This window comes from Citrobacter sp. Res13-Sevr-PEB04-36, from assembly GCF_015672735.1.
GTDB lineage: Bacteria > Pseudomonadota > Gammaproteobacteria > Enterobacterales > Enterobacteriaceae > Citrobacter.
Genome location: NZ_JADABY010000045.1, coordinates 1 through 57,671, shown reverse-complemented (window position 1 = coordinate 57,671; position 57,671 = coordinate 1). Strand labels below are relative to the sequence as shown.

Genomic DNA, 57,671 nt, shown 5'->3' with positions numbered 1-57,671 from the left:
CCTTTACTCCGCATGACGGGCGCGGTAGCCGCCTTGAGGCCCTGGCTACCCGCTGGCGCACGCTACCGGTGCCGATCATTGGGCGAATTTATGATGGCCGCTTATGGCTGGATCTGCGCTGTCTTGAAGACGAGACCCGGTTTATGGAGATGATGCTGAAATGATAATTGCAACAGCCGGACACGTTGACCACGGAAAAACCACGTTATTACAGGCGATTACCGGTGTAAATGCCGATCGTCTGCCGGAAGAAAAAAAGCGCGGCATGACCATCGATTTGGGCTATGCCTACTGGCCGCAGCCGGATGGCCGTGTGCTGGGGTTTATCGACGTTCCCGGACACGAAAAGTTTCTGTCCAACATGCTGGCGGGCGTCGGTGGCATCGATCATGCGCTGCTGGTAGTGGCCTGTGATGACGGCGTGATGGCGCAAACGCGGGAGCATTTGCAGATCCTGCAACTGACGGGCAATCCGCAACTCACCGTGGCGCTGACCAAAGCCGATCGCGTGGATGATGCGCGGATTAACGACGTGCGTGCAGAGGTGCAGTCAACGCTGGCGAATTATGGTTTTGCCGGGGCGACACTTTTCGTGACTGCCGCCAGTGAAGGACTGGGGATTGATGTATTACGTGAGCATCTGCTGCAGTTGCCTGCGCGCGAGCTGGCCCGCGATCACACCTTCCGGCTGGCAATTGACCGCGCCTTTACGGTAAAGGGGGCAGGCCTGGTGGTTACCGGGACGGCGCTCAGTGGTGAGGTGAACGTTGGCGACACGCTATGGCTGACTGGCGTCAACAAACCGATGCGCGTGCGTAGCCTGCATGCCCAAAATCAGGCCACTGAGTACGCCCATGCCGGGCAGCGTATTGCCCTGAATATTGCCGGCGATGCGGAAAAAGAGCAGCTCACCCGCGGTGACTGGCTGTTGTCCGATGCGCCGCCGGATGCCTTGACCCGCGTCATTGTCTCTTTAGAACACGCCGCTCCGTTGACACAGTGGCAACCGCTGCACATTCATCATGCGGCCAGCCACGTGACTGGGCGTATTTCCTTGCTCGAAGGAACGCTGGCGGAGCTGGTGTTTGATACGCCGCTGTGGCTGGCCGATAACGACAGGCTGGTGCTGCGCGATATTTCTGCCCGCACTACGCTTGCGGGCGCGCGCGTGGTGACGCTCAACCCGCTGCGTCGTGGCAAGCGTAAACCGGAGTATCTACAGTGGCTATCGGCGCTGGAAAACGTGCAGAATGACGGTGAAGCATTGGCAGTCCATTTGATGCGTGGTGCGGTGAATATTCCCGACTTCGCATGGGCGCGCCAGCTTAACGGCGACGGTATGCGTCCGTTAATTGAGCAACATGGCTTTATTCAGGCCGGATACAGTTTGTTGAATGCCTCTGTCGCCGCCCGCTGGCAGCGTAAGATCCTGGATACGCTGGCGACGTACCACGAGCAGCATCGCGATGAGCCGGGACCGGGGCGTGAGCGTCTGCGGCGCATGGCGCTGCCGATGGAAGACGAAGCGCTGGTCCTGCTGCTGATCGAAAAAATGCGTGATAGCGGCGTTATCCATAGCCACCATGGCTGGCTGCATTTACCGGACCATAAGGCCGGTTTTAGCGATGAGCAGCAGGCCATCTGGCAAAAAGCCGAGCCTCTCTTCGGCGATGAACCGTGGTGGGTGCGGGACCTTGCGAAAGAAACGGGCACTGATGAACAGGCCATGCGTCTGGCGCTACGACAGGCGGCGCAGCAGGGCATCATTACCGCGATCGTCAAAGATCGCTATTACCGTAACGATCGCATTGTGGCTTTTGCCAATATGATCCGCGAACTGGATCTGGAAAGAGGATCAACTTGCGCCGCAGATTTCCGCGACAGGCTGAATGTGGGACGTAAACTCGCTATCCAAATTCTGGAATATTTTGACCGTATTGGGTTTACCCGTCGTCGGGGAAATGATCATTTATTACGTGATGCATTACTATTTCCCGAAAAGTAATGAAACAATTAATTCATATAAAACATGAATTAATACAAAGTAGCAGTTGATTTATATAAGCACATTAGATTTTAAACTTAATGTGCTTTTTTAATTTCTGATGTTATTAAAATAACAACCATGATCATATTTTGATGGAATATTCACACGTATGCTGCCTACCTCTTTAGGGTAATTAAGGATTGTACAATGGCTGCTTCAACATTTTTTATTCCTTCCGTGAATGTAATTGGTGCTGATTCATTAAAGGATGCAATGAATACAATGGCGGAATATGGATTTCGCCGTACATTAATTGTGACTGATGCCATGCTAATGAAATTAGGCATGGCGAATGATATTCAAAAAGCCTTACAGGAACGTGATATTTTCAGTGTTATTTTTGATGGTACGCATCCTAACCCAACTACCAGCAACGTTGCGGCTGGCCTGAAACTTCTGCAAGAACACCAGTGTGATAGCGTTATTTCTCTGGGTGGCGGCTCACCACACGACTGTGCGAAAGGTATTGCGCTGGTGGCGGCTAACGGCGGCGACATTCGTGACTACGAAGGCGTTGACCGTTCGGCAAAACCACAGCTGCCGATGATTGCCATCAACACCACGGCGGGTACGGCATCTGAAATGACCCGTTTCTGCATCATCACTGATGAAGAGCGCCATATTAAAATGGCGATTGTTGATAAGCACGTGACACCGCTGCTGTCGGTAAATGATTCCTCGCTGATGGTTGGTATGCCGAAGTCTCTGACGGCGGCCACCGGCATGGATGCGCTGACCCACGCTATTGAAGCCTATGTTTCCACTGCTGCCACGCCGATTACCGATGCCTGTGCGCTCAAAGCGGTGACGATGATTGCTGAAAATCTGACGGTTGCTGTTGAAGATGGTAGCAACGCGCAGGCGCGCGAAGCCATGGCCTATGCACAGTTCCTCGCCGGTATGGCCTTTAACAACGCCTCCCTGGGTTATGTTCACGCAATGGCGCACCAGCTGGGCGGCTTCTATAACTTGCCGCACGGAGTGTGCAACGCCGTCCTGCTGCCGCATGTTCAGGTGTTCAACAGCAAGGTTGCTGCAGCTCGCCTGCGCGACTGTGCGGCCGCAATGGGTGTGAATGTGGCGGATATGAGCGAAGTGCAAGGCGCAGAAGCCTGCATCGCGGCGATCCGTGAGCTGGCACAGAAAGTGGCAATTCCGGCAGGCCTGCGCGACCTGAACGTGAAGGAAGAAGATTTTGCCATTCTGGCAACCAACGCCCTGAATGATGCCTGTGGTTTTACTAACCCGATTCAGGCGACGCATGAGGAAATCATGGCGATCTATCGTGCGGCAATGTAAATCGTGACATCTGTCGTAAAGCAGTAAATGGCTGGCGAATAATTCGCCAGCCCCGTCTACCTTTGTAGTACCCCTACAGCAAGGAGACGGTCATGACCAATAATCCCCCTTCAACGCGTATTTATCCCGGCGAGTATGGTTACCCTCTGAAGTTAAAAGCCCGATACGATAACTTTATCGGCGGCGACTGGGTTGCACCTGTGGACGGTGAGTATTACCAGAACCTGACGCCGGTTACCGGGCAATTACTGTGCGAAGTGGCCTCTTCAGGCAAAAAAGATATCGATCTGGCACTGGATGCTGCGCACAAAGTGAAAGATAAATGGGCACACACGTCCATACAGGATCGTGCGGCGATCTTATTCAAGATTGCCGATCGCATGGAACAAAACCTGGAACTGCTGGCGACGGCAGAAACCTGGGATAACGGTAAGCCAATCCGCGAAACCAGCGCGGCGGATGTGCCGCTGGCTATTGACCATTTCCGCTATTTCGCCTCCTGTATTCGCGCCCAGGAAGGGGGGATCAGTGAAGTCGACAGCGATACAGTGGCGTATCACTTCCATGAACCTCTCGGTGTAGTCGGGCAAATTATCCCGTGGAACTTCCCGCTGCTGATGGCGAGCTGGAAGATGGCACCTGCCCTGGCGGCGGGTAACTGCGTGGTGTTGAAGCCCGCCCGTCTGACGCCGCTATCGGTGCTGCTGTTGATGGAAGTTATCGGTGATTTGCTGCCGCCGGGCGTGGTGAACGTGGTTAACGGCGCGGGTGGGGAAATCGGCGAGTATCTGGCGACGTCAAAACGCATTGCGAAAGTGGCCTTTACCGGCTCAACGGAAGTCGGTCAGCAGATCATGCAATATGCCACGCAGAACATTATCCCTGTCACGCTGGAACTGGGCGGCAAGTCGCCGAATATCTTCTTTGCCGACGTTATGGATGAAGAAGATGCGTTCTTTGATAAGGCGCTGGAAGGCTTTGCGTTGTTCGCCTTTAACCAGGGCGAAGTCTGTACCTGTCCAAGCCGTGCGCTGGTGCAGGAATCTATTTACGAACGTTTTATGGAGCGAGCCATTCGCCGTGTGGAGAGTATCCGCAGCGGTAACCCGCTTGATAGCGTCACGCAGATGGGCGCGCAGGTGTCACATGGCCAGCTGGAAACTATTCTGAACTACATTGATATTGGTAAGAAAGAAGGGGCGGATGTCCTGACCGGCGGGCGGCGTAAACTACTGGATGGGGAGTTAAAAGAGGGCTATTACCTCGAACCGACCATTCTGTACGGCAAGAACAATATGCGCGTCTTCCAGGAAGAGATCTTTGGCCCGGTGCTGGCGGTCACAACTTTTAAAACTATGGAAGAAGCGCTGGAACTCGCCAACGATACCCAATACGGACTGGGTGCTGGCGTATGGAGCCGTAACGGTAATCTGGCCTACAAAATGGGGCGCGGTATTCAGGCCGGACGCGTCTGGACCAACTGCTACCATGCTTACCCGGCACATGCAGCGTTTGGCGGCTATAAGCAGTCGGGCATCGGACGAGAGACGCACAAGATGATGCTGGATCACTATCAGCAGACCAAGTGCCTGCTGGTGAGTTACTCTGATAAACCGCTGGGACTCTTTTAATCTCACATCGCTTATTGCCCGGTATCGCTTTGCGAGCCGGGCATCAAGTTTTACCCTGCAGCTTTATACCCTATGGATTTCGTGTTGTTTTGGGGCAGCAAGAGAGGGCGTTCCCAGGCGCTTGCTCAGATAAGTGGCTGGGGTGAACGAACGCAGCCAACAAAGAAGTAGCCCGAAATACGACGGGTATATATATAAACCCATATATCGTTATATAAATAAGAAAATTGCATCTAATTTAGTTATTCTACTATTATGCTCAACTCTATTGTTTAAAACTAATAGCATTTAAATTCTTTATTTTTAATCCCTGAGGCAAATATGTTCCTTGATTATTTTGCATTAGGAGTGCTTATTTTTGTATTCCTGGTCATTTTTTATGGGGTTATTATTCTTCATGATATTCCCTATCTCATTGCAAAAAAACGTAACCATCCTCATGCCGACGCGATCCATGTTGCAGGGTGGGTGAGTCTGTTTACGTTGCATGTTATTTGGCCCTTTTTATGGATTTGGGCAACGCTTTACCGCCCGGAACGCGGCTGGGGCATGCAGAGTGCTGATTCTTCCCTGATTCAACTTCAGGAACGGGTAGCCGATCTGGAAAAGAAACTGGCCGAGGTTAAGACCTCCCCGGCGGAGTAATATCGATGGATTTACTGATTGTTTTGACCTATGTGGCTTGTGCATGGTCGGTATTTAAAATTTTTAAAATTCCTGTAAATAAATGGACAGTACCTACTGCAGCGTTGGGCGGTATTTTTATTGTTTGCGGGCTTATATTACTGATGAACTATAACCATCCGTATACATTTAAGGCACAAAAGGCGGTTATTTCTATTCCCGTCGTGCCGCAGGTGACCGGGGTGGTCACAGAAGTAACGGATAAGAAAAACACGCTGATCAAAAAAGGTGAGGTGCTGTTTAAGCTTAATCCGGGGCGTTATCAAGCGCGGGTTGACCGTCTGAAAGCCGATATTGTCACGGCACAGCATAAAGAGCAGGCGTTGGTTGCGCAGTTAGATGAAATGAAAGCGAACACGCAACAGGCGAAGGCCACGCGTGACAAGCTAGCGAAAGATTACCAGCGTTACGCGCAGGGTAGCCAGGCGAAGGTGAATCCTTTTTCTGAACGTGATATCGATGCGGCACGGCAAAATTATCTGGCACAGGAAGCGTCGGTAAAATCGTCCCTCGCAGAGCAACAGCAAATACAGAGCCAGTTAGACAGTATGGTGCTGGGCGAGCATTCGCAGATTGCCAGCCTGAAAGCCCAACTAGCTGAAGCGGAATTTAACCTCGATCAAACCGTGGTTCGTGCGCCAAGTGATGGCTACATTACCCAGGTGCTGATCCGACCGGGGACCTATGCCGCCGCGCTGCCTATGCGCCCGGTGATGGTGTTTATCCCTGATCAAAAACGACAGATTATTGCCCAGTTCCGTCAGAACTCACTTCTGCGACTGGAGCCAGGCGATGAAGCTGAGGTGGTATTTAACGCGCTGCCGGGGAAAGTCTTTAGCGGCAAACTGGCGGCGATTAGCCCGGCGGTTCCGGGCGGTACGTATCAGTCGAACGGCGCGTTGCAATCTTTAAACTCCACGCCGGGTTCGGAAGGGGTGATCGCCACGATCGAACTGAATGACAATGTGGACGTCAATACGTTACCTGATGGTATTTACGCTCAGGTCGCGGTGTATTCTGACCATTTCGCCCATGTATCAGTGATGCGTAAGGTGCTGTTACGTATGACCAGTTGGGTGCATTACCTGTATCTCGACCACTGAGTGCAGGCCATTTTGCTTACTCAGGTGGCTTTTGTTGCACCTGAGTAAGCTGCTCGCGAATCTCCGCCAACATTTCATCCAGAATAAACTGCACTCGCCAGGGTTGGTATTCGCGCTTGCGGAAAATTGCCACCAGATCCAGCCACCACTCATGTTGTTCAGAGAAGCACGGAACCAGCACCCCGGTTTCAAGATCGTCTAGCACACTTTCATTGGGCGCAAAAACAATGCCCAGATGATTACGCGCCAGCGCCAGCGCGGATTGTGTGTTGTCGCAAATGTAATTTCCCGTCACCCGATAGTCATGCATCTCTTTGCCACCGGCTGAAGTGAATCGCCAAATATTGGCGTCATCTATCATCATCGAATCAATCAAAATACAGGAATGCTGATCCAGTTCTTCAGGGCTACTGATAGGATGCTTATCCAGATATCCCTGACTGGCAAAAGCAGTCGCCGCATATTTAGTAATGAAACTGGCGACCAGCGATTCATCTTTGGGATGTGCTAAGGAAATTAAAACATCGCAGTCATCAGGGAATTCGACCCCTTCATAAAATGCTTTACGTTCCAGGTTATAGGTTTTCAGCGACAGGCTAATTTCACCAATACTCTGAATTTTTGCAATAACATGTTGTGATAAGTAAGCAATAATCCCGGTTGGTGCATATACCGTGACCCGACCGCGTTTTTCGTGCTTATAATCGGCAATGAAGTTGTTCAGTTGCTCGTTTCTGTCCAGCATGTCATTGATGTAGGGCAGCAACGCAGTGCCAAAGGGAGTCAGGGTCAGGTGTCGGGTGGTTCTGTCAAACACCTTAAGACCCACTTTTGATTCAAAATCAGCAAGATATTTACTGACGTTGGCCTGCGCAATGCCAAGAACGGTGGCTGCATGGCTGATATTTTCACTGGCAGCAATGACCGAAATAATCTTCAGTTCCCGGTGTTTGAGTTGTAATTTGTTCATCGCTGAATCCAATATATATATGATTTTATATATTACTATATAAATATGCGCCTTGCACTGATGAAATTGTAAGCATTATTATGCGCCTGCTTTGTAGCTTATTTTAAAATGGAAATTTGGCATGTTAATTAAACGCAATATTGTGGCGCTAATTGCTTTGTCTTTTATGGCGAGTGCGTCAGCCGCAGAATTTTCTCTGGGTGGTGGAGCTGTATATAACGAATCTCCTTATCGTGGATACAATGAAAATGTCCATGCAGTGCCGCTTATCAGTTATGAAGGCGAATCATTTTATTTTAGGCAAACAACGCTAGGTTATATTCTGTCGAAGAGTGAAAGTAATGAATTTAGTATTACTGCCTCGTGGATGCCGCTTGAGTTTGATCCCGCAGATAACGACGATCATGCAATGAAGCAACTCGACAAGCGTGATGCTACCGCGATGGCGGGTGCTGCATGGTATCACCATGAAAAATGGGGCAGTGTGAAAGTCTCTGCTGCCGCAGATATGCTGGACAACAGCAATGGCTGGGCCGGCGAAGTTTCTCTGTTCCGTCCAATGCCGATGGGCAAGTTGACGCTGACGCCATCCATTGGCGTGCTCTACTATGACGAAAAATTCAATGAATATTACTACGGCATCTCTGGAAATGAGTCTCGCCGCAGTGGGTTATCCAGCTATTCCCCTGGCGATAGCTGGACGCCGTATGTTGGCTTGTCCGCGAAATATGCGTTAACCGCTAACCTGACATTGTTGGCCAGTGCCAACTATAGCGCGCTGCCGGACGATATTAAGGATAGCCCAATGGTTGATCGCGATGACAGCTTCACTTTCCTGTCAGGGGTGAGCTGGCGTTTCTGATTCTCACCCGTTTGTCCTCATGGAAGAGGGCAATTTTTTCATGATGTTTTGACGGATGGCGCCAACAGTCGCCATCCGTCATATCATTACCGCTCGTTGACCCAAATCCGCATTTCACCTTCACCACGGTTCGCCCAGCTAAACCACGGAATAAACGTTAGCGTATGCGTTTGCCGGGAAGCAGGGGAGACGTCGTAGTGCCACAATGATTGCTGCGTGGCATCATCAGTGCTTTGCTTCACCCCTTCGGCCTGAATCAGTATTTTATGGCTAAATACCCCTTTCCCCTCAAAAACCCTGAATTCACTCTCTTTCGGCAGCCACAGGTTATGTAGCTCCTCGCCGTTATCCGCCTGCTCCAGGCAATAGACTAGCGGTCCGCGTTGAATGGCAACCTTACCGGCAACATGGCGAACCAGTGGATTGCCATATACCCGACGCACCGGCATCGGGAGTGTCAGGCTTAGCGTATCGCCTTCCTGCCAGGTGCGGGTAATGTGCAAATAGCCTTTACGAATATCCTGTTCAACCGGCAGGCCGTTCAGCGTTACCTGCGGCGCAGAACACCAGTCCGGCAGGCGTAGCGCCAGGGTGTGATGCACAGGCTGAACTGAATCAATAGCGATGTTGACCTGCTCATGCCACGGATAATTTCCGCTAATGCGGAGTTTTAGCGTCCCGTTTTCAACGGGTACTTCCATGCTGTTGCCTACATACATGTTGATATACAGCGTGTCCTGGCGCGGAGTGTAGAGGTAATGGCCAATCGACGTTAACACGCGCGCGATATTCGGTGGGCAGCAGGCGCAGCCAAACCAGCGCTGGCGAACGGGCTTCACGTGGTCATAAATATGGTTAAATTTTAGAGAGTTAGGATGCACTTCCAGTGGGTTAACGTAGAAGAAGTGTTTGCCATCCAGCGCCATACCGCCCAGTACGGTGTTATACAGCGCGCGTTCCATCACGTCGGCATACTGACTGTCGGCCTCCATTTCCAGCATCCGGCGGGCGAACATCATCAGGCCAATAGAGGCACAGCTCTCTGCGTAGACAGAATCATTAGGCAGATCGTAATCGCTGCTAAACGCTTCGCCGCTACTTTGCGCGCCGATCCCGCCGGTAATATACAGCTGGCGCTGGGCCATGTTGTTCCACAGTCGCAGGCAGTCCTGGCGCTTGCCTTCATCCTGGCTTAAGCGGGCCAGGTGGGCCACTCCTGTCATCAGGTAGACAAAGCGCACGGCGTGACCGATGGCGGTTTGCTGTTCAGATATTGGCTGGTGCGCCTGGCTGTAAGGCTTGTCTTTCACCATCCACGCCGGGCCGTAAGTGTTCCAGTAGGAAGTGTGTCCGCGTTTTTCGTACTCTTCATCGTAGAAATGCGGCTGAGTGCCACGCTGCTCAACAAAATAATTCACCAGCGTCATGTAGCGCGGTTGCTGAGTCACTTCATACAACCGCATTAACGCCAGCTCAATTTCTGGGTGTCCGGGATAGCCGTGCAACTGGTTTTCACCGGGCCCAAAAACGCAGTCAATATGGTCTGCCAGGCGGCAAACGACGTCTAACAAACGGCGTTTTCCTGTGGCCTGGAAGAAGGCGACGCCCGCTTCGATCATGTGGCCCGCGCAGTACAACTCATGGCATTCGGCCAGGTTTGTCCAGCGTTCTTCGGGCGCTTTTACTGTGAAATAAGTGTTGAGATAGCCATCTTCGCACTGGGCGGCGGCCACAAGTTCGATCACCTCATCGGCGGTTTTTTCCAGCTCGGTATCCGGTTTTTGACACAGCGACCAGGCCACGGCCTCCAGCCATTTTGCCACGTCGCTATCCTGAAAAACCATGCCGTAAAACTCACCGGATTGCTGGCCCGCCGCGATACGGAAATTCTCGATAGCGTGGCTGGGGTCCGCTTCTGCAATGCGGTCATTGAGCGCATCCCACTGGTAGGGAATCACTATGTCGCGTACCAGCTGTTGATATTGTCCGAGGAACGGATCGCTGACCGTGAGCTTATGCAGGTCGACTTCCAGTACGTTCATTTCGTGCTCCTTAAGGCTGTACATGACGCTGACGCAGATCGGTAGCAATGCGCGACATCATCGGGTTATTGAGTTTGCAGAGGCGGATAGACAGCGCCAGCAGCAGGTGGAACAGGGCGGGCAGCAGCGTCTCCATGGCGGTAATACCTTGCAGCGAGCTGGCTGTTTGGTTGCCAGCGCCAGGCTGATAGGCGACAAAAATAAACAACACGCTGATGATCCCGGCACTGGAGGCCCAGGCCAGCTTGATGAAAAACAGGTTAAAGGCGAAATTCATACCGGAGGAACGCACGCCGGTTTTCCATTCGCCGTAATCATCAGCAAAGGCCATCAGCGAGAAGTGCAGCGGCAGCGTGAAGCCAAGAATAATGCCGTTGCCGAGAATCACCGCCAGCCATAACGTCTGGTGTGCTGGACCTGTGGGCAGGAACCACATCAGTGCCGCCAGTGCTGCCAGTACCAGGTTGGTGTAGTAATAGAGTTTGACGGTGTCGATGCGACGCGTCAGCGGGCTGACCACCACTGAACCGATGATCGAGGCGAAGGTGACCATGGTGAAAAACAGTGATGTGTAAGCGGTACTGCCTTCCAGCACGTAGGTAATGAAGTACATGTATCCGCCGCCGCGAATATTAAAGACGTTGATCAGCAGGAAGGACATCACCAGCATCAGCAGCAGTTGGTCATTTTTGCGTAGCCCACCAATGTGTTCGCGTAGCGTAAATTTCCCCATCATCGCCAGCGGTACCCGTTCGCGTACCCAGAAGAAACAGCACAGGAACATGATGACAGCGATGGCGCACAATATGCCCACGCCAAACTGATAACCCTGCGCGGCGTTACCCTGGCCGAGCACTTCCACCATCCACGGTAGGCCGACGGAAACTAAAAATCCGGCGACGCCACACAGCACAAAGCGCCAGGACTGGCAGGCGATCACCTCATTGTGGCGCGTCGTCATGGTGTTGATCAGCGCACAGTACGGCACGTTGATTGCGGTATAGCCGACGGAAAGCAGCAAATAGGTGCCAAAGGCCCAGGCGATTTTGACCCCCATGCTGGCGTCCGGGACGGTAAAGGTCAGGACGCCAATAATACCGATGGGAACGGCCACCCACAGCTGCCACGGGCGAAAGCGTCCCCAACGGCTTTGCGTACGGTCGGCGAGGACGCCCATGACCGGGTCAGAAATCGCATCAAACACACGCAGGGCAATAAATAAGGTGCCAACCAGCGCTGGGGTCAATCCAAACACATCGGTATAGAAAAAGGTCAGGAAGTTCATGATCAGACAGGTAATTACCGTCCCGCCCGCATCGCCCAGGCCGTAGCCAATTTTCTCACGCATGGACAACACGTCATCGGTCTGGCCTTTGGCGATATCTGTCGATGTAATCGGTGTAGAGGTCATAGATGTTCCTCGCTAAGGAAGCGGTTTTTCAGTGATTATTGTTTTATGAAAAATGACCTGATTAATTCTGCCTGGAATGGAAAAACCAACAAGGCGACGAAAGAGTAAAAAAAGGTGACGATTCCGACCTGTTCGTGAAAATGTGAGATGGATCGAGTGAAGTTTGTATTTTTTATTAATAATCAAAAGGTAGTGTTTATTTTTATCCACCATTAAGCGGGAATTTACATACCTATGCTCGAATTATCCATGACGCTTCCGATCAAAGTGCAAAACGGCGGATTATTCATTTCTCGTGGTGTAGGGCGGCATCCTGCGAGGTGCCTGGATTCATGGGAAATCATATTTATCGAGAAAGGGAGACTGACGATCCAGGAAGAAGAGCGCGTATTTTGCGTAGATGCGGGAGAAAGTCTGTTGCTTTGGCCACAGCGTCTCCATGTTGGCGTGGAGGATTTTCCTGCTGACCTTAAATTTTATTGGCTGCATTTTGAAGTCAAAGATCTGAATAGCGCTCCGTGCTGGCGGACACATCTCTCCGTGCCACAGCATACCCGCGTGGCAGATCCCCAGACTTTGATTGCACTTTTTCGCCAATTTATGAGTGAACAGGAAAAATTGCAGCGCAGCTCGGCGCTGGAATTTATTGTTTTGTTAATCCTACAACAGATAACGTGTGATGCCCGAGCACATGAAAATACGGATGAAGCTGGCGTGTCGTTAGCGTGGAAAGCGCAGCAGATGATTCGAACCCAATACCATCTGCCTCTTTCTACAGCGGTTCTTGCTAAAGAACTGCACTGCAATGTGGATTATCTGGGCCGCGTCTATCGGCGGGTGTTTCATTTGACGCTGACCGAAGCTATTCAGCGTCAACGTGTGCGTGAAGCAGAAAAATTATTGATTAGCGATGCGCGTTCGCTGACGGAAGTGGCAGAACTGTGCGGGTTTAATGATGTTGGTTATTTCCGGCAGATTTTTCGTAAACATACGGGACTCACACCTGCCGTCTGGAAACGACGCTACTGCAAAGAGCATATTAATTCATAATCGGTGGCTCATTATTACGCGTACAATAAAACAGCGGCGTACTATCATAGAGAAAGAGATAGCCGTCGGCGTTTTCCTGAATGACCTGAAGGGCTAACCCGCGGTTGCGCTTTCTGAAAAAATCTGGTTTCCAGTCAATAACAGGAATGTCTGATTTAGGTAACTCATTTGTTTCTTTCGAGATAAGATAAAGATTATTCCCTTTACGCCAGTAAGTGAAATTGACTTTATTACTGGTGTTTATTGTACGACCATCTCGATCTTTATACAGACCGGATGCTTCATAAGTACCCGAATCATTAGCAAAGGTAAAGTTCATAAGCACGTCGTAGGATGAAGTCTGATCGATAAGCGTCAGTTGGGCCTCACAGGAAAAGTGTTTCTTAGCATATGCTGTATGCCAGTAAAGAATGATAGTGGCCGCAAGGATGGCAAAAAAAATCGCCCACATGAATAAACTCATCTTTTTAATCATTATATTTCTCCATGAAAAATAATGATTTGCACTTTGCTTGAGGGGAATCGATGTTATCCCGGCAAACCAGTATTGAGGTACCGGACTGTGTGTTATTAAGCGTCATATATACCGCTTTCCCTGGTGGACAGGCTAAGTTATGTCGGATATAAAACTGATTAAACATGCTGATGCTTTTCTCTTTTCCTGACCATGATGAGTAAACCTGGTACCCGTGGATATTGCCAATATCGGCATAATGGGTATAAAACGATTTTGTCTGCTGAGACCAGTAAAAGGTAAGGAGTAATATAATTATCACACCTATCATCGGCAGCCGTCGATACTGGTGAAGGTAATCCGTCAGGGACCTATTGTCCCCAACGACTGTTGCCGACATGATGGTTACGGGCGAAGCGTTAACCTTCTGGACTGAATAGGCGGTGGTGAATTCATCGAAAGTGAAATATTTCACATCTGCTTCAGCTTTAAAACCTATTCTTGGCAAGGTGATGATTATCTCCTCATCCAGACCGACAGCTCTGAGACTTTTTCTGATTAAGGCAATGCTTTGATAAATAGCGTTGGTGGAAACGATCACGCCATTTTTTTCCCATACTTCGTTGAATAAATATTTTTGCGTGACCGGTTGGTGGCTATGTTGCAGCAATAACAAAAGGCAGGCTGATACCGGCGTATGCAAAGTAATGCTTCTTTCCGGATAATCCTTCAGGGATATCAGGCGATTCTTGTCGGGTTCGAAAACAGCTATATCATTGATAATAATGATCTTTTTCACTTTTTTGCCAATATATGTAAACACAAGTTAAAGGTGCTCCATTCTGAATCAGAATAAATCATTAAACATCATTACTCTGTTTCTGAGGAATGGATTAAGCTCAATCTCAATTGGATTATTATTACGCAATGAAACACTTGTGCAAAACTCATTCAGAATTATTATCTGTAATTTGTGACAAAAATGAGGTTTTGCATTGTCATGTCGAATGTATGCAGTTTTGCGGATAATCACCCTGCTATCTTTTGGTTTTGTAAGAGATTGGTGCGTAAAATTTTGGTTAGTTTAGATGGTAAGTCTTTTTTTGCGGATGATTAACAGGAGAAAAGGTGCTCTGCACATATATTGAAAATAATTTTCAGGTCTTTACACTTACATCATAAAGGCGGGGGAGAGAATGAGCATGCCTGGATATTGTCGGTTGTTGTCATTATGAGTTGCTAAGTTATGGAATATCAGTTACATGGATTCATGATTGGCAGAGAAGTATTTCTTGATATTCTGGAAGCCAGGATTTTCAGACTGCCGACAAATAAAATGGATAGCGTTATTTTATTTTGTGGTATTTTTTTAAATAGTACAATGTTGCGTCTTTTTGTTTATCTTTTAGTACATGCAAGAACCCAGCATGTAACGCGAGATGAATTGTTGAGTAATGTTTGGGAAAATAATGATTTAAGTGCATCAACACAACGATTATGTAAAGTGATGAGCAATTTAAATAAAAAATTAAACATGCTGGGTCTACCTGAAAATTCTATTATTAATGTAAAGGGCAGTGGCTATATTATAAAGTTGGATAATGTACAGCCGTTATATACTTTAACGGATTGTTAATGTGAAATAAAATCCAAAGCCTGTAGCAATTTGTTCGCGAGCGTGATGTCGTCTCCGGACTATTCCCCTGGGCAGTGATGCTCAGGGATTTTTTTATCTATAAAAGACGTTCATAAAAATTAATTTATATTAATAATACTCCTGGAAATTAAGGCTAACAAAGATATGAAAATAAAATCATTCCTCTTAAATTTGAAGTTTAGTAGGAAAATGTTTTTTGGATTTACCGTCATGATTATTATTATGGTTGTGATTATGTTATCTGGTCTTTTGGGATTTAAAAATATCAATGAACGTATAGAAAAAAATGCGTTAAGCGTCGAGTTAATGAATAACCTATCTGCGGCGAAGCTAAGTCGAGTTACTTATGAATACACCGAGGATGATAAATACGTTAATCAAAACAAATTGGCCATGAATAACTTATCTAAAATTCTTGATAAATTATATACATATCAATGGTCTGAAAGCGGTGTTGCACTACTAGATAAAGCGCAGCGTGATTTAAAAAATTATTTTACAGGAAGAGCGGCATTTGATGTTGTGCTCCAGAAAAAGAGAGAAATAAAGAAACGTCTTAATAACCGTGATTTTTACCAGAAATCCACAGAACTGAATGCGTGGAGTCTTGATACAACGTTGCCTGTAGAACAAAGAATGATGCTGGCGCAACTGAGTTTTGTGGCAAGCGATCTGGATTCGTTGATGGTGTTAAGAATGCGGAACAACTCCAGTATATTCCTGCCAGCGATCAACGAGTCAATATCAAAGGAATTATTCAGGACATACATAATTATGCTGAGAACATTGAACCCTATCATCTCGTTGGAGAGGCGCTCGAAAAGGCATCGGCTTCTCTGTCTGCAGATGCAGCAGAACTGGGGCAAGTGATCAACGAATTACATTCGCTGATGCAAAAAAGAGTGCAAGAGGTTTCACATACGGCATCTTTGCAAATGGAGCTGGTGGCGTTAATCGGCATCTTTGTTGGAATTGTTCTTGCGTGGTTAATTACGCAATCAATTACTACACCGCTTAAACAAACGTTGCTGCTCGCAGAGCAAATTGCGGACGGTGACCTTACCCATGAATTGCAGACCGAAAGACGCGATGAGTTAGGCTTGTTGATGCAGTCGATGTCAACAATGAATACCAATCTGAAGAATATTATCCATGACGTGAGAGAAGGCGTGGACTGTGTGGCGCGTTCTTCCTCCGAGATAGCCTCCGGGAATATGGATTTATCGTCTCGTACAGAGCAGCAGGCTGCTGCTGTGGTTGAAACCGCGGCAAGTATGGATGAACTCACGTCGACAATTTCCAATAATGCTGATAATGCCAATGAAGCGCTAAAACTATCTGAAATTGCGGCGAAAAAGGCGGGTGAAGGATGCCAGATCTCCCAGGCGCTTATTGAATCCATGAAAAATGTACAGATGAGTTCCCATCGTATTTCTGAAATTACGACAGTAATTAATGGGATTGCTTTCCAGACGAATATTCTGGCGTTGAATGCGGCCGTTGAGGCAGCTCGGGCCGGGGAGCAGGGGAAAGGTTTCGCTGTCGTCGCCGGGGAGGTCCGAAATCTTGCTCAACGTAGTGCCCAGTCGGCAAAAGAGATAGAAGAGTTAATTAAAGAATCGGTTGGCCATGTGGATTCAGGTTTCACATTGGTGGAACGTGCTGGTGTGGCAATTGCGGATATAGAACATTCCGTCACTCAGATGAAAAATATTATGAGTGACATTGCGGTAGCGACCGATGAACAAAGTCGCGGTGTGTCGCAAATTGCTCAGGCGATGACAGAAATGGATACCACAACCCAACAAAATGCGGCACTGGTAGAAGAGTCTTCTGCTGCGGCGAGCTCTTTGGAGGATCAAGCCCTCAAACTGGAAGAGGCAATCGCTGTTTTTCGCATAACACATGATAAACCTGAAATACGACATCAGGTTGCGAGTATCCGAAAAATTCACACGCAGGTAGAAAAGCAGAATGAAAGTGCTGACGGTTGGGTGAAATTCTAAGTTAAGTCGTAGCCGCCGTTGTCTGACGGCGGCTATTTCTCATGTTATTGCCCGTAATACGCATTTGCGCCGTGTTTACGCAAATAGTGTTTATCGAGCAATTCCGATTGCATAGTCGGCAACTGCGGGGCTAGCTGGCGTGAGAACAGCCCCATATAGGCACACTCTTCGAGCACCACGGCGTTGTGTACAGCGTCGGTGGCGTCTTTACCCCAGGCAAACGGACCGTGTGAATGCACTAAAACTGCCGGGATCTGCATCGGGTTCAGATTGCGTTGTTCAAAGGTGTTAATAATCACCTCACCGGTTTGATACTCATACTCGCCGTTAATTTCTTCGACCGTCATCAGCCTGGTGCAGGGGATCGCACCATAGAAATAGTCGGCATGCGTGGTACCCCAGGCGGGGAGATCGAGGCCGGCCTGCGACCAGATCGTCGCGTGGCGGGAATGGGTATGCACGATCCCGCCGATCTGCGGAAAACGGCGATACAGTGCCAGATGGGTTGGCGTATCAGAAGACGGTTTTTTGCTGCCTTCGACCACCTTGCCGCTGGCGACCTCCACCACTACCATATCGTCGGCTGTCATCACTGCATACTCGACACCGGAAGGCTTGATCACCATCAGCGTGCGCGTTTCGTCCACCGCGCTGACGTTGCCCCAGGTAAAGGTGACTAAACCATGCGCCGGGAGCGCCAGGTTTGCTGCTAACACCTCGGCTTTCAGTTGCTCTAGCATGTGAATCCTCCTTCCTGCATCCGCGCTTCTATCCAGCGTCGCGCCTGGATAATCTCCAGCACCGGCTCGCTGGCTTTTTCGGTCCACATTTCAATCAGAAATGCGCCGCGATAGTTCAGTTCATGCAATGTTTTAAAGATGCCAACAAAATCCACACAGCCTTCACCAAACGGCACATCGCGAAACTGACCAGGATGCGTTGCGGTCACCGGCAGCGTGTCTTTCAGGTGGATAGCGGCGATACGGTCGATGCCCAGCTTTAGTTCGGCGGTGACGTCATTACCCCAGGCGCTGAGGTTGCCGACGTCCGGGTAGACGGTGAACCACGGCGATGACAGCATCTCATCCCACTTTTTCCACTTGCTTATCGAGTTCATAAAGGCGGTATCCATGATCTCCACCGCCAGCATTACCTGCGCGGCGGCAGCTTGTTCCACCGCCCATGCCAGCCCTTCGGCAAAGCGTTGTTGGGTGCCGTCGTCATGCTCTTCGTAATAGACGTCATAACCCGCCAGTTGAATGGTGCGGATACCGAGATCGCGCGCCAGGCGAATGGCTTTGGTCATGATTTCGCGCGCCCGCTCGCGAACCGTCTCATCGCGGCTGCCAAAGGGAAAGCGGCGGTGGGCTGACAGGCACATGGAGGGGATGGCGACGCCGGTTTCCAGCATTGCGCTGACCAGCGATGCGCGCTGGGCTGGCGTCCACTCCAGGCGCGACAGGCGTTCATCTGTCTCATCCACCGACATTTCGACGAAATCAAAGCCACAGCTTTTCGCCAGCACCAGCCGTTCCGGCCAGGAAAGATCTTTCGCCAGCGCTTTCTCATAGATACCTAATGGATGATTACGCATGCTGTGTTCCCCAGATGGCGTCGATTTGTGCGTGGAATTCACCAGCGACCTGCGCCGGATGGGCGGCGCCTGCCAGCGCACGTCCGGCGATAAACGCTTTCACGTTAATGTCGCGGAACAGCGGCAGGTCTGCAGGGGTAATCCCGCCGGTAATCGATAGCTCAAGGCCGATATCGGACAGCGCTTTCATGCGCGCCAGATCTGCGTCGCCCCACTGCTGTCCGCTGGCCTGCGCGTCGCGTCCGCGATGGTAAATCGCCTGGCGAACGCCGACGTGATACCAGTCACGGGCGTCGTCCAGCGTCCAGTTGCCGAACAGCTCCATTTGAATTTCACCCCCGCAGGATTGCGCGACGGCGTGGCCTTTTTCGACCGTGGCGAGCGGCGCGGCGCAGATAATGGTCATCCAGTTGGCGCCAGCCCCGAAGGCCTGCTGTGCCAGCGTTTCTCCGGCATCGGCCACCTTCCAGTCAGCGACGATGATCTTATCCGGGCACTGAGCGCGCAGGGCGTTGACCGCGTGAAGGCCTTCGGTTAAACAGAGGATGGTACCTGCTTCGACAATATCGACACTTTCCTGTAGCAGGGCGACATCGCGTTGGGCTGCCTGAAGGCTGGTATGGTCGAGCGCCAGTTGCAGTAATGGTCGGCTCATAATGCGTGCTCCTTAATGCGGGCGTGATAGCCCTGTAGTGCGGTAATCAAATCCTGGTATTGGCGGTATTTGCGCAGATAGAGGGCGTGGGTGGTCATATCGGGCAGCAGCGTGCGCACCGGGTGCTGTAAGTCGCGCTGGGCGTCGCTAAAGTTGTGGTACACGCCGGTGCCGACTCGGGCAGCGAGCGCTGCGCCAAAGCAGCCAGTCTCTTCCACCTGCGGTAGTTCGATACGCAGACCGCTGACGTCCGCCAGCATCTGCATCCAGACGTCGGAGTGTGCTGGGCCGCCGGTCACGCGCAGGGTATGCACCTCGGTAAAGCGTTCACGCATACGGTTAAGGTGGGTCATGTGGCTGAATACCACGCCTTCGTAAACCGCCTGTAACAGGTGTGCGCGGGTGTGCAGCGCCTGCATGCCGTAAAAGCCGCAGGTCATCTCCAGCCCGGCGTTGCTGCCGTAGAGAAAGGGCAGAAAAAAGAGTTCGCTGCCCGCTTTCGGCAGGCTGGCAACGGCTTGATTGATCTCATCGAAAGAGAGCTCACCCCACTGGGCGGTGAACCATTCCAGATTGCCGGAAGAGGTCGGACTGGCTTCGTGAACGATGTACTGTCCGTCACTGACGTAGCGGCCATAGACATAGGGATGCTTCTCATGGTCGCGTAGGCCGTTAGCGATCCCACTGGTGACGGCCCAGGTGCCCATTACCGCATTGAGAGTATGTTCGTCCTTAATACCGGCACAGAGTGCGGTGGAAACCACATCAAACAGGCCGCCGACGACGGGCGTACCCGCCGCCAGACCGGTGATGGCGGCTGCCTGAGCGGTGATTTCCCCGCAAATTTCTGCTGAGCCGATGACGGGCGGCAGCGCGTTGTTAATTTCGCTGATGCCCAGCCACTGGGTCAGGCATGGATCGTACTGACCCGTACTCATGTTGTAGAGATTGGATTCGGAGATGTTGCTCTCTTCGCAGCCCTTGACGCCGGTTAAGCACCAGCGCAGATAATCATGTCCCATCATGACGCAGCCAATTTGTGCGTAGCGTTGGGGTTCGTGTTCTTTTACCCAGCGCAGTAGAGACGCGGGATGCCCGGTCCATAGTGTCTGACGAGTAACCGGGTAGAGTTGTTCGGGGATCCCGTCCTGTTGCCAGCGCTGGACGATGTCCATCGCCCGGCGGTCAGAAGAGAGGATGGCATTGCCCAGCGGCTTATCCTGCTTATCGAGAAGAAATAGCCCTTTACCTTGAGCAGAAATGCCGACGCCCTGGATTTGTTCTGCGGATACGCCGGTGCAGTGTAAGAGTCCGGCAATGGTCGCTGCACAGTGCTGCCAGAGTTGCTGCATGTCACGCTCGGCGTAACCCGGCAATGGCGATACTGTCTGCAACGATTGCCGGTGAATGCCATGCTCATGACCTTTGGCGTCATATAAACCAGCTTTCAGATACGTACCGCCACAATCGATACCCAGCCAGAAGGTCTCTTTTTCACTCATCTTTGATGTCTCAGCTTTGCCGGATGGCGCTGTGCTTATCCGGCCTACGGGTGTTTACGGATGTCGTTGGCCCGGTAAGCACAGCGCCACCGGGCAGGGTTTTACGCGGTACGTTTATGTGGATTCAGTGCTTTTAGCGGGGCTGCACCTGCATCGCATTTTGCCGGCAGCAGCAGCGCCATCAGTGCGGCCAGCGCCAGTGAGATAGCCAGGCAGTAAACCCCCGCATCTTTGCTATAGAGGGTGATGAGCACGCCGACCGCGTAAGGACCGCAGAAACCGCCGAGGTTGCCCAGCGCGTTGATAACGCCACGCGCACCGCCCGCCATTTCAGCGCTGAACAGACGCGCCGGGATGGTCCAGAACACGCCCGCCGCCGATTGCAGGAAGAACCCGCAGCCAACTAGCGCGGAGTAGGCCAGCCAGACGTTATTTTTCAGCACCACGGAGAGGAACATGCACAGGGCAAAGCCAACCAGTGGCAGGCAAACAAACACTTTACGTTTGCCCGTACGGTCAGAGAGGGTGGAGAACAGGAACATCCCGGCAATGGCCCCGACGTAAGGCAGAATAGCGAGCATGCCAACCTGTCCCATGCTGCTGTGGGTCAACTCTTTGAGGATGGTCGGAAGCCACAGGGTGTAGCCATAGATCCCGGTCTGATAGAAGAAGTTCAGCGCGATAAGTTGCCACATGGTTTTGTCGGAAAGCACTGCGCTAAGAGAGGCGTTTTTTACCTCGGTTCCGGCAATCGCCCTTTGCTCTGCAGCCAGGGTCTCGACCAGATAGTTCTTCTCGGCTGCTGAAATCCAGCGTGCTTCCTGCGGACGGTCATAAACGGTATAGGCCCACAGTGCCAGCACAGCCACAGAGAGCAGACCTTCAATAATGAACAGCCAGCGCCAGTCCAGAACCGTAATGATCCAGCCGGAGAGCGGTGCGGTAATGATCCCGGCAATCGGGACAAACATAATCACAATCGCATTGGCACGACCGCGTTCGGCATCGGGGAACCAGTTACTGATCATCGTCAGTACCACGGGCAACATACCGCCTTCCGCCACGCCGAGTAAGAAACGCAGAACCAGCAGTTGATACTGATTGGTGATCAAGCCCGTCAGGACGGAGATGACCGCCCAGGCAACCAACGACCAGCCGATAAATTTCTTGCCGCTGCCGTGAACCGCAATTTTTCCACCGGGAACCTGTAAAAACAGATAGCCGATAAAGAAAATACCGCCAGCCAGTCCCGCCATAGTGGCAGAAATACCTAACTCAGCATCCATTCCACCTGGCATCGCAAAAGCAATATTGACGCGGTCCATATAAGAAATAATACAGGCGATCAGAATTGGAGGAATAATTCTCAGCCAACGCTGGCGCGGTACTTCGTTTTGTGTAGAGCGAGAGGTCGTGTTCATATTAATATTCTCGTAGAGTCATATTTTATTTTTATAATTTTGCTTTGTTTAATGCAGCGATGCCGTCACGTAATATTGCTACGCGATGGTTAACGTCTGCATCGGCGTTTATTTCCAGTAATTTAATCCCCGAAAATTGCAGGGGATCGGTTCCTGCACAGGAAAATAATTCGCTGGCATGTTCGGTGGTCATCAGACTCTGCGGGCAGAAAGGGGCAAACGGCGCGTGTAAGTCCTGCCATTCGCCATATTCTCCCGTCAATGTGGTGCCGGAGAACATCAGGGCCCCCAGTTTACCAGCCTGTTTAGCCTGTTGGGTGTGGGCCAGTGGCAGGGTCGTATTCTGCCCTTCAATGGCGGAACGTGCCCAGTTAATACACACGCTGATGTCATGGTCGGTAATCACTTCCAGCACATTTTCTAACGGCAGGAAACCTTTACGTGGTGCGGGGCCGGTCAGGGCATCACAGTGTTCCAGTACCAGGTCGCAGGACCAGTCCCAGTTGGCAATCTCTTTAAGTGAACGGGCAAATGACTCGGTGGCCTGAGCGACGTTCGGATTCCCCGCCAGCGGGGCGGCATGCAGCTCCAGCGCGATGACTTTCCCGGCGTTGGCGGCATTGATGTTAGTGATTTTCTGGTGAAGATGGCGATAGTACTCCACGCAGGCTTTACGCTGATCTTCGTCACTTGATGCCAGCCCAAAGCCGCCGTTAGTACCGCGACGGCGCATGGTCTCCATAATGGCCGTCACGACGATCTGCCAGCTACCCGGCGTATGGCGTAATAACCATTCATCACCTAACGGGTGAAGGTGTTCAAGACAAGGCTGCTCCAGGCCGCGAATATCCGGGGTATCGGAGAGTTGTCGCCAGAATTCCTTCTCGTCCTCTTCACTCTGTTGGTGAAATGAGGGTGCACAGGGGTACGCACCGATAATATAACCGGCATGCTTTACGTTCATTTTGTGCTCCTGAAAATTATTTTCTATAAAGAGTCTATTGCCACTTTAACTACTATTTTGCGGATCGGTGTTGCTACCGTTTTATGGCATCCGGGACGATGAACATCCTGCGGGAAAAATATGGCGTAGCTTCCCGGAATCATTTCAAAGAAAGATTCATGTTCACTGTCGTGATAAAAAATAATATCGCGCTGTGCTAATAACGATTCGCTAATTTGGTTATTACCAGTATCAATGGCGATACCGATTTTTTCTTCACCCGAGGCCAGAAACTGAATATCCAGATAGCGGCGATGGACTTCAGGGCGATTTTCGGCAACGTCGCGGGTGGTTAAATCGATAACCTGCGCGAAGATGTTTTTACCGTCGATCTCCACCACGCCGGGTTCCAGTTTGCTGAAGTCCGTGCTGCGCAGAAAGTCGAGTGCCCTCTCAATGGTGGCCGGCAGACGACAGGGGTTCGGTTGAGCGATATGACCAAAGATCATGGTTTATCTCCTTATAACGCCTGAATTTTGGCCCATACGCTGTCATCAACGGTGATCCCGTTGCGGCGGTTTTCTTCCAGTAAGCGGGTGAACTCGTGACCGGGCAGACGGATTGGCGTGTCCTCATCGGCGCGTTCAGCGGTGGTGATGAAGTCCATAATGCGCTGCAGTTTGGCGTCGCGGGATGCGCCGTCGATCAACTTGTCTACTTCAATGGCGATGAAAATCTGCGAAATGCCGTATTCATCGCTGTTGTCTTCGGTGACTTCGGCAACGGAAGCACCGTCTGAAAGCAGGGTGGCAATCATGTCCAGTACGATCGACAGGCCAGACCCTTTCCAGTAGCCCATTGGCAAAATGCGGCGATTTTTCTCAATAACGCCAGGCTCTCTGGTGAGATTACCTTCATCGTCAAATCCGCCATCCACCGGGAGTTCACGACCTGCCAGCCGATTAACTTCCAGCATGCCGTAGGAGAACATCGACATCGACATATCCACCATGGTGATCGGCGTTGATGGGATGGCGACAATCAGCGGATTGGTACCGATGCAGCACTCTTTAGAGCCCCACGCAGGCATCACGGCGATGGAGTTGGTCCAGCAGATACCGATGTAACCTTTCTCTGCGGCCTGCCAGCCATAGCTGCCGCCACGCATCCAGTGATTCGCATTACGCAGCGCCACCAGGCCAATACCGTGATCGGAGGCCAGTTCGATGGCTCTGTCCATCATCTTTTTCGCGGTCAGGTTGCCAATTGAGCGTTGAGCATCCCACTGCTCTATCGCACCCAGGCTGGTGGTGCGCTGCGGTTTAGCTTCAGGAATGATATCGCCGTTATCCAACTGCTGAATGAAGCGAGGAAAACGGTTCACGCCGTGTGAATAGACGCCGGATTCGGTGGTGCGTGCGAACATTTCAGCACAGGCATCTGCGGTTTCAACGGCAATACCGCGCGCCAGCAGTACCCGGTTGAACGCTTCTTTCAACTGCTCAAAAGTGACTTTCATTCCTGTTTCCTTAATTAAATTTGATCGCTTTTTTATCTCTAAATTTCACTATGCGAAATCTGATTTCAAATATAGCGATCAAATTTTGACAGATCAACGGGGAGGCCTGTTTTTTAAAATTATCAAAATCAAAAGGTTATGTTTTTTTGGTTCAGATCGTGAACTGAAACACACTTTGCGCTACCATCAGAGCGCGATGAAAAGGGGAGCGGAAGCGATGGGCACAAAAGAGAATGAGATGACGCAAGAAAAAGAGAGGCCAGCCGGAAGCCAGAGCCTGTTTCGTGGTTTGATGCTGATTGAGATCCTGAGCAATTATCCAAATGGTTGCCCGTTGGCACACTTGTCTGAACTGGCGGGGCTGAACAAAAGTACCGTGCACCGGCTGCTGCAAGGGCTGCAATCGTGTGGATACGTGACGCCTGCTCCTGCGGCTGGCAGCTATCGCCTGACCACCAAATTTATCGCCGTTGGGCAGAAGGCGCTTTCATCACTGAATATCATCCATGTCGCCGCGCCGCACCTTGAAGCGCTGAACATCGCCACCGGCGAAACGATAAACTTTTCCAGCCGCGAAGATGACCACGCGATTCTGATTTATAAGCTGGAACCCACCACCGGTATGCTGCGTACCCGTGCCTATATCGGGCAGCATATGCCGTTGTATTGTTCGGCGATGGGCAAAATTTATATGGCGTTTGGTCATCCGGACTATGTGGCCTCTTATTGGGAGAGCCACCAGGATCTGATTCAGCCATTGACCCGCAATACCATTACCGGTTTACCGGCGATGTACGATGAGCTGGCGCAAATCCGTGAAAGTAGCATGGCGATGGACCGGGAAGAGAATGAGCTGGGGGTGTCCTGCATTGCGGTTCCGGTGTTTGATATTCATGGTCGCGTGCCGTATTCGGTCTCGATTTCACTCTCCACTTCGCGCCTGAAGCAGGTCGGGGAGAAGAATTTACTCAAGCCGCTGCGGGAAACCGCTCAGGCAATTTCGAATGAACTGGGCTTCACCGTTCGCGATTAGGCGAAACATCAGAGTCGCTCACATACCTGACAAAATTTATCCGTTTCCCCTGTCCGATCAAAGCGACAGGGACTGTCTCTCTGGCACTCTGTGGTTTTAACGGTGACGGAGAAGGCAATGAACGGGTTTATCATGGCAGATGCGGCGAAATGTATTGGGTGTCGTACCTGCGAAGTGGCCTGCGTCGTCGCACATCAGGAACACCAGGATTGTGCAGCAGTCTCCAGCGGGGCATTTGTCCCGCGTATTCGGGTTATTAAAGACGATGCGTTTACCACGGCGGTTACGTGTCATCAATGCGAAGACGCCCCGTGTGCCAATGCCTGCCCGACCACCGCTATTTGCCGCGAACATGGGCATATCTTCGTGGAACAGGCACGCTGCATTGGCTGTAAGAGCTGTATGCTGGCCTGTCCGTTTGGCGCTATGAATGTGGTTGCACAGCGCTCGCGGGTGCAGGCGGTTAAATGTGATTTGTGCTGGCATCGCGAAGCGGGTCCGGCGTGCGTAGAAGCCTGCCCGACCCGTGCGTTGCAGTGCGTTGATGCCGCCAAAATTCAGCAGCAGCGTCTGCGTTCACAGCCGTTGTAATGTGATGCCCGACCAATGATGTGGTCGGGTTGGCTTTTAGCCTTCACGCCAGGCGCGTTCTATCTCTTCAGCCAGAATCTTCACGCCAGCCTCGATTTTCTCCGGTTCCGGAACGTAGTTCATCCGCATGCATTGATGGGTGTGCGGCCACGGCTTGTCCAGCCCCGGGAAGAAGTAATCACCGGGGACCATCAGCACGCCACGTGCTTTCAGGCGCTGATACAGCAGCTCGGTTGTGATGGGCAAGTCCTTGAACCATAGCCACAGGAAAATCGCGCCCTCTGGTTTATGGATCAGGCAGCGGTCTTCGGATAAGTAACGGCGAATGATCGCCACGGTCTCCTGAACGCGCTGATAATAAAACGGTTTGATCACGGTCTCTGACAGGCGCAGCAGATCGTTACGCTTAATCATCTCGCACATGATTGCCGGGCCCATGCCGCCAGGCGCAAGGCTGATAATGCCGTTCATGTTGGTGATAGCCGTAATGATTTTTTCGTTGGCGATAATAATCCCACAGCGCGAACCTGGCAGTCCGAGCTTGGAAAGGCTCATACACAGCACAATATTAGGGTTCCACAGCGGGCGGGCTTCGCTAAAGATAATGCCGGGGAACGGGACGCCGTAGGCATTATCAATGACCAGCGGAATACCGTGCTGATTGGCGAGGCGATCCAGCTTCAATAACTCTTCGTCAGTGATCACATTGCCTGTCGGGTTGGTCGGGCGCGACACGCAAATCATGCCGGTCTCTTCGCCAATGTGCAGGTGTTCAAAGTCAACGTGATACTTAAACTGGCCTTCCGGTAGCAGCTCGATGTTGGGTCGTGCGGAAACGAAGAGCTCCTCTTCCAGCCCGGAATCGGCATAGCCAATGTATTCCGGCGCCAGTGGGAACAGGACTTTTCGGGTGGTCCCGTCGGCTCGACGTCCGGCGAAGAGATTGAATAAGTAGAAAAACGCGCTCTGACTGCCATTTGTCAGTGCAATATTTTGTGGTTCGATATCCCAGCCCAGCTTCTCGCGCAGCAGCGTGGCCAGTTCGGCCAGTAGCTCGGTTTTCCCTTGTGGACCGTCATAATTACAAAGCGCATCAGTAACTTTGCCGTTTTCCAGCATCTCGGCTAGCAGAGACTGGAAGTACTCCTGCATCTGTGGGATTTGCGCTGGATTACCGCCGCCAAGCATGATTGCGCCGGGCGTACGTAAACCGTCGTTGAGGTCCTCCATCAGGCGGGTGATGCCTGAATGGCGGGTAAATTTATCGCCAAAAAGTGAGAATGTCATAGCAGGTGGTCTGTCGAGCTGAGTAATAAAGTGGCTAACCATAGCGCTACCTATGGCAGGGTGCAAATCAGGCCTGTAAGGACTAATTGACGTATTGTGCTATGAATTTGTAACAGGCTGGTTTTTTATTTTGTATAAGGCTTCCCGCACCACTTGGTACGAGAAGCCTGGCGGGATCAGGGCTGGCCTGCCCAGATAACCATCACTTTGTCGTCACCGTGCTCGCGGGTAAATCCGTATCCTTGTTTTAACGTCAGCGTGGTTTGTTTACCTGCGCCGATGGCGGAATGCCTGGCTCTGAACTGGCTGATTTTCTGCCAGTGTGCGACGCGGGCGGCCGATTTACCGCTGACGTCATGCCAGTTCATGTCGGATCGCGTGCCCTGTAAAGGGTCTGAGCCGGTCGGGCCGAAAGGACGCGCGGATTCGTCACCGTAAAACAGCTGCACCGCGCCCGGTGCCAGTAGCAACAGCTCGGCGGCTTTATCTCCACCTTCACGGAACAGGCGCGTGTCATGTGATGACAGATAGCTCAGGACGTTAAAGTTCTGCAATTTATCCGCCATCTGCTGCCAGGTGAGATCCATGTTGGCCAGACAGTCGACGGCGTTAGCTGCCTGCTCCTGGTAATCAAAATTGATCATCGCATCAAAGCCGTGGCGGTAATACTCGCTGTGCATGACGCCGTGACCCCAGGCTTCGCCGGTCATCCAGAAGGGCTTATCATCCAGCGCTTTGTCCGGGTTAGCTTTCTTCCATTCGGCCAGCGCAGCACTGGCCTGGGTTTTCAACTGCTGCCAGGCGGGAAGCTCGACGTGCTTGGCGGTATCGACCCGAAATCCGTCAATACCGTAGTCACGCACCCACTGACTGAGCCAGTGAGTCAGATAATCTCGCGGTGTGTAGCCGGCATTGACCCTGGCGTGGGTGTCCGGTTTGTTGTTGTAAAATACCGGTAACCCGGAAGGTGTGGTGGATTCGGTTTTCAGGTCGGGCAGGAAGGCCAGCGACATCGTCAGGTCGTCAAAGCCGGGGCTGTCGTAGTCGCCGATGTCGGTACGGATCCAATTTTTCCCCCACCATTTTTCCCAGGCGCCTTTATCACTGAAGTTGATGTAATCATTAAAGCTGTGCCAGCTCTGTCCGGCGGCGGGCTTCCAGTCCGTCCAGCGTTCACCGAGCGTATGTTTCAATTCATCGCCCGATAAGTACAACGCGCCAAACTGATACGTTTGCATGTCTGCCAGCGTCGCGTAACCGGCATGGTTCATTACCACATCGAACAGAATACGCATACCGCGCTGGTGGGCGCCATCGACCAGCGTACGCAGATCGGCCTCATTGCCCATATTGGCGTCAAGCGTGGTCCAGTCTTGCGTGTAATAGCCATGATAGGCGTAGTGGGGAAAATCCCCTTTCGTGCCACCGCCTACCCAGCCGTGAATCTGCTCAAATGGAGCGCTGATCCACAGGGCGTTAACCCCCAACTGTTGCAGATAGTCGAGTTTACTGGTGAGACCGCGTAAATCGCCACCGTGAAACGTCCCAATCTCCTGCATGCCATCGTTGTGGCGACCGTAGCTGTGGTCATTGGTCGGATCGCCATTCTGAAAGCGATCTGTCAGAACGAAGTACACAGTGGCGTTATGCCAGTCGAAGGGGGCGGGAGTGTCTGTTTCTGCGCGTTCAAGCAGTAACAGCCCGTTGCTATTGGCCGCGGGTTGAAGGGTAATCTGACCGTTTTTCACTGTGGCCGTCTGCTGGCTGTAGTAATCGCGCACCACGGCACCTTCAGGGAAGGTCTGAGTCACGTCCAGCGTTAACGCTGAGCCATCCCATTTCGGACATTGGCGAATCTGCTGGGTCACCGGCTCAACGGTGTTTGCTGCCGAGAGCATCAGCGTCGGTGTGCCGGAGCGGGTATCGACCTCCAGTGTGTAATGACCATCTTTGAATACACGCCATTGCGGCGGATCGCCTGCACAGGGTTTGAGTGACAGCATCTGATTGAGTTTTATGGCATCGGCAGGCTGCCAGCACTGTTGGTCAAAATTTAGTATTAAAGGACGGGTACCCTTCATCAACGTTGCATGGCTGACAAACTTACCCGTACCTTCCACTTCGAAGGCGGGGAATCCCTGAGAGGTCCATGACGAGGCGATGGCGATGCCGGGTACAAGCGCCAGCGCAAAGGCGGCAAGTTTCATAACGCTGTCCTTAATGCTGCGATTTTAGCCAGTTTGCCAGCGAATTACGGTCGGAGACTCATCCTTTGGGTGGATTCCGCCAGGATGAGACGTGAGGGTGAGCGATCGTGCGCAAAAAACGGCGTTATTTTGCGATAACCCCCACATTTTCTTCGAATTAATGCCAATCTTAACCGTTAGCGCGTGACATAGTTTCGGAATTGGACTATTCCTTTGGGTGCTCTTGACGGCTATTTTTGCTATGATTTGAGATTCATCTCTCATTTTTGTGAAAAATATAAGGTGTTGGAATGTATAAATCCGACCAGGAGACCTAATGATATTGACTCCCATTCGACGATATGGGGCCATGATTCTTATGTTACTCACCATTGCATTTTCGGGTGAGGCGCTGGCAAAGACACACACGGCAACAACGAGTCAGAAGCCCCAGGCAATCAAGACAAGTAGTACACAGGTAAGCAGTAAACAAGAGTATTCTCGCAATAGTGCAAAGAGTAGTTCACTTCCTGATTTGCGAAAATACCCTTCCGGAACACCAAGGAAAAAAGCGTTTCTCCGGACGGTTATGCCTTACATTACTAGTCAAAATGCGGCCATTACTGCTGAACGTAACTGGCTGATTTCAAAGCAGTACCAGAATCGCTGGTCGCCGAGCGAGCGTGCGCGTATGAAAGATATCGCTAAACGCTATAAGGTGAGCTGGTCTGGCAACACACGTAAAATTCCGTGGAACACGCTGCTTGAGCGCGTGGATATTATCCCGACCAGTATGGTCGCGACCATGGCAGCGGCTGAAAGCGGCTGGGGTACGTCGAAGCTGGCACGTAGCAATAACAACCTGTTTGGCATGAAATGTGTCAAAGGCCGTTGTACTAATGCGCCGGGTAAAGTGAAAGGCTACTCTCAGTTTGATTCGGTAAAAGAGTCCGTGACGGCCTACGTCGTTAACCTGAATACGCATCCGGCTTACTCTTCCTTCCGTAAGTCTCGTGCTCAACTGCGTAAAACCGATCAGGAAGTCACCGCCACGGCGATGATCCATAAACTGAAGGGTTACTCCACCAAAGGACAGAGCTACAACAACTATCTGTTCGCGATGTATCAGGATAACCAGCGCTTAATCGCTGCGCATATGTAGTTACCTGCGCCGGATGGCGCTACGCTTATTCAGCCTACAAGATGACTCGTAGGCTGGGTAAGGCGCAGCCGCTACCCGGCAATACATCCCATCACATCAACACTTCACTGTTCACATCGCGATACTCTTTTGGCGTCGTGTCGTATTCTTTCTTGAACACGGAATAGAAATACTGCAGAGACGGATAGCCGCACATCTGTGAAATCTCGTTGATGGAAAGCGTGGTGGAAATCAACAGACTGCGCGCTTTCTCCAGCTTTTCTGCATGGATCATCGCGTGGATGGTCTCCCCGACTTCCTCTTTAAAACGTTTCTCCAGATTCGAACGTGAAATCCCCACCGAGTCCAGCACCTGCTCAACTTTGATGCCCTTACAGGCATGGTTACGGATGAAGTGCATCGCCTGAATAACAGTCGGATCGGTTAATGAACGGTAGTCGGTTGAACGGCGCTCCACGACGCGCATCGGGGGAACCAGAATGCGCTGCAGCGTCGGCTCTTCATTCGCCAGAACGCGGTGCAGGAGCTTTGCCGCCTGATAGCCCATCTGGCGGGCACCCTGAGCAACGGATGACAACGCTACGCGAGACAGGTAGCGGGTCAACTCTTCGTTATCAATGCCAATGACGCACAGTTTTTCCGGTACCGGAATATGCAGATGTTCGCAGGCCTGCAGAACGTGCCGCGCACGTGCATCGGTGACGGCGATAATCCCGGTTTGCGGCGGAAGGGTTTGCAGCCAGTCGGCCAGCCGATTTTGTGCGTGCTGCCAGTTTTCTGGCGCCGTTTCCAGACCCTGATACACCACGCCACGGTACTTTTCTTTTGCTACCAGCTGGCAAAAGGCATACTCGCGCTCCTCGGCCCAGCGTTTGCCGCTTGAGGCCGGAAGACCATAAAATGCAAATCGGTTCACCCCTTTTTCTTTTAAATGCAAAAAGGCGCTTTCAACCAACGCGTGGTTGTCGGTGGCAATGTAATGAACCGGTGGATAATGTTCGGCAAGATGGTAGGAACCCCCGACGCCGATGATGGGGACATCCACATCAGCAAGTAATTGTGCAATGTCTTCATCGTCATAATCGGCAATAACGCCGTCGCCTAACCATTCTTTGATATTATCAATACGTGCACGGAAATCTTCTTCGATGAATATATCCCATTCAGATTGTGAAGCCTGTAAATACTCACCCACGCCCTCTACTACCTGGCGATCGTAGGCTTTATTGGCATTAAACAAAAGAGTGATACGGTGACGTTTATCAAACATAAGAGCCTATCCTGGAAAGGGTGAATATGGGCCTGTTGATACTACCAAAACCGCGGATGCTGCTGTCTGATCAAGTGTGACAAAACTTTGATTACGCCAAACTCACACACCCCAACCGGGAAGACAATTGTCATTTCTTATCTGCGGATTACGGTTTTTTGTTTAATGGCAAAAATCGGATTGTGATCGCTTTTTAATTTCTTTATTTGGCATGTTTTTTTGGGAGCCAGCGCACATTTGAGTATTCTCTTAATAGCGGTGTGAAATAACGTAATTGAGCAATAAATCAGGAAATTCCAGTATGGCTATATCGCAGTTTACTTGCCGTATTACCTGATTATGGAGCTTATTATGCAGGCTTATTTTGACCAGCTCGATCGTGTACGTTTTGAAGGAACAAAATCCACTAACCCGCTCGCATTTCGCCATTACAATCCTGATGAGAAAGTGTTAGGCAAGCGTATGGAAGATCACCTGCGTTTTGCCGCCTGCTACTGGCACACTTTCTGCTGGAATGGTGCAGACATGTTCGGTATGGGGGCCTTCGACCGCCCATGGCAGCAGCCCGGTGAAGCGCTAGCGTTGGCGAAACGCAAAGCGGATGTCGCGTTCGAGTTTTTCCACAAGCTGAACGTGCCTTACTACTGTTTCCATGATGTGGACGTCTCGCCTGAAGGCGCTTCACTGAAAGAGTACAAAAACAACTTCGCGCAGATGATTGACGTGTTGGCTGCCAAACAGGAACAAAGCGGCGTGAAGCTACTGTGGGGCACGGCAAACTGCTTTACTAACCCACGTTATGGCGCAGGCGCGGCCACCAACCCGGACCCGGAAGTGTTCAGCTGGGCGGCCACCCAGGTGGTGACTGCCATGGATGCTACGCATAAATTAGGCGGTGAGAACTATGTCCTGTGGGGCGGGCGTGAAGGCTATGAAACGCTGCTGAATACCGATCTGCGTCAGGAACGTGAGCAGATTGGCCGCTTTATGCAGCTGGTTGTTGAGCACAAACACAAAACAGGTTTCCAGGGCACCTTGCTGATCGAACCGAAGCCACAAGAGCCGACCAAACACCAGTACGACTACGATGCGGCGACCGTCTATGGCTTCCTGAAACAGTTTGGTCTGGAAAAAGAAATTAAACTGAATATCGAAGCCAACCACGCCACGCTGGCTGGTCACTCTTTCCATCACGAAATCGCCACCGCGATCGCTCTGGGCCTGTTTGGCTCCGTCGATGCCAACCGCGGCGATGCACAGCTGGGCTGGGATACCGACCAGTTCCCGAACAGTGTGGAAGAGAATGCGCTGGTGATGTACGAAATTCTGAAAGCGGGCGGTTTCACCACCGGTGGCCTGAACTTTGATGCCAAAGTCCGTCGCCAGAGTACTGATAAATACGATCTGTTCTATGGTCATATTGGGGCGATGGATACCATGGCGCTGTCGCTGAAAATCGCGGCGCGCATGATTGAAGATGGCGGGCTGGATCAGCGTGTTGCAAAACGCTATGCCGGTTGGAATGGTGAGCTGGGCCAGCAAATTCTGAAAGGCCAGATGACGCTGACCGAAATTGCGCAGTACGCTGAACAACACAACCTGGCGCCGGTGCATCAGAGCGGTCATCAGGAACAGCTGGAAAATCTGGTAAACCATTATTTGTTCGACAAATAACGGATCGTTGAGAACGTGTGTAAGCCCGGATAGCTTTGCGCTGCCGGGCCTTTCTTTAAGGAACGATACCCTATGTATATCGGGATAGATCTTGGCACATCAGGCGTAAAGGCTATTCTGCTCAATGAGCAGGGTGATGTCGTGGCCTCGCAGACGGAGAAGCTCACGGTCTCACGCCCTCATCCGTTATGGTCGGAGCAGGATCCTGAACAGTGGTGGCTGGCAACAGATCGTGCGATCAAAGCGCTGGCTCAGCAACATTCACTGAGTGCGGTGAAGGCGCTGGGGATTGCCGGTCAAATGCACGGTGCGACGCTACTTGATAAGCAGCAGAAGGTATTGCGCCCGGCGATCCTGTGGAATGACGGACGCTGTGCGCAAGAGTGCGAGATACTGGAAAACCAGATTCCAGAGTCTCGTGAGATCACCGGCAATCTGATGATGCCAGGTTTTACGGCGCCCAAATTGCTGTGGATTCAGCGTCATGAACCGGAAGTTTTTCGTCAGGTTGATAAAGTCCTGCTGCCGAAAGATTACCTGCGTTTGCGTATGACCGGGGAATTCGCCAGCGATATGTCTGATGCCGCCGGGACGATGTGGCTGGACGTCGCGAAACGCGACTGGAGTGACGTTATGCTGGCGGCCTGTCACCTGAGCCGTGCGCATATGCCCGCGTTGTTTGAAGGCAGCGAGGTTACCGGAACGTTGTTGCCTACGGTCGCCCAATCCTGGGGCATGTCCGAGATTCCAGTGGTAGCGGGCGGTGGCGATAATGCGGCGGGCGCGGTTGGCGTCGGTATGATGAATGCCGGTCAGGCGATGTTATCGCTGGGTACTTCCGGGGTCTATTTTGCGGTCAGCGACGGCTTTCTCAGCAAACCGGAAAGCGCAGTCCACTGCTTTTGCCATGCTTTACCTGAAAAATGGCACCTGATGTCCGTTATGCTCAGTGCGGCATCCTGCCTTGACTGGGCGGCAAAATTAACCGGGATGGCAAGCGTACCTGCGTTGATCGTTGCGGCGCAACAAGCGGATGAGCAGGCTGAACCGGTCTGGTTCTTGCCCTATCTGTCGGGTGAGCGTACGCCGCACAATAACCCGCAGGCGAAAGGCGTTTTTTTTGGCCTGACGCATCAGCATGGGCCGGCTGAGCTGGCACGAGCGGTGCTGGAAGGTGTGGGATTCGCGCTGGCGGATGGCATGGATGTGGTGCATGCCTGTGGTGTTAAACCGGCCAGCATTACGCTTATAGGCGGTGGAGCGCGCAGTGAGTACTGGCGTCAGATGCTGTCGGATATCAGCGGTCTGCAGCTGGATTACCGTACTGGCGGTGATGTCGGTCCTGCGTTGGGTGCGGCGCGTCTGGCACAAGTTGCCATGAATACCGATAAGCCATTATCTACCCTGTTGCCTCAACTGGCGCTGGAGCAGGCGCATTATCCTGATGCTGAGCGCCATGCGCTTTATCAGCAACGCCGCGAAACCTTCCGTCGTATTTATCAGCAATTGCTGCCACTCATGTCCTGATCTTATTTCCCCTCTGCTAACTCGGAGGGGATTTTCATAATCTATTTATTTCCCAAATTAATAAATTACGTGCATGGATTTATTCTGAAAATCTAACCTGGTGCTATTTTTCAGTGTTGTCTTTAGTGGGTTATTCATATGGTATCCATGATGGATAAGGAGATCCCAATGAAGACGACAAGGCTGTTGCCATGGATATTATTCCTCTCTGGCGCGTTGATTTACGTTATTGGCTTATGGCGGGCATGCCCGTTATTGAGCGGCAAAGGCTATTTTTTTGGTGCGCTGATGACGGGAATGTTTGTGACGTACGCTTATCAGCGTGCTGAAAATCTCAATCAGAATGACGAACGCTTCTCTTCCGTGTGTCAGATGGTGGCATTGATCACGGTAGGGCTGTTGCTGGTGGGGATCCTGAACGCTCCTTTGTCACTTCTCGAAATGGGTGTCTACCCAATGGCATTCTTTGTGTGTTTACTGGGGCAAGTTTTACTCATGCGCCCAGCAGAATATTTATCTAAAGGACAGGAACACTAAATGGAAAACAGGACTTCAACTTATTCACCCGCATTTAGCATTGTGTCGTGGGTCGCGCTGCTCGGCGGTATTGTGGTTTATCTGCTGGGGTTGTGGAACGCCGATATGCAGTTGAACGAAAAGGGGTATTACTTTGCTGTTTTGGTGCTTGGTTTGTTTTCTGCTGCGTCGTATCAAAAAACGGTACGGGATAAATATGAAGGGATCCCGACTACGCCGATTTACTACGTAACCTGCCTGGCCGCGTTTGTTATTGCGGTTGCGTTGTTGGTTATCGGTTTGTGGAATGCCACGCTGCTGCTAAACGAGAAAGGATTTTATGGCCTGGCCTTCTTTTTGAGCCTGTTTGGTACCGTTGCGGTACAGAAAAATATTCGTGATGGTGGTTTGGATCAATCAAAAGAAACGCCAGCAGTAGCGGAAGATTTTACAGAATGATCGCTTGCCCTCGATAGTTACCGATCGAGGGCTTTTCTTTTTAGCTCACCAGCCTGCGCGTATCGATACGCTGCAACAGTATGGACAACAGTAAACTACCAGCCAGCGTAGCGCTGAAAATCCACAGCATATCCAGCGGTGGCCAGTTTTTGAGTTCAAGGCCGTTGGTGCGCAGCGCGTGAATGATCAGCGCATGAAAGCCATAAATGCCCAGCGAGTGGCGGGAAATAAGGCCCAGTACCGGCAAAGTGCGCGTGCTGAGCGTATTTTTGATCAGCGTCAGCAGCGAGACTGCGCAAATGAACACCGCAGGGCCACAGTAGAGATACCAGGTATCGGCAAAATTTCCTCGCCAGCGGAGTTCATGCAACGTGCCCCGAGAAATAATAAACACTGCAGTGATGAACAACGCCGCACAGAGCCAGGTGAGGGCACGCTTTTGCGTATCCATCATGCCAATCGCCCGGCCTAGCATGCCATACAGGATGTAATAGACCGTGTCGCCGCTGATGTACAGGTTGATGGGCAGCCACTCCACACCGCCCATTTTTAGCGAGACGGTGTTGGGATTAGCAAGGATGCCAAGCACCACCATCAGCGCCAGCAGCATTTTTCCGCTAATGTTTTTCACTTGAATCAGCGGTGAGACCAGGTAGATGACGGCGATGGCGAAGAAAAACCACAGGTGATAGAACACCGGTTTTTGCAGCAGATTTTTCAAAGACAGCTCGACGTTAATCGAGGTGAACAGTGAGATGTAGGCCAGGGCGACGGCGCTGTAAAACAGAACACAGAGCGCAATACGGAGAAAATGTCGTGGCTGGGCGCTGCGCTCGCCAAAGAATAGAAAGCCTGAAATCATGAAAAACAGCGGTACGCTGACGCGTGAAGCAGAATTTAGCACATTGGCAAGATCCCAGGTTAACGGACTGACGTTTTGCGCATTGGTGATGTACCAGGTGGTGGTGTGGATCATTACAACCATTAAACAGGCAATCCCGCGCAGGTTATCAATCCAGAAAATTTTGGGCTGCATCAGTTCCTCTGTTTCCATTTAAAAAAAGCCTGACTGGCATTTTGTAGGCGTATCTCACTGGAATAATCTGAGTTTTTACGCTAAAGCTTGTGATGGTCCGATGAGATTCTCAAAATAGGATCCGTTTCCAGACAGTAATAATAATAAGACTGACCCGCAAATCAGGGGATAATAAAATGATGATGAAGTATTTCTTTCCCGCGATGATTGCTTTCCTGTTGGCAGGATGCGCAGATCCACAATCATCGGCACCAGCTCAGAAGGCGCAAAAGGTTAAAGTGAGTCCTTCACGTTCGCTGGATATGGAAGCATTGTGCAAAAATGAAGCGGCGGAGCTGTATAATACCGGTACGCAGAAAATAGACGTTACCGGCTTCGAACAGTTCCAGGGCAGCTATGAGATGCGTGGTTCTACCTTCCGTAAAGAGAGTTTTGTCTGCTCATTTGACGCAGACGGGCAGTTTTTGCACCTTTCCATGCGCTAAGTTCCTCCTTTTTCCCGTTTCGTACTGTATATCTTGCAGCCAGCGGGTATACTGATCGCTTCCTTTAAATCCACACGTATCCAGCACGAAATAATATGCAAAAGTTTGATACCAGGACCTTCCAGGGCTTGATCCTGACCTTACAGGATTACTGGGCTCGCCAGGGCTGCACCATTGTTCAACCATTGGACATGGAAGTCGGCGCGGGGACTTCTCACCCAATGACCTGCCTGCGCGCGCTGGGGCCGGAGCCGATGGCGACTGCTTATGTGCAGCCTTCTCGTCGTCCGACCGACGGTCGCTATGGCGAAAACCCGAACCGCTTACAGCATTACTATCAGTTCCAGGTCGTCATTAAGCCGTCCCCGGACAACATTCAGGAGCTGTACCTTGGTTCGCTGAAAGAGCTGGGTATGGACCCAACCATTCACGACATCCGTTTTGTGGAAGATAACTGGGAAAACCCAACGCTGGGTGCCTGGGGTCTGGGTTGGGAAGTGTGGCTGAACGGCATGGAAGTGACGCAGTTCACCTACTTCCAGCAGGTTGGTGGCCTGGAATGTAAACCTGTGACCGGAGAAATCACTTACGGTCTGGAACGTCTGGCGATGTACATTCAGGGCGTAGACAGCGTTTACGACCTGGTCTGGAGCGACGGCCCGCTGGGTAAAACCACTTACGGCGATGTGTTCCATCAGAACGAAGTCGAGCAGTCGACTTACAACTTTGAATACGCTGACGTGGACTTCCTGTTCACCTGCTTCGAGCAGTATGAGAAAGAAGCCCAGCAGCTGCTGGCGCTGGAAAACCCGCTGCCGTTGCCTGCTTACGAACGTATTCTGAAAGCCGCCCATAGCTTCAACCTGCTGGATGCGCGTAAAGCCATCTCCGTCACCGAGCGTCAGCGCTATATCCTGCGCATTCGCACCCTGACCAAAGCAGTGGCAGAAGCTTACTATGCTTCCCGTGAAGCCCTTGGCTTCCCGATGTGCAACAAAGACAAATAAGAGGCGGCCATGTCTGAGAAAACTTTTCTGGTGGAAATTGGCACTGAAGAGCTGCCACCAAAAGCACTGCGCAGCCTGGCTGAGTCCTTTGCTGCGAACTTCACTGCGGAGCTGGACAATGCTGGCCTCGCACACGGCAACGTAGAGTGGTTTGCTGCGCCGCGTCGTTTGGCGCTGAAAGTGGCTGCCCTGGCTGAATCTCAACCTGATCGTGAAGTTGAAAAGCGCGGTCCGGCGATTGCCCAGGCGTTTGATGCGGAAGGTAAACCGAGCAAAGCGGCAGAAGGTTGGGCGCGCGGTTGCGGTATCACCGTCGATCAGGCTGAACGCCTGACCACCGACAAAGGTGAATGGCTGCTGTACCGTGCGCATGTGAAAGGCGAAAGCGCAGAAACACTGCTGCCAAACATGATCGCCACCTCGCTGGCTAAGCTGCCGATCCCGAAACTGATGCGCTGGGGCGCGTCTGACGTCCACTTCGTGCGTCCGGTTCATACCGTCACGCTGCTGCTGGGTGACAAAGTCATCCCGGCAACGATTCTGGGTATTCAGTCCGATCGCGTGATCCGCGGTCACCGCTTTATGGGCGAGCCTGAGTTCACCATCGACAATGCTGACCAGTATCCCGAAATCCTGCGCCAGCGTGGCAAAGTTATTGCCGATTACGCCGAGCGTAAGGCAAAAATCAAGGCCGATGCCGAAGAGGCTGCGCGTAAGATTGGCGGTAACGCTGACCTGAGCGAAAGCCTGCTGGAAGAAGTGGCTTCTCTGGTTGAATGGCCAGTGGTGCTGACGGCGAAATTCGAAGAAAAATTCCTCGCGGTACCGTCTGAAGCGCTGGTTCACACCATGAAAGGTGACCAGAAGTACTTCCCGGTGTACGCGAACGACGGCAAGCTGCTGCCGAACTTTATCTTCGTCGCCAACATCGAATCGAAAGATCCGATGCAGATTATTTCCGGTAACGAAAAAGTGGTTCGTCCGCGTCTGGCGGATGCCGAATTCTTCTTCAATACCGACCGCAAAAAACGTCTGGAAGATCATCTGCCGCGTCTGCAAACCGTGCTGTTCCAACAGCAACTCGGTACTCTGCGTGACAAGACCGATCGTATTCAGGCTCTGGCGGGCTGGATTGCCGGACAAATTGGCGCTGACGTCAACCATGCCACCCGCGCGGGCCTGCTGTCCAAGTGTGACCTGATGACCAACATGGTCTTCGAGTTCACCGACACCCAGGGCGTGATGGGCATGCACTACGCACGTCATGATGGTGAAGCGGAAGATGTAGCGGTAGCGCTGAACGAGCAATATCAGCCACGCTTTGCTGGTGATGACCTGCCGTCTAACCCGGTGGCTTGTGCGGTAGCCATTGCCGATAAAATGGACACCCTGGCGGGCATCTTCGGTATTGGTCAGCATCCAAAAGGTGACAAAGACCCGTTTGCACTGCGTCGTGCTGCGCTGGGCGTGCTGCGTATCATCGTTGAGAAGAACCTGAACCTCGATCTGCAAACGCTGACCGAAGAAGCGGTACGTCTGTACGGTGACAAGCTGTCCAACGCGAACGTGGTGGATGACGTCATCGACTTTATGCTGGGCCGCTTCCGTGCCTGGTATCAGGACGAAGGCTACACCGTTGACACCATTCAGGCGGTGCTGGCGCGTCGTCCGACTCGCCCGGCTGATTTTGACGCACGTATGAAGGCGGTTTCGCACTTCCGTACGCTGGAAGCCGCGTTCGCACTGGCTGCGGCCAACAAACGTGTTTCCAACATCCTCGCGAAAACGACAGAGCCGCTGAATGATCGTGTGAATGCCGCAACGCTGAAAGAGCCGGAAGAAATTACGCTGGCGATGAAAGTTGTGGTGCTGCGTGACAAGCTGGAGCCTGCGTTTGCTGAGGGTCGTTATCAGGAAGCGCTGGTCGAACTGGCCGAACTGCGCGAACCGGTTGATGCGTTCTTCGAGAAAGTAATGGTTATGGTGGAAGATAAGGATTTACGTATCAACCGCCTCACCATGCTCGAAAAATTACGCGAGCTGTTCCTGCGCGTGGCGGATATTTCTCTGCTGCAGTAACCGTCTGTATTGATGTAAAAAATGCCGGATGAGCAATTGTGCATCCGGCATTTTTTTATGCTGTTAGCGCAGCTGTAATTCGGTCAGACAGGTCTGGCTGTCATTCATCGTTTTAATGGTATGAGACGCTTTTTTGCCGTTGTAGCTCACTTCAATTGTGCCTTCCATATTGCGTGGCAGCCATACGCCGATAAAACCATTGTGGTAGCTTGTCATCTCTTTTTGCACCACAACGTCACCCTTGCTATCCGTCACTTTGACATCAAAGGTCTTCTCAGGCATTTCTCCTTTGCAACCAGAAAGGCTGTGGTTAAAGCAGGGGTGAGTTTGCCATTCGTACGGGGCAAAGGAGAGATAGAACTTGTCTCCGAGCGGTAGCGTATAAACCTTCTCACCGGAAGAGAGCTTTAGCTCGGTGCTGGTGATGGAGGCGGAATAAGGCAGCGGTCGACTCTGAGGCGACTGGTCAATGGCGTCGACAATTTGCTCAACGGATTTCCCGCTTAGCCCATGTTGCGCCAGAAAGGTTGATTCCGGGGTAGCAGCGAATACGCTACTTGTGGTGAGTAAACCTAATAACAGCAGCAGTGAGGATTTCGACATAGCTTCAATTCCTTGTGAATATTGTGGAATACATGCCGGCGTACTATAAAGCTTACCCTTAGGGAAAGGTCAAAGGTGCGGTGGGTAAAGTAATGCAAAGAAGAAAACTGGGGACATTTATTGCGAGAGACAAATAAAAAAAATCCCCGCCGTTTGGCAGGGATCTAGAATTTTGAGCTTTTTAAGCTTACAGGCTGGTTACGTTGCCAGCTGCCGGGCCTTTAGCGCCGCTTTCGATGGTGAAGGAAACTTTCTGACCTTCATCCAGAGATTTGTAGCCTTCGTTCTGGATAGCAGAGAAGTGTACGAACACGTCTTTTGAGCCATCGTCAGGAGTGATGAAACCGAAGCCTTTATCAGCGTTGAACCATTTTACGATACCAGTCATTTTACCGGACATAGTGTATTACCTTTTAAAAAATAAGTGTGCCTTTCGGCGATATGGCGTGCTTTACAGATTTTTTAACAGTAAAGGAAAATGCTCACTACGAAGGGTATCAATGATAACTCTTGAAGGGACTTGCCTTACTAAACTGCTGTAATGGTCTGTACGTCAAACCGTTGAGTGCATTAACTCATTTTACGCCTGGGGATGCAACTACTATTTTCTTTTTTGTTACTGGAGCCGGTGGTAGAGCGGTCCTTTTGTAGGACCGCTCTTAAGAAAAAACATAAAAAATCTCAATCCATCAATTGCTTACTTAATCTCGGGTCGGCCTGAATCAGGCGCATCAATTTCAATTCGGTACTGGAAGGCTTTATGCGTTTAGACTCCCACTCATGAACCATCGCGACCGTTACGCCCATTACGCGGGCAAAATCATCAGTTTTTAAACCCGTCCCTCGTCGTAGTTGTTCAAATTCGGCAAAAGGGTTGGCTTTTTGCTTCAGGGTAACCGTCTGCGATACATCTTTAAAAACAATCTGTTCCAGACTGCTAAGCAGTTCAAGCATAGGATCTTTATATTCCATTGAGGACTCCTAAAATCACACAGCGGGATCGTGAATTTCTTCGAAGCTCATTAAGAATAGTCGTAAAAAATGAAGCCGGACGTCAGGTTTGCGCGAGAGATACGTTCCAGCGGATCGCAGGAGGTAACCTGTCGTTTGCTAACGACCTGATAACGGTCGGGATCTGTCAGCGACTCAACGCAATTGTAAAGATGACGAAAATATTACGTCGCTCGGCTTATGGCGCACTGTTTAATAAAATACAGGGCCGCAGAAACGGTTATTTTCCCCGACAAGATTACGCGGAAAGGGTATCTTGCGGGGCTGACCTGGACTATCCTTGTCATCGTCAGGCACGCGGGTGTCGTTGTGCGCATTTTTGGGTGAAGGAGTATTAAAATGGCGACAGGTAAGTCCTGCTCTCGCTGGTTTGCGCCTGTTTTGGCGCTCTTAATGGTAGTTGGCCTGAGTGGGTGTTTTGATAAAGAAGGCGATCAACGCAAAGCGTTTGTCGATTTCCTGCAGAATACTGCAATGCGTAGCGGAGAGCGTTTACCGACGCTGACCGCCGATCAGAAAAAACAGTTTGGCCCGTTTGTCTCCGATTACGCGATTCTTTATGGCTATTCACAGCAGGTGAATCAGGCGATGGACTCCGGTCTGCGCCCGGTTGTTGATAGCGTAAATGCCATCCGTGTTCCTCAGGATTACGTGACTCAGCGTGAACCGCTGCGTCAGGCAAATGGTGCGCTGGGCGTGTTAGGGCAACAACTGCAGAATGCGAAGCTGCAAGCAGATGCCGCACATGGTGCGCTGAAGCAAAGCGAAGATCTGAAACCTGTCTTTGATCAGGTCTACAGCAAAGTCGTAACCGCACCGTCAGAGGCGTTACAGCCGCTGATTCCTGCCGCGCAAATCTTTACGCAGCAGCTGGTACAGGTGGGTGATTTTATCGCGCAGCAGGATACGCAGGTGAGCTTTGTGGCGAACGGTATCCAGTTCCCGACCTCACAACAGGCAAGTCAGTACAACACGCTGATTGGCCCGCTGGCAGCCCAGCATCAGGCATTTAATCAGGCCTGGACTGCTGCGGTGAACGCAGCCCAGTAATCCCTGTAATAACGGTATACAGAATGCCGGGGACGCATTAGCGCCACCCGGCATTTTTTTATCCTGCCACCTGTGGATTCACGCAGTTCTTCTCGACGTTCCCTTGCAGCGCATCAATTAAGTTATCAACCGCACAGGCTGCCATGTTGTAACGCGTTTCATGGGTTGCTGAACCAATATGCGGTACCGCCACCACGTTTGGTAGCGACAGCAGTGGTGAGTCCACCGGCACCGGCTCCTGCTCAAACACATCCAGACCTGCGGCATGAATCACCCCATTTTGCAGCGCGGCAATCAGCGCGGCTTCGTCCACGACCGGACCACGTCCGGCGTTGATGAAAATAGCGGAGGGCTTCATTTTAGCAAACTGCTCGGTACTAAACAGATGGTGGGTCTCTTCCGTTAACGGCAGGATCAGGCAGACAAAATCCGATTCCTGCAACAGCGTATCGAGATCGCAGTAACGCGCGTTGAAGCGCTCTTCCGCTTCCTTATGCTGGCGGCGTGCATTGTAGAGAATGGGCATGCCAAAGCCGAAATGGGCGCGTTGTGCCAGCGACAGACCGATGCGGCCCATACCGACAATCCCCAACGTTTTGTGATGTACATCGGTGCCGAACCAATCTGGACCTATGCTTTTGGTCCATTCGCCTACCTTCACGCGTTCTGCCACTTCTACCACGCGGCGAGCCGTGCTTAACACCAGTGCCATTATCGTATCCGCCACGGTTTCGGTCAGCACGGTTGGCGTGTGCATCAGTAGGACATTACGGGCGTTAAGCGCATCGACGTCAAAATTGTCATAGCCTACGGAGATGGTTGAGGTTGCGCGCAGCCTGGGCATTTTCTCCAGCAGGGCGCTATCGACGGTTTCGCTGGAGCCCAGCAGACCTTCCGCACTGGCGAAGGCCTGTGCGTGCTGTGCGACCGTTTCCGGGCGCAGATTAGGCACTTGAGTCACAGAAAAATGTGCTTCCAGGCGCTGCAGTAAATCGTCAGGTAACGCTTTGTAGAGAATAATGGACGGCTTCATGCGAATCTCCGTAAGTTAAAATTTAAGCGTGGCGTGCGCCAATGGGTAGTTGCTGATTATTAGCAGGCTTAACAATTAAAGTTAGCCACACTGAGACAAAAAGCGCCACCCCCATAAAAATGTACGAGGCGGACGGGCTGCCGGTGGTGCCATTAAGGTAGCCAACAAACCAGGAACCAAAGAATGAGCCGAGTGCGCCCATACTGTTAATCAGCGCCATTGCGCCTCCGGCGACGTTACGCGGCAGCATTTCAGGGATGATGGCGAAGAAGGGGCCATACGGGGCGTACATCGCTGCACCCGCAATTACCAGCAAGGTGTAAGACATCCAGAAGTGGTCTGCGCCAACGGCCCAGGAGCCAATAAAGGCACACGCGGCGATCAGTAACAGTGGCCAGACAAACAACTTACGGTTTTGCATTTTGTCGGAAGCCCATGAGGCCAAAATCATCGCGACGGTTGCAGCCAGATACGGGACCGATGAAAGCCAGCCCACTTCCACCATCCCGAGGTTGGTGCCGCCGCTGCGGATGATTGACGGCAGCCACAACACAAAACCGTAAACGCCAATACTCCAGGTAAAGTACTGCATACACAACAGGATCACATTGCGAGAGCGGAAAGCTTCACCATAGTTGCGTACGGCTTTAATCCCTTGTTGCTCTTGTTCCAGTTGCGCCTGCAGCGCGCTCTTTTCGGACTCCGTCAGCCAGCCCACCTGGGAAGGTTTGTCTTTGACCAGCACCCACCAGCAGAACGCCCAGATGACGGCTGGAAAGCCTTCAATGATGAACATTTCACGCCAGCCAAGCGCCTGAATCAAATAACCGGAAACGACGGACATCCACAGTACGGTAACGGGGTTGCCGAGAATAAGGAAAGTGTTGGCACGTGAACGCTCGGATTTGGTAAACCAGTTGCTGATATAAATCAGCATCGCGGGCATGACGGCAGCTTCTACGACGCCAAGAATAAAACGGATGGCGGCAAGCATGGGGATGTTACTGACCATGCCAGTCAGTGAGGCGCACCCACCCCACAGGATCAGGCAGATAAAAATGAGTTTTCGTACACTGCGGCGCTCGGCGTAAATTGCGCCCGGGATCTGGAAGAAGAAATAGCCGAGAAAAAACAGCGCACCTAGTAGGGAAGAGATCCCTTTGGTAATGCCAAGGTCCTCGTTGATGCCCGCTGCGGAGGCGAAGCTGAAGTTCGCGCGGTCGAGATACGCCAGGCTGTACGTGATGAACACGATTGGCATGATGTACCACCAGCGTTTTGCTGCATTGGTTGAGCTATTCATAGACTGCCCTCTGGTTATGCTGTTACGCCGCCTCTGTATGTAGGGTACAGAGTGGGTCGGGGGTTTATTCCCCTAATTGTTCACGTGTGGGTAATCCTTCACTGTCGCCCTGAACCTGTATGGCCAGGGCGCCAATTTTATTGCCTCGGGTCACCGCCTGATGCAGCGAGCGGCCTTCCAGCAGGGCGCTGATCACGCCCACGGCAAAGCCATCGCCCGCGCCGACGGTATCGACTACGTTGTCGACTTTTACCGGTGCGACGCAGCCCTGTTCGCCGTTGGCGGCTTTATACCAGGCACCATCTGCACCCGTTTTAACGATCACCGCCTTTACGCCGTGGCGCAGATAAAAGTCAGCGATGCCTTCAGGCGTCTGTTGTCCCGTTAAAATCATGCCCTCTTTTAACCCCGGCAGAACCCAGTCGGCCTGGAATGCGAGCCGGTTGAGTTTCTCCACCATCTCCGCTTCGCTGCTCCACAGTACCGGGCGTAAGTTGGGATCGAACGAGATGGTCTTACCCTGGGCTTTCATGGCGCGCGCGGTATGGGCCAGCAGTTCGTAAGAACTGGCGGACAGCGCAGCAGCCACACCGCTCAGATGCAGGTGGCGCGCGCTGGAAAAATACGCCTCGTGATAATCCTCTCTGCCAAGATGGCTGGCGGCTGAGCCTTTGCGAAAATATTCCACAATGGGATCGGTTCCATTTTCGACTTTAGATTTCAGCTGAAAGCCGGTTGCGTAGCGCCCGTCCAGGGTGACTCCCTGCGCATCAATCCCTTCTTTTGCCAGCGACTTAATAATAAAACGGCCAAAACTATCATTACCTACGCGACTCACCCAGCCGACCTTTAGGCCGAGGCGGGCAAGGCCGGTTGCCACGTTAAGCTCTGCGCCCGCGACCCGTTTGATAAATGTCTCTACATCCGCCAGCTCACCGGTTTGCGTAGCGACAAACATCGCCATTGCCTCGCCAATGGTGACGACATCCAGTGCATTTTTCATGTGTTACTCCTCGCGTAGCAGTTCGACGTAGTGACGGGTCACCGCCGCTAAATCGTGCCCTTCCAGGGGGAATTCAATGCCGCGCGGGACGTCCGTGGGCAGCGTGTTTAACAGTGCCAGCCAGCGCGGGTCTGCCCGATCGGGCGCAACGGCACGGAAGCTGTCGAGATGCGGAGTAGCGGCTTTCACATGGATATATCCCACGGTTGAGGCGAGCGCCTGCGCGGCTTCTTCGGGAGAGTCGCCGACCCACAACCAGTTGCCCATATCGAAGGTCAGGGATATCGGCAGGTTTTGCGTCTGACAGGCTTCGTTAAAGCGCTGCATCGGCTGCAGGCGTCCGCAGGCGGTCTGATCGTTCTCGACCACCATCTCCATTCCGCTGTTGTCGAGCCACTCACGCAATGTGTCGAACTGCCGGGTATGGGAAAAATGACCCAGGGAGACTTTTAACCATAGAGCCTGCAACTTTTGGGCTTCCTGAAGGAGCGCCGGCAGGTGGGGATTGAGATGACCATCTTGTAGAAACAGCGGTTCTGGCGCGGAGTAGCAGGCCAGCAGGCCGAAGATTTCAATGGCGGATGCCAGGGTTGGCAGCGTTTTAAGCTCGGCGTCACTCAGCATTTCACGGCGAATTTCAACGCCGTCAGCACCAGCTTCGGCAATTACAGGCAGCATGGCGGTTTGCCCGCCCGCTGCGCGTACCGGGTCATGGCCATAGGCCGCGGTGACCACCATAATTTTTCTTTTCATAGAAACTCCAAAATATGCGTTCTTGCTATAACGCTAGATGGAACCGGTTCCAATGAAAAGGCTATGATGTCGAATTTATGATCACCATCACGAAGGAAATTTAACGGGTAGTAGACCCGCGAACGATCAGCTCACCGGAGAAAACCTGTTCCTGAATGGCAGCCGATTTGCCATCGATCCGGCGAACAACTTGCTCGACGGCGGTATAGCCAATCTGCCAGGTGGGCTGTTTCAGGGTAGTAATACCGACGCCAGCCAATTCGGCCCATTCCAGTTCGTCAAAACCGAGCAGGCCGATGTCGCTGCCCCAGTTGAGGCCAATACGCTTCAGCGAGCGGGCCACCTGCAATGTGAGCGCGCCGTTGGCAGAAATAATGGCTTTACGCATTCCGCGATGCTGCTGATGAAACTGGCGTAGCGTGGCATCCAGTTGCGTGTTTTCCACCAGCGCAACTTCGGCATTTTCGGCGATAACGCCGGGATATCGTGCCAGTGTGGTGCGAAAGGTGCTCAGGCGCTCGCGCCGGGTGTTGACCATCCCCAACGGCTCGCTGAGGAAAAGAATGGCTTCGAAGCCTTGTTCGACCAAATGTTCTGTGGCAAGTGTCGCGGCCTGGGTGTTATCCAGGCCGACCATATCACAGGCGAAATCCGGAATTTTACGGTCAATCAACACCATCGGTAGTGCAGACTGTTGCAGGCGGTTCAGCCCTTCTTCGCGCATGCCGACGGCATTCACCACAATCCCCTCAACCTGATAGCTGCGCAGCAGATCGAGATAATGCAGCTCCTGGTCCACTTCGTTGTTGGTATTACAGACCAGCGGGGTAAAGCCTTTTTCGCGACAGGCCGCTTCGATACCGCTTAACACGTTAACGGAGTAGGGGTTGGTAATGTCGGCGATAATCAGGCCTATCAGGCGAGTACGGCCATGCTTCAGGCCTCGTGCCATCAGGCTGGGGCGATAGTCGAGTTCGGCAATGGCGTGTTCAATGCGGGCCAACAGCGCGTCGGAGAGCAGATGCTTCTCACCGTTGAGGTAGCGTGAAATACTGGTCTTACCCGTTTTTGCGGCTTTCGCCACGTCGCTGATGGTGGCACGTGTTGATTTGCTCATCGCTGATTTCCCTGAATTTAGTGTGAACACCTTAGCGTGAAAATCAACGATGGCAAGCGCTTCATACCGGGTGATACTGGCATAAAGCGCTTATTAAGGGGATTTTGTAGGCTGGATCAGGCGAAGCCACCATCCAGCACAAAACGTTACTGAATTGGGCTCAACGTGATCTCTACACGGCGGTTCTGCGCTTTGCCTTCCGCAGTGCTGTTGCTGGCTATTGGATTCGCCGGCCCCATTCCGCGGGTGCGGATACGGTTAGCTTCCACACCCTGAGTGATCAGGGAGCTGGCAACGGAGTCCGCGCGCTGCTGTGACAGACGCATGTTCAGATCCTGGCTGCCGGTGCTGTCGGTGAAGCCCAATACGTTGACCGCGGTTTTATTGTACTCTTTCAGTACCATTGCCACGCCGGTCAGGGTGTTTGCCCCGGCAGGTTTGAGGTTAGCGCTGCTGCTGTCGAAGGTGACGTTGTTGGGCATATTCAGAATGATGTTATCGCCACTGCGCGTCACGCTCACGCCGGTTCCCTGCATTTTTTCACGCAGTTTTGCTTCCTGCACGTCCATGTAGTAACCGATACCACCGCCAACGGCGGCCCCTGCTGCTGCGCCAATCAGCGCACCTTTACCGCGATCTTTCTTCGACGAGGAGAGCGCGCCAATGCCCGCACCCACCAGCGAACCAATGCCCGCCCCCATGCCGGATTTACCCGCTTCGCGCTCACCGGTGTAAGGGTTTGTTGTGCAGCCAGAAACCGCCAGGGCGCCGCTCACGATGGCAGCAATCACAAATACACGTTTCTTCATCTTAATTCCTTAATGACTTTTTTATTCTTTACCACAGCGACTGTGGCGGTTGATTATGACGTGTGAACATGAAGAAAATTCCAGGGAAGACTCTGAAATTTGTAAGTAACATTGAACGGCATAATAAATAAGCCGTCACATCGCATTCAGGAGCGCCATCTTGGCTAATTCACCCGCACATTACTCGGTATTAACCGCCGCCCACTGGGGACCCATTGTTGTTGAAACCGATGGCGACACGGTTTTCTCCTCACGTGGCGCACTGCCCACTTCACAGCCCAATTCGTTGCAGACCGTGGTGCGCGATCAGGTACACAGCAAAACGCGGGTGCGGTTTCCGATGGTGCGTAAAGGCTTTCTGGCCTCTCCGGAGAACCCACAGGGCGTGCGCGGGCAGGATGAGTTTGTCCGTGTCAGCTGGGATGAGGCGCTGAATCTGATCCATACGCAGCATAAGCGCATTCGCGACAGTTACGGTCCGTCCTCCATTTTTGCCGGTTCGTACGGTTGGCGTTCGAACGGCGTGTTACACAAAGCCGCGACCCTGCTGCAGCGGTATATGGCGCTGGCGGGCGGTTATACCGGCCATTTGGGGGATTACTCAACGGGTGCGGCGCAGGCCATCATGCCGTATGTCGTGGGTGGGAATGAAGTCTATCAGCAGCAGACCAGTTGGCCCGTCGTGCTGGAACACAGCGACGTGGTGGTGCTTTGGAGCGCGAATCCGCTCAACACCCTGAAGATTGCCTGGAACGCCTCTGACGAGCAGGGGCTCGCGTACTTTGAGGCGTTACGCAACAGCGGCAAACGCCTGATCTGCATTGATCCGATGCGATCGGAGAGCGTGGATTTCTTTGGTGACAAAATGGAGTGGGTCGCCCCGCATATGGGAACCGATGTCGCCCTGATGCTCGGTATTGCCCATACGCTGGTGGAAAACGGCTGGCATGACGAGGCGTTTCTTGCCCGCTGTACCACCGGTTATGAACGATTTGCCGACTATCTGTTGGGGAAATCCGACAATGTGGCCAAAACGGCAGAATGGGCTGCGGCGATTTGTGGCATATCAGCAGCGAAAATACGCGAGCTTACAGAAATATTTCACCAAAACACCACCATGCTGATGGCCGGATGGGGTATGCAGCGCCAGCAGTATGGCGAACAAAAACACTGGATGATCGTCACGCTGGCCGCCATGCTCGGGCAAATTGGTACGCCTGGCGGTGGTTTTGGTCTCTCTTATCATTTTGCTAACGGCGGCAACCCGACACGTCGTGCGGCAGTGCTCGCCTCCATGCAGGGTAGCGTAAAAGGCGGCACCGATGCGGTGGATAAAATCCCGGTTGCGCGCATTGTTGAGGCGCTGGAGAACCCAGGAGGGTTCTACCAGCACAACGGTATGGACCGGCATTTCCCGGATATTCGCTTTCTCTGGTGGGCGGGCGGGGCAAACTTCACCCATCATCAGGACACTAATCGTTTGATCCGCGCCTGGCAAAAGCCAGAGCTGGTGGTGATCTCCGAGTGTTTCTGGACCGCGGCGGCGAAGCATGCCGATATCGTCTTGCCTGCCACCACCTCTTTTGAGCGCAACGATCTCACTATGACCGGTGATTACAGTAACCAGCATCTGGTGCCGATGAAACAGGTTGTGACTGCACGCGGTGAAGCGCGTAATGATTTTGATGTTTTTGCTGAACTCAGCGAACGCTGGGAGCAGGGCGGGCATGCGCGGTTTACCGAAGGTAAAAGTGAACTGGAGTGGCTGGAGACCTTTTACAACATTGCCGGGCAGCGCGGCGCTAGCCAGCTGGTGACGCTGCCGCCTTTTGCAGAATTCTGGCAGGCCAATCAGCTTATTGAAATGCCGGAAAGTGCCGCCAACGCGCAATTTATTCGTTTTGCTGATTTTCGTCGCGACCCGCAGGCGCATCCGCTAAAAACTGACAGCGGCAAAATCGAAATCTACTCGCAGAGGATTGCCGATTACGGCTACGCGGATTGTGCGGGACACCCGATGTGGCTGGAACCGGAAGAATGGTTCGGCAATGCTGAACCCGAGCAAGTACAGGTGCTCTCGGCTCATCCGGCGCACCGATTGCACAGTCAGTTGAATTACAGCGTGTTACGCGAGCAGTACGCGGTGGCGGATCGCGAGCCAGTGACCATCCATCCGCAGGATGCGAAGGCGCGGGGCATTACCGATGGAGACACGGTCAGGGTATGGAACCATCGCGGGCAAATTCTGGCCGGAGCAGTGGTAACGACAGGTATCAAAGCGGGCGTAATTTGTATTCACGAGGGTGCCTGGCCGGATTTGGATCCATCCGCAGGCGGCATTTGTAAGAATGGCGCAGTGAATGTGCTGACCTGCGATCTCCCCAGCTCGAAGCTGGGGAATGGCTGTGCGGGCAACACTGCGCTGGCATGGCTGGAAAAGTACACCGGACCCGCATTGACACTCACAGCGTTTGATCCGCCTGCCAGTTCATAATCCACGTGGGATGATGCGTCTCTTCCTGCCATGCGCTGTCTTCAATACGAAAACCCAGCGCATGGTAGAAATTCACCGCCGACTGATTCTTCTGATAGACCTCAAGGCTGAGTAACGAAAAGTGCTGCTGGACGTACTGCACCAGTGCTTTGCCGATCCCGTTTCTGATGGCCACCGGCGCGACAAACAGGGCACCCAAAAAGCGCTCCTCCATTACGCTGGCGAAGCCTTTTAGCACTCCTTTTTCTTCCCAAACCCAGGTTTGTGCGGCGGGCAGGTAAACGTCGCGTACGATGGGTTCACTTTCGCGCCAGTAACGTTCTTCGATAAACGGGTGGGCATAAATAGTGCTTTCCATCCACAGCGCCAGAATCGGCGCCAGATCGTCAGGCGTTGATTGGCGAATCATGTTGACCCCCCGGGTAGCAAAGGCAGCTGGTGACATGGTCGTTGACTAGACCGCATGCCTGCATAAAGGAGTAACAAATGGTGGTGCCGACAAACTTAAACCCACGTTTTTTTAATGCTTTGGAAAGCGCGTCAGACGCAGGGGTAGAGGTGGGGATGTCGCTCAGGCTGGCGGCGCGCGTCAACTGCGGTTGGTTATCAACGAATGACCAGACAAACTCGCTAAACGGCTCGCCGTTTTGCGCCATCGCTAGGTACGCTCTCGCGTTGCCGATAATGGCCTGAATTTTTCCGCGATGGCGAATAATACCGGCATCCAGCACCAGCCTTTCCACATCGTCTTCGGTCATCGCGGAAACGGCGACGGGATCGAAGTGGTGAAAAGCATGGCGGTAGTTTTCGCGTTTTTTAAGCACGGTTATCCAGGATAACCCCGCCTGCTGACCTTCCAGGCAGATCATCTCGAACAGCTTTTGACCATCGGTTTCGGGGACGCCCCACTCCTTGTCGTGATAGGCAATGTATAGTGGATCCTGACTGACCCATCCGCAACGCTGCATATTCTTCCTCGCTGTTTTTACTGGCGTAAAAATTTCATTCGGCTCGCCTTGACGCGCCCGCTAAAAAGACAATATTTAATACAGGGCTGATGTGCCCGATATCCTTCATACAATGACAATAATATCGCCGAATTCGGCTCTTTTCTGGAGTCGCGTTGATGATTATAAGAAACAGTAGTGGTCGCCAGAGGTTCAGCCTTCTGGTGAGCGTCGTAGTCTGTGCGCTGTCCAGCAATACAGCATATGGCTGGCAACAAGAATATATCGTTGATGCTATGTCAGGTCATACGGCTGAACGTTATACATGGGACAGCGATCACCAACCACGCTACAACGACATACTCGAAGAACGCATTCGCTCCACGCAGAGCGTGGCAGGACCGGTGGTTAACCTCGCGGACCAAACGACACTGGATGCGACTAACGGTATGAGTATGGGCTGGAATATCCCCGTGTCCAGACAGGTAACGACCGGTCCGGTCGCTGCCGTGCATTATGACGGCTCGGCAACGTCTACCTATAACGAATTTGGCGACAGTGCGATGTCCGTCACGCAGACCGATGCGTTATGGCATGCCAGTGTTAGTACTTTAGGCTGGCGGGTGGATTCGCAATTTGGCGATCTTCGACCGTGGGCGCAAATCAGCTATAATCAGCAGTTTGGCGAGAATATCTGGAAGGCGCAATCAGGCCTCAACCGGATGACGACGGCGAGTCAGGACGGCAACTGGCTGGATGTGACCGTGGGCGCCGATATGCTGCTCAATCCCCATATGGCGGCTTATGCTGCGCTCTCTCAGGCGGAAAATAGCACCAATAACAGTGACTATATGTACACCATGGGGGTGAGCGCTAAATTTTAACGTGAATAGCGTAAATAAAACAACTTCGCTACATATTCAGATCAATAATCACCCGCGTCTCAGTGATAGCGTGTACTCACTTGTGCGAAAAAATTCAGTCCGCTGGCTTTTTGTCTCGTCATTCATTCCGCAATCCAGGCATTTCATTCCGTTCTGATGGCACTTCATGCCGTTTTCCCCAGGGCATAAATGCACTTCGGTATGGTTGTTGGCAGAGAATTTCCCATTTTGCTTATGCAGGAATACTGCCATGAAAACTTCTGATTATCAGCGTACCCGGTGGCTGACCCTGATCGGCACCATCATTACCCAATTTGCCTTAGGTTCGGTTTACACCTGGAGCCTGTTCAATGGCGCGCTTTCTTCAAAGCTGGATGCGCCGGTCAGCCAGGTGGCTTTCTCCTTTGGCCTGTTAAGCCTGGGCCTGGCGATTTCTTCTTCTGTCGCCGGGAAACTTCAGGAACGCTTTGGCGTGAAACGCGTCACCATGGCATCCGGTATCCTGCTGGGCGTGGGCTTCTTCTTAACCGCACATTCTGACAGCTTGATTATGCTGTGGCTGAGCGCAGGTGTACTGGTCGGTCTGGCAGACGGTGCAGGCTACCTGTTAACACTGTCTAACTGCGTAAAATGGTTCCCTGAGCGTAAAGGACTGATTTCCGCTTTTGCTATCGGTTCCTATGGCCTGGGCAGCCTTGGCTTCAAATTTATCGACAGTCATTTGCTGGAAACCGTCGGGCTGGAAAAGACCTTTGTTATCTGGGGCGCCATTGTGTTGGTGATGATCGTCTTTGGCTCTACGCTGATGAAAGATGCACCAAATCAGGAAGTTAAAACGGTGAATGGCGTGGTCGAGAACGACTACACTCTGGCGCAATCCATGCGTAAACCGCAGTACTGGATGCTGGCGGTGATGTTCCTGACCGCGTGCATGAGCGGGCTGTATGTCATTGGCGTGGCGAAAGATATTGCACAAAGTCTGGCGCATATGGATGTGGCGACGGCAGCCAATGCGGTGACGGTGATTTCTATTGCTAACCTGTCAGGTCGTCTGGTGCTGGGTATCCTGTCCGACAAAATTTCCCGTATTCGCGTTATCACCATTGGTCAGGTTGTCTCGCTGGTCGGTATGGCGGCGCTGCTATTCGCTCCACTGAACGAAGTGACCTTCTTTGCAGCGATTGCCTGCGTTGCCTTTAATTTTGGCGGCACGATCACGGTGTTCCCGTCCCTGGTAAGTGAGTTCTTCGGCTTGAATAATCTGGCGAAAAACTATGGAGTTATCTATCTGGGCTTCGGGATCGGCAGTATTTGTGGGTCCATTATCGCCTCCCTGTTTGGCGGTTTTTATGTGACCTTCTGCGTCATCTTCGCGCTGTTAATTATCTCGCTGGCACTGTCTACCACCATTCGTCAGCCTCAGCGTAGCGTATTTACCGAAGCGCACGCCTGATTCTATTAGCGATATGATTAATACCTGGCGCATATATTTACAAAAATATATGCGCCATTTGCATTCTTTATAAGCACTTTTGCACTTACCTGTGGTCTACTTACCCGCGCTCGTAGACATTCCATAATCTGCTGTTGTCGCATCTTTCACCTGCCCGGTCCAATTGATCCGTACGCAGGGCTTTTTATCCCGTTTTCCAGGTTTTATTGATGAGATATATTAAGTCGATGACGCAGCAGAAGCTCAGCCTCTTGCTGGCAATCTATATCGGTTTGTTTATGAACTCGGCTGTATTTTACCGTCGCTTCAGCGGGTATGCGTACGAGTTTACCGTCTGGAAAGGAATCTCTGCGGTTGTTGAATTAGCTGGCGCGGTGCTGGCAACCTTCTTTTTACTTCGTCTTCTCTCTTTATTTGGCCGACGTGCCTGGCGTGTACTGGCGACCTTCGTGGTGCTGTGTTCCGCTGGCGCCAGCTATTATATGACCTTCCTGAACGTGGTGATCGGTTACGGCATTATTGCCTCGGTAATGACCACTGATATTGATTTATCGAAGGAAGTTGTAGGCTGGCATTTAATCGCGTGGCTGGTTTCGGTCAGTATTTTACCGTTGCTCTTAATCTGGAGTAACCGCTGTCGCTACACCCTGTTAAAACAGCTGCGTACGCCGGGTCTGAGAATGCGCAGCGTGGCGGTGGTGGTGTTGGCTGGCTTGATTGTGTGGGTGCCAATTCGTCTGCTGAGCATGCATCAGAAAACCGTTGAGCGCGAAACCGGCATCGATTTACCTAGCTACGGCGGCGTCGTGGCGAACTCCTATCTGCCGTCAAACTGGCTTTCCGCGCTGGGACTGTATGCTTGGGCGCAGGTTGATGAGTCTTCAGATAACAAATCGCTGATGAATCCGGCGAAAATGTTCACCTACGTTGCCCCCAAGAATCTCGATGACACCTATGTGGTGTTTATTATTGGTGAAACCACGCGCTGGGATCACATGGGGATTTTTGGCTACGAGCGAAACACTACGCCAAGGCTGGCTCAGGAGAAAAACCTGGCGGCTTTCCGCGGATATTCATGTGATACCGCGACTAAACTGTCGCTGCGCTGCATGTTTGTACGTCAAGGTGGTGCAGAGGAAAACCCGCAGCGGACGCTGAAAGAACAAAACGTCTTTTCTGTGCTCAGCCAGTTAGGGTTTAAAACTGATCTGTACGCAATGCAAAGTGAGATGTGGTTCTACAGCAATACCATGGCGGAAAACATTGCTTATCGTGAACAGATTGGTGCAGAGCCGCGTAACCGAGGCAAAACGGTTGACGATATGCTACTGATTACCGAAATGCAGCAATCCTTAAAGCAGAATGACGGCGGTAAGCATCTGATTATTCTGCATACCAAAGGATCGCATTTTAACTACACGCAGCGCTACACCCGCGAGTATGCACAGTGGAAGCCAGAGTGTGTGGATGTCGATAGCGGGTGTTCGAAAGCCCAGATGATTAACTCTTTCGACAACTCGGTGACCTATGTCGATCACTTTATTACCAAAGTGTTTGATCAGCTGCGCGATAAGAAAGCGATAGTGTTCTATGCTGCTGACCATGGTGAGTCTATTAACGAGCGTGAGCATCTGCACGGTACGCCGCGTAAAATGGCGCCGCCAGAGCAGTTCCGCGTGCCCATGATGGTATGGATGTCGGATAAGTACCTGGAAGATCCCGATCACGCGAAGGCGTTTGCTCACCTGAAGCAAGAGGCGGATATGAAGGTGCCGCGCCGTCATGTAGAACTGTACGACACTATTTTAGGTTGCCTCGGTTATACCTCGCCAAACGGCGGTATTAACGAGAATAATAACTGGTGCAAAGTTCCTGACGGGCAGAAAGCTGCGGCTCAGTAACTGGCCTGCTGACTTTCTCGCCGATTGAATGGCATTTTGATACTAAGGGATTGACGGGCGCGTACCTGAGCAGTAAGATGCGCCCCGCATTCGGTGATTGGCGCAGCCTGGTAGCGCACTTCGTTCGGGACGAAGGGGTCGGAGGTTC

Annotated in this window: 54 protein-coding genes (1 of these 54 running past the window's edge); 26 read left to right on the top strand and 28 right to left on the bottom strand. The window is 52.0% G+C overall.

Annotation, left to right across the window (positions count from 1 at the left end; genetic code table 11):
• From selA to IMQ48_RS14220, 6 genes are all read left to right on the top strand, one after another.
• A protein-coding gene (selA, locus tag IMQ48_RS14245; protein ID WP_196209560.1) for an L-seryl-tRNA(Sec) selenium transferase crosses the window boundary here: on the top strand, positions 1–164 show its end. 1,228 nt of this gene lie to the left of the window's left edge; 164 of the gene's 1,392 nt are visible here — the last part of the coding sequence; its start codon lies off the left edge, out of view; it ends in the stop codon at positions 162–164.
• Positions 161–2,005, top strand: coding sequence for a selenocysteine-specific translation elongation factor (selB, locus tag IMQ48_RS14240; protein ID WP_196209559.1), 1,845 nt, complete (start codon positions 161–163; stop codon positions 2,003–2,005). The genes selA and selB overlap by 4 nt, the downstream gene beginning before the upstream one ends.
• A gap of 189 nt (positions 2,006–2,194) precedes the next feature.
• Entirely contained in the window at positions 2,195–3,346 is a 1,152-nt protein-coding gene (gene yiaY, locus IMQ48_RS14235; RefSeq protein ID WP_196209558.1) for an L-threonine dehydrogenase, read from the top strand.
• A gap of 92 nt (positions 3,347–3,438) precedes the next feature.
• Positions 3,439–4,977 (top strand): aldehyde dehydrogenase AldB, encoded by a 1,539-nt coding sequence (gene aldB / locus IMQ48_RS14230; RefSeq protein WP_196209557.1) that lies wholly within the window; start codon positions 3,439–3,441, stop codon positions 4,975–4,977.
• A 321-nt stretch (positions 4,978–5,298) separates the two neighbouring features.
• Positions 5,299–5,622: a DUF3302 domain-containing protein gene (locus tag IMQ48_RS14225; RefSeq protein ID WP_117342532.1), complete on the top strand. Its 324-nt coding sequence runs from the start codon at positions 5,299–5,301 to the stop codon at positions 5,620–5,622.
• A 5-nt stretch (positions 5,623–5,627) separates the two neighbouring features.
• Complete coding sequence (locus IMQ48_RS14220) at positions 5,628–6,764, top strand: HlyD family secretion protein (protein WP_196209556.1); 1,137 nt, start codon at positions 5,628–5,630, stop codon at positions 6,762–6,764.
• A gap of 16 nt (positions 6,765–6,780) precedes the next feature.
• Here the strand turns inward: IMQ48_RS14220 and IMQ48_RS14215 are convergent, their stop codons facing one another.
• Positions 6,781–7,734 (bottom strand): LysR family transcriptional regulator, encoded by a 954-nt coding sequence (locus IMQ48_RS14215; protein ID WP_196209555.1) that lies wholly within the window; start codon positions 7,732–7,734, stop codon positions 6,781–6,783.
• 121 nt (positions 7,735–7,855) lie between these two features.
• Between IMQ48_RS14215 and IMQ48_RS14210 the strand changes: the two genes are divergently transcribed.
• The gene (locus IMQ48_RS14210) at positions 7,856–8,596 is read left to right on the top strand and encodes a MipA/OmpV family protein (protein ID WP_196209554.1); all 741 of its coding nucleotides are present in this window, start codon (positions 7,856–7,858) and stop codon (positions 8,594–8,596) included.
• An 86-nt stretch (positions 8,597–8,682) separates the two neighbouring features.
• Here IMQ48_RS14210 and IMQ48_RS14205 read toward each other — a convergent pair whose 3' ends face one another.
• Both IMQ48_RS14205 and IMQ48_RS14200 read right to left on the bottom strand, forming a co-directional pair.
• Positions 8,683–10,638, bottom strand: coding sequence for a glycoside hydrolase family 127 protein (locus IMQ48_RS14205; protein ID WP_196209553.1), 1,956 nt, complete (start codon positions 10,636–10,638; stop codon positions 8,683–8,685).
• Positions 10,639–10,648: 10 nt separating this feature from the next.
• Complete coding sequence (locus IMQ48_RS14200) at positions 10,649–12,049, bottom strand: MFS transporter (protein WP_196209552.1); 1,401 nt, start codon at positions 12,047–12,049, stop codon at positions 10,649–10,651.
• Between the two features lie 234 nt (positions 12,050–12,283).
• Here IMQ48_RS14200 and IMQ48_RS14195 point away from each other — a divergent pair, with 234 nt between their 5' ends.
• Positions 12,284–13,099, top strand: coding sequence for an AraC family transcriptional regulator (locus tag IMQ48_RS14195; RefSeq protein ID WP_196209551.1), 816 nt, complete (start codon positions 12,284–12,286; stop codon positions 13,097–13,099).
• On the opposite strand, the gene IMQ48_RS14190 is transcribed toward IMQ48_RS14195, so the two are convergent.
• Both IMQ48_RS14190 and IMQ48_RS14185 read right to left on the bottom strand, forming a co-directional pair.
• Positions 13,089–13,574, bottom strand: coding sequence for a hypothetical protein (locus IMQ48_RS14190; protein ID WP_196209550.1), 486 nt, complete (start codon positions 13,572–13,574; stop codon positions 13,089–13,091). The two genes, IMQ48_RS14195 and IMQ48_RS14190, sit on opposite strands and share 11 nt — an antisense overlap.
• On the bottom strand, positions 13,567–14,352 hold the full coding sequence (locus IMQ48_RS14185; protein WP_196209549.1) for a winged helix-turn-helix domain-containing protein: 786 nt from the start codon (positions 14,350–14,352) through the stop codon (positions 13,567–13,569). Before IMQ48_RS14185 ends, IMQ48_RS14190 begins: the two co-directional genes overlap by 8 nt.
• Positions 14,353–14,799: 447 nt before the next feature.
• Here IMQ48_RS14185 and IMQ48_RS14180 point away from each other — a divergent pair, with 447 nt between their 5' ends.
• The 3 genes from IMQ48_RS14180 (at position 14,800) to IMQ48_RS14170 (ending at position 17,216) form a co-directional block, all read left to right on the top strand.
• Positions 14,800–15,189, top strand: a complete 390-nt coding sequence (locus IMQ48_RS14180; protein WP_196209548.1) for a helix-turn-helix domain-containing protein — start codon at positions 14,800–14,802, stop codon at positions 15,187–15,189.
• A gap of 231 nt (positions 15,190–15,420) precedes the next feature.
• Positions 15,421–16,080: a hypothetical protein gene (locus IMQ48_RS14175; RefSeq protein ID WP_196209547.1), complete on the top strand. Its 660-nt coding sequence runs from the start codon at positions 15,421–15,423 to the stop codon at positions 16,078–16,080.
• Positions 16,077–17,216, top strand: coding sequence for a methyl-accepting chemotaxis protein (locus tag IMQ48_RS14170; RefSeq protein WP_370551862.1), 1,140 nt, complete (start codon positions 16,077–16,079; stop codon positions 17,214–17,216). Before IMQ48_RS14175 ends, IMQ48_RS14170 begins: the two co-directional genes overlap by 4 nt.
• A gap of 44 nt (positions 17,217–17,260) precedes the next feature.
• Here IMQ48_RS14170 and araD read toward each other — a convergent pair whose 3' ends face one another.
• From araD to yiaK, 8 genes are all read right to left on the bottom strand, one after another.
• A complete protein-coding gene (gene araD, locus IMQ48_RS14165) occupies positions 17,261–17,956 on the bottom strand; it encodes an L-ribulose-5-phosphate 4-epimerase (RefSeq protein WP_196209546.1) in 696 nt (231 codons plus the stop codon).
• Positions 17,950–18,810, bottom strand: coding sequence for an L-ribulose-5-phosphate 3-epimerase (locus tag IMQ48_RS14160; protein WP_196209545.1), 861 nt, complete (start codon positions 18,808–18,810; stop codon positions 17,950–17,952). The genes araD and IMQ48_RS14160 overlap by 7 nt, the downstream gene beginning before the upstream one ends.
• Positions 18,803–19,465, bottom strand: coding sequence for a 3-keto-L-gulonate-6-phosphate decarboxylase UlaD (gene ulaD / locus IMQ48_RS14155; RefSeq protein WP_196209544.1), 663 nt, complete (start codon positions 19,463–19,465; stop codon positions 18,803–18,805). The genes IMQ48_RS14160 and ulaD overlap by 8 nt, the downstream gene beginning before the upstream one ends.
• Positions 19,462–20,967 carry an FGGY-family carbohydrate kinase gene (locus IMQ48_RS14150; RefSeq protein WP_196209543.1) on the bottom strand — a complete coding sequence of 502 codons (1,506 nt, stop codon included), beginning with the start codon at positions 20,965–20,967 and terminating at the stop codon, positions 19,462–19,464. Before IMQ48_RS14150 ends, ulaD begins: the two co-directional genes overlap by 4 nt.
• A gap of 101 nt (positions 20,968–21,068) precedes the next feature.
• Positions 21,069–22,388 carry an MFS transporter gene (locus IMQ48_RS14145; protein WP_196209542.1) on the bottom strand — a complete coding sequence of 440 codons (1,320 nt, stop codon included), beginning with the start codon at positions 22,386–22,388 and terminating at the stop codon, positions 21,069–21,071.
• A gap of 31 nt (positions 22,389–22,419) precedes the next feature.
• The gene (locus IMQ48_RS14140; RefSeq protein ID WP_196209541.1) at positions 22,420–23,352 is read right to left on the bottom strand and encodes a DUF4862 family protein; all 933 of its coding nucleotides are present in this window, start codon (positions 23,350–23,352) and stop codon (positions 22,420–22,422) included.
• A 23-nt stretch (positions 23,353–23,375) separates the two neighbouring features.
• Positions 23,376–23,840, bottom strand: a complete 465-nt coding sequence (locus IMQ48_RS14135; protein ID WP_196209540.1) for a YhcH/YjgK/YiaL family protein — start codon at positions 23,838–23,840, stop codon at positions 23,376–23,378.
• Positions 23,841–23,851: 11 nt separating this feature from the next.
• The gene (gene yiaK / locus IMQ48_RS14130) at positions 23,852–24,850 is read right to left on the bottom strand and encodes a 3-dehydro-L-gulonate 2-dehydrogenase (protein ID WP_196209539.1); all 999 of its coding nucleotides are present in this window, start codon (positions 24,848–24,850) and stop codon (positions 23,852–23,854) included.
• Positions 24,851–25,046: 196 nt separating this feature from the next.
• Here yiaK and yiaJ point away from each other — a divergent pair, with 196 nt between their 5' ends.
• Positions 25,047–25,883, top strand: coding sequence for an IclR family transcriptional regulator YiaJ (gene yiaJ / locus IMQ48_RS14125; protein WP_370551861.1), 837 nt, complete (start codon positions 25,047–25,049; stop codon positions 25,881–25,883).
• 117 nt (positions 25,884–26,000) lie between these two features.
• Entirely contained in the window at positions 26,001–26,474 is a 474-nt protein-coding gene (locus IMQ48_RS14120; RefSeq protein ID WP_196209538.1) for a 4Fe-4S dicluster domain-containing protein, read from the top strand.
• A gap of 36 nt (positions 26,475–26,510) precedes the next feature.
• Here IMQ48_RS14120 and avtA read toward each other — a convergent pair whose 3' ends face one another.
• Both avtA and malS read right to left on the bottom strand, forming a co-directional pair.
• Positions 26,511–27,761, bottom strand: a complete 1,251-nt coding sequence (avtA, locus tag IMQ48_RS14115) for a valine--pyruvate transaminase (RefSeq protein ID WP_196209537.1) — start codon at positions 27,759–27,761, stop codon at positions 26,511–26,513.
• Between the two features lie 176 nt (positions 27,762–27,937).
• Positions 27,938–29,968, bottom strand: a complete 2,031-nt coding sequence (gene malS, locus IMQ48_RS14110) for an alpha-amylase (RefSeq protein ID WP_196209536.1) — start codon at positions 29,966–29,968, stop codon at positions 27,938–27,940.
• A gap of 316 nt (positions 29,969–30,284) precedes the next feature.
• On the opposite strand from malS, the gene IMQ48_RS14105 reads away from it, so the two are divergent.
• Positions 30,285–31,109: a protein bax gene (locus tag IMQ48_RS14105; protein WP_196209535.1), complete on the top strand. Its 825-nt coding sequence runs from the start codon at positions 30,285–30,287 to the stop codon at positions 31,107–31,109.
• A 91-nt stretch (positions 31,110–31,200) separates the two neighbouring features.
• Here the strand turns inward: IMQ48_RS14105 and xylR are convergent, their stop codons facing one another.
• On the bottom strand, positions 31,201–32,379 hold the full coding sequence (gene xylR, locus IMQ48_RS14100) for a D-xylose utilization transcriptional activator XylR (RefSeq protein ID WP_196209534.1): 1,179 nt from the start codon (positions 32,377–32,379) through the stop codon (positions 31,201–31,203).
• 351 nt (positions 32,380–32,730) lie between these two features.
• On the opposite strand from xylR, the gene xylA reads away from it, so the two are divergent.
• The 4 genes from xylA to yiaA all read left to right on the top strand — a co-directional run bounded on the left by xylA (position 32,731) and on the right by yiaA (position 36,555).
• Positions 32,731–34,053: a xylose isomerase gene (xylA, locus tag IMQ48_RS14095; RefSeq protein WP_196209533.1), complete on the top strand. Its 1,323-nt coding sequence runs from the start codon at positions 32,731–32,733 to the stop codon at positions 34,051–34,053.
• A gap of 72 nt (positions 34,054–34,125) precedes the next feature.
• Positions 34,126–35,580 carry a xylulokinase gene (gene xylB / locus IMQ48_RS14090; RefSeq protein ID WP_196209532.1) on the top strand — a complete coding sequence of 485 codons (1,455 nt, stop codon included), beginning with the start codon at positions 34,126–34,128 and terminating at the stop codon, positions 35,578–35,580.
• Positions 35,581–35,748: 168 nt separating this feature from the next.
• Positions 35,749–36,117, top strand: coding sequence for an inner membrane protein YiaB (gene yiaB, locus IMQ48_RS14085; RefSeq protein WP_196209531.1), 369 nt, complete (start codon positions 35,749–35,751; stop codon positions 36,115–36,117).
• Positions 36,118–36,555 carry an inner membrane protein YiaA gene (gene yiaA, locus IMQ48_RS14080; protein ID WP_075145496.1) on the top strand — a complete coding sequence of 146 codons (438 nt, stop codon included), beginning with the start codon at positions 36,118–36,120 and terminating at the stop codon, positions 36,553–36,555.
• Between the two features lie 40 nt (positions 36,556–36,595).
• On the opposite strand, the gene IMQ48_RS14075 is transcribed toward yiaA, so the two are convergent.
• Positions 36,596–37,591, bottom strand: coding sequence for an acyltransferase (locus IMQ48_RS14075; protein WP_196209610.1), 996 nt, complete (start codon positions 37,589–37,591; stop codon positions 36,596–36,598).
• 176 nt (positions 37,592–37,767) lie between these two features.
• Here IMQ48_RS14075 and IMQ48_RS14070 point away from each other — a divergent pair, with 176 nt between their 5' ends.
• From IMQ48_RS14070 to glyS, 3 genes are all read left to right on the top strand, one after another.
• On the top strand, positions 37,768–38,076 hold the full coding sequence (locus tag IMQ48_RS14070; protein WP_196209530.1) for a YsaB family lipoprotein: 309 nt from the start codon (positions 37,768–37,770) through the stop codon (positions 38,074–38,076).
• Positions 38,077–38,171: 95 nt separating this feature from the next.
• Complete coding sequence (gene glyQ / locus IMQ48_RS14065) at positions 38,172–39,083, top strand: glycine--tRNA ligase subunit alpha (protein ID WP_001168551.1); 912 nt, start codon at positions 38,172–38,174, stop codon at positions 39,081–39,083.
• Positions 39,084–39,092: 9 nt separating this feature from the next.
• Entirely contained in the window at positions 39,093–41,162 is a 2,070-nt protein-coding gene (gene glyS / locus IMQ48_RS14060) for a glycine--tRNA ligase subunit beta (RefSeq protein ID WP_196209529.1), read from the top strand.
• A gap of 63 nt (positions 41,163–41,225) precedes the next feature.
• On the opposite strand, the gene cueP is transcribed toward glyS, so the two are convergent.
• The 3 genes from cueP to IMQ48_RS14045 form a co-directional block, all read right to left on the bottom strand.
• Positions 41,226–41,765 (bottom strand): copper-binding periplasmic metallochaperone CueP, encoded by a 540-nt coding sequence (gene cueP / locus IMQ48_RS14055; protein ID WP_196209528.1) that lies wholly within the window; start codon positions 41,763–41,765, stop codon positions 41,226–41,228.
• 187 nt (positions 41,766–41,952) lie between these two features.
• On the bottom strand, positions 41,953–42,165 hold the full coding sequence (gene cspA, locus IMQ48_RS14050; protein WP_004126446.1) for an RNA chaperone/antiterminator CspA: 213 nt from the start codon (positions 42,163–42,165) through the stop codon (positions 41,953–41,955).
• A 281-nt stretch (positions 42,166–42,446) separates the two neighbouring features.
• On the bottom strand, positions 42,447–42,737 hold the full coding sequence (locus tag IMQ48_RS14045; protein ID WP_196209527.1) for an HTH-type transcriptional regulator: 291 nt from the start codon (positions 42,735–42,737) through the stop codon (positions 42,447–42,449).
• 378 nt (positions 42,738–43,115) lie between these two features.
• Here IMQ48_RS14045 and IMQ48_RS14040 point away from each other — a divergent pair, with 378 nt between their 5' ends.
• A complete protein-coding gene (locus IMQ48_RS14040; RefSeq protein ID WP_196209526.1) occupies positions 43,116–43,826 on the top strand; it encodes a DUF3053 domain-containing protein in 711 nt (236 codons plus the stop codon).
• Positions 43,827–43,884: 58 nt separating this feature from the next.
• Here the strand turns inward: IMQ48_RS14040 and ghrB are convergent, their stop codons facing one another.
• The 6 genes from ghrB to IMQ48_RS14010 all read right to left on the bottom strand — a co-directional run bounded on the left by ghrB (position 43,885) and on the right by IMQ48_RS14010 (position 49,844).
• Positions 43,885–44,859 carry a glyoxylate/hydroxypyruvate reductase GhrB gene (ghrB, locus tag IMQ48_RS14035; RefSeq protein ID WP_196209525.1) on the bottom strand — a complete coding sequence of 325 codons (975 nt, stop codon included), beginning with the start codon at positions 44,857–44,859 and terminating at the stop codon, positions 43,885–43,887.
• 22 nt (positions 44,860–44,881) lie between these two features.
• Positions 44,882–46,162 (bottom strand): MFS transporter, encoded by a 1,281-nt coding sequence (locus IMQ48_RS14030; RefSeq protein ID WP_196209524.1) that lies wholly within the window; start codon positions 46,160–46,162, stop codon positions 44,882–44,884.
• A gap of 64 nt (positions 46,163–46,226) precedes the next feature.
• Positions 46,227–47,165, bottom strand: coding sequence for a sugar kinase (locus tag IMQ48_RS14025; protein ID WP_196209523.1), 939 nt, complete (start codon positions 47,163–47,165; stop codon positions 46,227–46,229).
• A 3-nt stretch (positions 47,166–47,168) separates the two neighbouring features.
• Positions 47,169–47,918 carry a sugar phosphate isomerase/epimerase gene (locus IMQ48_RS14020; protein ID WP_196209522.1) on the bottom strand — a complete coding sequence of 250 codons (750 nt, stop codon included), beginning with the start codon at positions 47,916–47,918 and terminating at the stop codon, positions 47,169–47,171.
• Positions 47,919–48,018: 100 nt separating this feature from the next.
• Positions 48,019–49,035, bottom strand: coding sequence for a substrate-binding domain-containing protein (locus IMQ48_RS14015; RefSeq protein WP_196209521.1), 1,017 nt, complete (start codon positions 49,033–49,035; stop codon positions 48,019–48,021).
• A gap of 146 nt (positions 49,036–49,181) precedes the next feature.
• The gene (locus IMQ48_RS14010) at positions 49,182–49,844 is read right to left on the bottom strand and encodes an OmpA family lipoprotein (RefSeq protein WP_135323934.1); all 663 of its coding nucleotides are present in this window, start codon (positions 49,842–49,844) and stop codon (positions 49,182–49,184) included.
• A 160-nt stretch (positions 49,845–50,004) separates the two neighbouring features.
• Here IMQ48_RS14010 and IMQ48_RS14005 point away from each other — a divergent pair, with 160 nt between their 5' ends.
• On the top strand, positions 50,005–52,338 hold the full coding sequence (locus IMQ48_RS14005; RefSeq protein WP_196209520.1) for a molybdopterin guanine dinucleotide-containing S/N-oxide reductase: 2,334 nt from the start codon (positions 50,005–50,007) through the stop codon (positions 52,336–52,338).
• On the opposite strand, the gene IMQ48_RS14000 is transcribed toward IMQ48_RS14005, so the two are convergent.
• The gene (locus IMQ48_RS14000) at positions 52,307–52,747 is read right to left on the bottom strand and encodes an N-acetyltransferase (RefSeq protein ID WP_196209519.1); all 441 of its coding nucleotides are present in this window, start codon (positions 52,745–52,747) and stop codon (positions 52,307–52,309) included. The genes IMQ48_RS14005 and IMQ48_RS14000 overlap by 32 nt on opposite strands.
• Positions 52,725–53,306 (bottom strand): DNA-3-methyladenine glycosylase I, encoded by a 582-nt coding sequence (gene tag / locus IMQ48_RS13995; protein WP_196209518.1) that lies wholly within the window; start codon positions 53,304–53,306, stop codon positions 52,725–52,727. The genes IMQ48_RS14000 and tag overlap by 23 nt, the downstream gene beginning before the upstream one ends.
• A gap of 158 nt (positions 53,307–53,464) precedes the next feature.
• Here tag and IMQ48_RS13990 point away from each other — a divergent pair, with 158 nt between their 5' ends.
• From IMQ48_RS13990 to eptB, 3 genes are all read left to right on the top strand, one after another.
• Positions 53,465–54,169 (top strand): autotransporter outer membrane beta-barrel domain-containing protein, encoded by a 705-nt coding sequence (locus IMQ48_RS13990; RefSeq protein ID WP_196209517.1) that lies wholly within the window; start codon positions 53,465–53,467, stop codon positions 54,167–54,169.
• Between the two features lie 250 nt (positions 54,170–54,419).
• Positions 54,420–55,622 (top strand): MFS transporter, encoded by a 1,203-nt coding sequence (locus IMQ48_RS13985; RefSeq protein ID WP_196209516.1) that lies wholly within the window; start codon positions 54,420–54,422, stop codon positions 55,620–55,622.
• A 209-nt stretch (positions 55,623–55,831) separates the two neighbouring features.
• Positions 55,832–57,523 carry a kdo(2)-lipid A phosphoethanolamine 7''-transferase gene (gene eptB / locus IMQ48_RS13980; protein WP_196209515.1) on the top strand — a complete coding sequence of 564 codons (1,692 nt, stop codon included), beginning with the start codon at positions 55,832–55,834 and terminating at the stop codon, positions 57,521–57,523.
• Positions 57,524–57,671: the final 148 nt, after the last annotated feature.

Coding starts and splice junctions, on each gene's coding strand:
- IMQ48_RS14000 (WP_196209519.1), bottom strand. CDS start 52,747: ATGATTCGCCAATCAACGCCTGACGATCTGGCGCCGATTCTGGCGCTG.
- eptB (WP_196209515.1), top strand. CDS start 55,832: ATGAGATATATTAAGTCGATGACGCAGCAGAAGCTCAGCCTCTTGCTG.
- IMQ48_RS14160 (WP_196209545.1), bottom strand. CDS start 18,810: ATGCGTAATCATCCATTAGGTATCTATGAGAAAGCGCTGGCGAAAGAT.
- IMQ48_RS14045 (WP_196209527.1), bottom strand. CDS start 42,737: ATGGAATATAAAGATCCTATGCTTGAACTGCTTAGCAGTCTGGAACAG.
- selB (WP_196209559.1), top strand. CDS start 161: ATGATAATTGCAACAGCCGGACACGTTGACCACGGAAAAACCACGTTA.
- araD (WP_196209546.1), bottom strand. CDS start 17,956: ATGCTAGAGCAACTGAAAGCCGAGGTGTTAGCAGCAAACCTGGCGCTC.
- IMQ48_RS14010 (WP_135323934.1), bottom strand. CDS start 49,844: ATGAAGAAACGTGTATTTGTGATTGCTGCCATCGTGAGCGGCGCCCTG.
- avtA (WP_196209537.1), bottom strand. CDS start 27,761: ATGACATTCTCACTTTTTGGCGATAAATTTACCCGCCATTCAGGCATC.
- IMQ48_RS14215 (WP_196209555.1), bottom strand. CDS start 7,734: ATGAACAAATTACAACTCAAACACCGGGAACTGAAGATTATTTCGGTC.
- yiaA (WP_075145496.1), top strand. CDS start 36,118: ATGGAAAACAGGACTTCAACTTATTCACCCGCATTTAGCATTGTGTCG.
- IMQ48_RS14195 (WP_196209551.1), top strand. CDS start 12,284: ATGCTCGAATTATCCATGACGCTTCCGATCAAAGTGCAAAACGGCGGA.
- IMQ48_RS13990 (WP_196209517.1), top strand. CDS start 53,465: ATGATTATAAGAAACAGTAGTGGTCGCCAGAGGTTCAGCCTTCTGGTG.
- IMQ48_RS14135 (WP_196209540.1), bottom strand. CDS start 23,840: ATGATCTTTGGTCATATCGCTCAACCGAACCCCTGTCGTCTGCCGGCC.
- xylB (WP_196209532.1), top strand. CDS start 34,126: ATGTATATCGGGATAGATCTTGGCACATCAGGCGTAAAGGCTATTCTG.
- yiaY (WP_196209558.1), top strand. CDS start 2,195: ATGGCTGCTTCAACATTTTTTATTCCTTCCGTGAATGTAATTGGTGCT.
- IMQ48_RS14105 (WP_196209535.1), top strand. CDS start 30,285: ATGATATTGACTCCCATTCGACGATATGGGGCCATGATTCTTATGTTA.
- IMQ48_RS14205 (WP_196209553.1), bottom strand. CDS start 10,638: ATGAACGTACTGGAAGTCGACCTGCATAAGCTCACGGTCAGCGATCCG.
- IMQ48_RS14040 (WP_196209526.1), top strand. CDS start 43,116: ATGGCGACAGGTAAGTCCTGCTCTCGCTGGTTTGCGCCTGTTTTGGCG.
- cueP (WP_196209528.1), bottom strand. CDS start 41,765: ATGTCGAAATCCTCACTGCTGCTGTTATTAGGTTTACTCACCACAAGT.
- IMQ48_RS14020 (WP_196209522.1), bottom strand. CDS start 47,918: ATGAAAAGAAAAATTATGGTGGTCACCGCGGCCTATGGCCATGACCCG.
- IMQ48_RS14210 (WP_196209554.1), top strand. CDS start 7,856: ATGTTAATTAAACGCAATATTGTGGCGCTAATTGCTTTGTCTTTTATG.
- xylA (WP_196209533.1), top strand. CDS start 32,731: ATGCAGGCTTATTTTGACCAGCTCGATCGTGTACGTTTTGAAGGAACA.
- IMQ48_RS14025 (WP_196209523.1), bottom strand. CDS start 47,165: ATGAAAAATGCACTGGATGTCGTCACCATTGGCGAGGCAATGGCGATG.
- IMQ48_RS13985 (WP_196209516.1), top strand. CDS start 54,420: ATGAAAACTTCTGATTATCAGCGTACCCGGTGGCTGACCCTGATCGGC.
- malS (WP_196209536.1), bottom strand. CDS start 29,968: ATGAAACTTGCCGCCTTTGCGCTGGCGCTTGTACCCGGCATCGCCATC.
- IMQ48_RS14120 (WP_196209538.1), top strand. CDS start 26,001: ATGAACGGGTTTATCATGGCAGATGCGGCGAAATGTATTGGGTGTCGT.
- IMQ48_RS14070 (WP_196209530.1), top strand. CDS start 37,768: ATGATGATGAAGTATTTCTTTCCCGCGATGATTGCTTTCCTGTTGGCA.
- glyQ (WP_001168551.1), top strand. CDS start 38,172: ATGCAAAAGTTTGATACCAGGACCTTCCAGGGCTTGATCCTGACCTTA.
- yiaJ (WP_370551861.1), top strand. CDS start 25,047: ATGAAAAGGGGAGCGGAAGCGATGGGCACAAAAGAGAATGAGATGACG.
- glyS (WP_196209529.1), top strand. CDS start 39,093: ATGTCTGAGAAAACTTTTCTGGTGGAAATTGGCACTGAAGAGCTGCCA.
- IMQ48_RS14200 (WP_196209552.1), bottom strand. CDS start 12,049: ATGACCTCTACACCGATTACATCGACAGATATCGCCAAAGGCCAGACC.
- IMQ48_RS14145 (WP_196209542.1), bottom strand. CDS start 22,388: ATGAACACGACCTCTCGCTCTACACAAAACGAAGTACCGCGCCAGCGT.
- IMQ48_RS14190 (WP_196209550.1), bottom strand. CDS start 13,574: ATGATTAAAAAGATGAGTTTATTCATGTGGGCGATTTTTTTTGCCATC.
- xylR (WP_196209534.1), bottom strand. CDS start 32,379: ATGTTTGATAAACGTCACCGTATCACTCTTTTGTTTAATGCCAATAAA.
- IMQ48_RS14225 (WP_117342532.1), top strand. CDS start 5,299: ATGTTCCTTGATTATTTTGCATTAGGAGTGCTTATTTTTGTATTCCTG.
- cspA (WP_004126446.1), bottom strand. CDS start 42,165: ATGTCCGGTAAAATGACTGGTATCGTAAAATGGTTCAACGCTGATAAA.
- IMQ48_RS14175 (WP_196209547.1), top strand. CDS start 15,421: ATGATTATTATTATGGTTGTGATTATGTTATCTGGTCTTTTGGGATTT.
- IMQ48_RS14030 (WP_196209524.1), bottom strand. CDS start 46,162: ATGAATAGCTCAACCAATGCAGCAAAACGCTGGTGGTACATCATGCCA.
- aldB (WP_196209557.1), top strand. CDS start 3,439: ATGACCAATAATCCCCCTTCAACGCGTATTTATCCCGGCGAGTATGGT.
- IMQ48_RS14150 (WP_196209543.1), bottom strand. CDS start 20,967: ATGAGTGAAAAAGAGACCTTCTGGCTGGGTATCGATTGTGGCGGTACG.
- IMQ48_RS14140 (WP_196209541.1), bottom strand. CDS start 23,352: ATGAACGTAAAGCATGCCGGTTATATTATCGGTGCGTACCCCTGTGCA.
- ulaD (WP_196209544.1), bottom strand. CDS start 19,465: ATGAGCCGACCATTACTGCAACTGGCGCTCGACCATACCAGCCTTCAG.
- IMQ48_RS14075 (WP_196209610.1), bottom strand. CDS start 37,591: ATGCAGCCCAAAATTTTCTGGATTGATAACCTGCGCGGGATTGCCTGT.
- yiaK (WP_196209539.1), bottom strand. CDS start 24,850: ATGAAAGTCACTTTTGAGCAGTTGAAAGAAGCGTTCAACCGGGTACTG.
- ghrB (WP_196209525.1), bottom strand. CDS start 44,859: ATGAAGCCGTCCATTATTCTCTACAAAGCGTTACCTGACGATTTACTG.
- IMQ48_RS14180 (WP_196209548.1), top strand. CDS start 14,800: ATGGAATATCAGTTACATGGATTCATGATTGGCAGAGAAGTATTTCTT.
- IMQ48_RS14220 (WP_196209556.1), top strand. CDS start 5,628: ATGGATTTACTGATTGTTTTGACCTATGTGGCTTGTGCATGGTCGGTA.
- IMQ48_RS14015 (WP_196209521.1), bottom strand. CDS start 49,035: ATGAGCAAATCAACACGTGCCACCATCAGCGACGTGGCGAAAGCCGCA.
- yiaB (WP_196209531.1), top strand. CDS start 35,749: ATGAAGACGACAAGGCTGTTGCCATGGATATTATTCCTCTCTGGCGCG.
- tag (WP_196209518.1), bottom strand. CDS start 53,306: ATGCAGCGTTGCGGATGGGTCAGTCAGGATCCACTATACATTGCCTAT.